The sequence below is a fragment of the Micromonospora sp. CNZ285 genome (assembly GCF_004637285.1).
Window position 1 is genome coordinate 5,472,344 of record NZ_SPQD01000001.1, and the last position, 55,174, is coordinate 5,527,517.

Consider the following 55,174-nt stretch of genomic DNA (forward strand, 5'->3'; position numbering starts at 1 on the left):
CCGGCCGTACCGGTGGCCGTCTTGCCGCCCGAGGTGACGCTGATCTTCAGTGCGCCCTTCTGGCCCGGCTCGGCGGTGTCCTTGCCGTTGACCAGGTAGTCGAACCAGGGCTCGTCGCCGTCGGCGAGGTCCGCCTCGCAGTGCAGCTTGGTGGAGGAGACGTCGCAGGTCCAGTCCCACGCCGGCTCGACGGTGGCGAAGCCCGAGACCGCGGAGAAGTCGATGTCGATCGTGGTGCGGCCGAACGTGGGCTCCGACTCGCCGTCGGACATGTGCGCGAAGAGCGAGCCGTAACCCAGGTGGCCCGGGGCGACGAGCAGGTCGTGCGTGACGACCTCGAACGGCGCGTCCGCCGCGAGGGCGGGAGTGGCGGAGGCGGCGACGAACGCGCCTGCGACGCCCAACCCGGCGAACCAGCGCCGGGTGGAGTTGCTGAGCATGTGGGTCCTCCCGTGGGGTGATCAGGTGGAGCCCACGGAGCTTAAGGATTCCTTAAAGGATCGTGTTGTCCCCCATCATGAATATTGACCGAACGGATGATCGGCGCCACCGCAATGTTCCACCTGCCCGGAACCGTCCATCAATCGGACACCGGGAGGTGCAGTGACGTACGAGGAGTTCGCCGACGCGCGGTTGGGCGCCCTGCTGCGGTACGCGGTCATGCTGACCGGGGATCCGCACCAGGCGCAGGATCTGGTGCAGGAGACCCTGGTCCGGGTCCAGCTCCACTGGCGGCGGGTGGCCCGCACCGACGCCCCGGAGCGGTACGTGCGCCGGATGCTCACCAACCAGTTCATCGACTGGCGGCGCGGATCGTGGGCGCGGCGGGTGCTGCTGCGCGGCGCGGCGGACGAATCGGTGCCCGCGCCGGCCGACCACGCCCAGTCCGCGGCGGACCGGGACCAGATCCGGGACTGGCTGTCCCGGTTGCCCCGGCGGCAGCGTGCCGCGCTGGTGCTGCGCTACTACGAGGACCTGCCGGACGCGGAGATCGCGGAGATCCTCGGCTGCGCCGTCGGCACCGTCCGGTCCAGCATCTCGCGTGCGCTGGCCACCCTCCGAGCCGAACTCGTGGAGGTTTCCTGATGATCGAGGACGAGCTGCGGGCCGCGTTCGCCCGCCTCGAGGAGTCGACCCCGCCCGTCGGCCCGGTCCGGGCCGCCGTCGACCGGGCGGTGATCATCCGCCGTCGGCGCCGTCGGCGCGTACGCCTGGCCGGCACGGCGCTGGCGGTCGCCGCCGTCGCACTCGTCGGTTTCACCGCGATGGCGCCCCGGCCGCCGGCGCCCACGGCGGCGCCCGCGCCCTCCACGGCGGTGCCGGAGCCCGGCGGCGCGCTGAACCTGCTGCTGCTCGGCGTCGACCAGCCGGTCGGCAGCCGGCGCGCCGACTCGGTGCTGCTGGTGCACCTGCCGGCCGACCGGAGCCGGCTCTACCTCGTGTCGTTCCCGCGTGACCTGCTGGTGCCGGTGCCGCCGCAGGGCGGGACGGAGAAGCTCAACGCGACGTTCTCCCGCGCCGCCGGGCCGGGCACCGACCTGGCCGCCGGCTACCGGGCGACCCGCGAGGCGGTCGCCCGGCTGACCGGGGTACGCGTCGACGCCGGCGCGGTGCTCACGTACCCGGGGGCGCGTGAGCTGACCGACGCGGTCGGCGGCGTGCCGGTCTGCCTGCCGGCGCCGGTGCGTTCGGTGCACACCGAGCGGCGTTTCCCGGCCGGATGTCAGCGGCTCGACGGCCCGGCGGCGGTGGACCTGCTGCGGCAGCGGTACGGCCTGCGTGACGGTGGGCTGGACCGGGACCGCAACGCGGCGCGCTACGCCGCCGGGCTGCTCCGCCAACTGCGGGAGCAGGGCACGGCGACCGATCCGGCGCAGCTCGGCCGGCTGGTCCTACGGATCGGACCGGCCGTCACGATCGACACCGGTGACCTGTCGCTGCCGGCGCTGACCGCCGCGAGCGGCCGAACCGCCGTTGCGGAGCCGGTCGCGCTCGCCTTCCCGGTACGCGACGAGTGGAACGGTCGCGGGTACGAGCCGGACCCGGAACTCGCCCCCGGGTTCCTGGACGCGTTACGGGCGGACCGGCTGGCGCGGTGGACCGCCGCCCACCCGGGGCAGGTCACCGCGCTGCGGTGAGCGGGCCCCGGATCAGCGGTAGTCGTCCTCGTCGGCGGTGACGACGCGGGCCTGCTCCATGGCGTCCCAGTCGTCGACCTCCATGCCCCGGTGCGGCTCACCGTCTGTCTCGTCGGTCACCGTGGTGGCCTGCTCGACCGCGTCGGCCGGCTCGGCCTCCAGATCCCGCTCCTCCGGGGCGAGGTGGTCACTGGGGGCGAAGTCCTCGTCGGGCTGACCCATCGTCCCTCCCTGTTCTCCGTGCGGGCATCGTCCCCACCACCGTACGGGCTGCTCCGGGCCCTCGCTGGGTGGCGGGCGGAACGGCGGAGTCGGCGATTGTCCCGCTCCCGGCGCGCGGCCGGTGCCAGGATGGGAGGCATGGGCTTCCTGATCCGACTGGCGATCACCGCTGTCGCGTTGTGGATCGCGACCTTGATCGTGCCCGGAGTGGAGGTGAGTGGCCGCAACACCGGCAGCAACGTGCTCACCCTGATCGTGGTGGCACTGGTCTTCGGTGTGGTCAACGCGGTGCTCAAGCCGCTCATCAAGGTGTTCGGCTGCGTGTTCTACCTGCTCACGCTCGGCCTGTTCGCGCTCGTGGTGAACGCGCTGCTGTTCCTGCTCACCGACTGGATCGCCGGGGTGCTGAAGCTCCCGTTCCACGTCGACGGCTTCTGGGCCGCCTTCTGGGGCGCCATCGTGGTCGCGGTGGTGAGCTGGCTGATCAGCGTCGTCGTACCGGACCGGCTGGAGAACCGGTGAGCGGCGTCCGGGCCGGTTGTGCCCCGCTCACGCTCCTGCGGGATACTGCCCGCGGTGGACAGCGCGGTCCGGCGCAACCGTGGACGTGAGCGACCGGAACGGTCGCGCCCATGGAAGACAGCGGCCTGCACGGCCGAGAGCGGTAAGTAAGGAGCGTTCGACATGCCCATCGCTTCCCCCGAGGCTTACGCGGAGATGCTGGACCGGGCCAAGGCCGGCCGGTACGCGTACCCCGCGATCAACGTGACCTCCTCGCAGACGCTGAACGCGGCGCTCAAGGGCTTCGCCGATGCGGAGAGCGACGGCATCATCCAGGTCTCCACCGGCGGCGCGGAGTACCTGTCCGGCCCGTCCGTGAAGGACATGGTGACCGGCGCGGTGGCGTTCGCCGCGTACGCGCACGAGGTCGCCAAGAAGTACCCGGTGAACATCGCGCTGCACACCGACCACTGCCCGAAGGACAAGCTGGACAAGTTCGTCCGGCCGCTGATGGCCATCTCGCAGGAGCGCGTCAAGGGCGGCCAGGAGCCGCTGTTCCAGTCGCACATGTGGGACGGCTCGGCCGTGCCGGTGGCGGAGAACCTGGAGATCGCCGAGCAGCTCCTCGCCGAGGCCGCCAAGGGCAAGATCGTCCTGGAGATCGAGGTCGGCGTCGTCGGCGGCGAGGAGGACGGCGTCGAGAACGCCATCAACGACAAGCTCTACACCACCGTCGACGACGGCCTGGCCATGGTCGACGCGCTCGGCCTGGGCGAGAAGGGCCGCTACATGGCGGCGCTGACCTTCGGCAACGTGCACGGCGTCTACAAGCCGGGCAACGTCAAGCTGCGCCCCTCGGTGCTGCACGACATCCAGGTGGCGGTGGGCGCCAAGTACGGCAAGGACAAGCCGCTCAGCCTGGTCTTCCACGGCGGCTCCGGCTCGCTGCTGTCGGAGATCCGGGAGGCACTGGACTACGGCGTGGTGAAGATGAACATCGACACCGACACCCAGTACACCTTCACCCGCCCGGTCGCGGACCACATGTTCCGCAACTACGACGGCGTGCTGAAGGTCGACGGCGAGGTCGGCAACAAGAAGATGTACGACCCGCGCGTCTGGGGCAAGGCCGCCGAGGCCGGCATGGCCGCCCGCGTGGTCGAGGCCTGCGAGCACCTGCGCTCCACCGGCACCACCATGAAGTGACGCCTCGCGCGTGAACGGAAGGCCGGCACCCGGACGGGGCCGGCCTTCCGTGTCTCACCCGGCGGTCAGCACCCGGACGGCGTCGCGCACGTCGTCGGTCAGGTGGATCGTGTGCGACAGGTCGCCGAACGGGGACGCGGCGAACAGCGGCCGCAGCAGCGACTCCACCGGCAGCTCCGTGGTCCAGTACGTGCGGTCCAGGAAGACGTACGCCCCGCTCGCCCCGTCGGTGCCGTAGAACGTCTTGGTGGCCGCCTGGAACACCTCCTGCACGGTTCCGGCCTTGCCGGGTGCGAACACGATCCCGCCCCGGGCCAGCCGCAGGATGGTGTCCTCCCGGATGGCGTTGGAGAAGTACTTCGCGATCCGGCCCGCGAACAGGTTCGCCGGCTCGTGGCCGTACAACCAGGTGGGGATGGCCAGCCCGCCGGAACGGGCCCACTCGGTGCCCGGCGCCGACGGGCGGGGCGAGGGCAGCGACGTGCCGTCCGCGTACCGCTTGCGCACCGCCAGCGCCGCCGCCGTGTACCGGTCGTGGTCGGTGAAGTCCGGCGCGACGGCGAGCACGTCGATCGCGGCGGACAGCTCCTCGGCCGGCCAGGCCGCGAGGAACGCGCCGAGGTTCGCCGCCTCCATCACGCCCGGACCACCGCCGGTCACCACCAGGCGGTCGGCCCGCGCCAGCTCCCAGCCCAGCACGGCGGCCATCCGGTACGCGACGCTGCCGCGCGGCACCGCGTGCCCGCCCATCACCCCCACCACCGACTGCGGCCCGTGCGCGGCCAGCCACGACCGGGTGGCGTCGGCCAGCGCGTTGTCCACACCGTGGTCGTGCAGTCGCTGCCCGAGCGCCTCGCGTACGTCCGGCAGCGCGCCGCCGTGCGCCCGGAAGTGCGCGTACACCCGGGTGTCGTACATCTCGGCGAACCCGCCCTCGGCGAACCCGGCGGCCAGTTCGTCGGCGGTGTAGAGGTGCGACGGCTGGGTCGGGTAGGGCAGCCCGGAGAACGGCGGGACCACGTTGGCGCCCCGGCGGACCAGGTCCGCGCCCACCTCGCGGCCGGCGAAACGGCAGCCTACGAAGAGCGTGCCGGTGACGTCGACGTCACGCAGGTCGGGTACCGGGTCGAGGTCGAGGCGCAGGCCCTGCACGGTCAGACCGGCCAGGGTGCCCCCGGCCAGCCGCTGCTCGAACGCGGTGCGGGTCTCGATCTCGTTGACGTGGGGCGCGTGCGGCTCGATGACGTCCGCGGGTGGTGGGGTCGGCACCAGGCCATCCTGCCCCCGCACGGCAAGTGCCGAAACCGGGGCGAGAACGACAGGAGCCCGGCGGGCACGCCGCCGGGCTCCTGCGTAACCGGGTCCTGGGGAGGCTCCGGATCTGTATTTGTAGTGCAAGAACCACGGCGGCGGCATGGGCCGCGGGTACGTGTGCTCCCGCCGCAGGCGTGACGAAACCCTCAGCCGTTCAGCCAACCGTCCGGGCGGGGCCCCTCGCGTACCCGAGGGCGAAGCGGGTTGAATGGGGCGATGCAGAACCTGTTGCCTGAGCCACCGGCCACCCTGCTCCCGGTCCACGAGGAGGCCGACGCCGCGCTGGCGGCGGCGGCCGAGCAGGGCACCGACGAGGCGTACGCCGAGGTCGCGGCCCGTTTCCCGACCTACAGTGCGGCCTGGGCCGCGCTGGCCGGCCGCGCGCTCGCCGCGGGTCAGGTCGTCACGGCGTACGCGTACGCCCGCACCGGCTACCACCGGGGCCTGGACCAGCTGCGCCGCAGCGGCTGGAAGGGCCACGGCCCGGTGCCCTGGTCGCACAAGCCCAACCGGGGCTTCCTCCGCTGCCTCTACGTGCTGTCCCGCGCCGCGGGGGAGATCGGTGAGGCGGACGAGGCGGCCCGGTGCGCCCAGTTCCTCCGCGACTGCGACCCGGCCGCCGGAGACGCGCTCTCCGGCGACTGACCACTGCCGCGACGGCCGGTCCCGACCCGGGCGCCGGCCGTCGCGCCCGTCCTACAGCCCTTCCGCCACCGACGCGGCGATCTTCAGCCAGGCGTCCCGGGTGGCGGAGGAGAGCTGCCCGTACCGCAGCGGTTCGCCGGTGTCGATGAGCCGCTCGTACGGGGCCAGCAGCACCGCCCGGGTCCGCGCCGCGAAGTGGGCCTGGATCGCGGGCAGGTCGATCTCCTTGCGGGACGGCGGCATCGAGACCACTGTCACCGCCTGCCGGACCAGCCGCTGCCGGCCGCTCTGCTCCAGGTGGTCGAGCATCCGGGCGGCGGTCTCGGCCGAGTCGTTACGGGCCGACATGGTCACCACGAGCTGGTCGGTGGCGTCCATCGCGGCCTGCCAGTTCTGCGCCCGGACGTTGTTGCCGGTGTCCACGAAGATCAGCTTGTAGAAGCGGCTGACCACCTCGCGGATCTCCGCGAACGCGGCGGCGGTGAGCATCTCGCCGCCGGTCGCCGACTCGTCCGAGGCGAGCACGTCGAACATGCCCTCGCCCTGCGAGCGGACGTACTGCGACAGGTCGCCCACCCGGCCGTGCGGGCCCTGGAACTGCGCCAGGTCGCGCAGCATGTCCCGCACCGTACGGGCGTGGAAGTCCTGCTGCGCCCGCATGCCCAGGGTGCCCTGGGTCTCGTTGTTGTCCCAGGCCAGCACGTATCCGCCGCGCTTCTGGCCGAACGTCATGGCGAGCAGCAGGATCGCCACCGTCTTGCCGGCGCCGCCCTTCGGGTTGACCACTGTCACCTGGCGCAGCCCGCCGAAGTTGCGGCGGACCATCTCGATGTCGCGCTTCATCTCCTGCTCGTGCCGCCCGGGCGCGAGCCGGACCAGCCCGATCTTGTTGACCACCGCGCGTACGCCCATGGTGGCCACCGGGTCGACCGGCCGGGCCTGGCGGCGGCGCGCGAAGTCCTCGGCGGTCGGGGGCACCGCCTGCTGCGGCGTCCAGCCCTGCTCCGGGTGGGGCGCTCCGGGCTGAGGCGGCGGTGGCGGCACCACCGGGCCGGACACCGGCGCCTGCGGCGGCATCGGGCCGCCCGGCTGCGGTGCGCCGGCCTGGGGCGTCCAGCCGGGCGGCGGGTACCAGCCGGGCTGACCGGGCTGGTACCCGGGCGACGGGTAGCCGTTGCCGTACGGGGACGGCTGTGCCGGTACGCCCGGCGACGGCGGGAACGGCCCGAGGCGGGGCGTCTGCTCGGGCGCGCCCGGCTCTGCCGGTCCCGTACCGGATTCCGGCGACGGCTGCGTCCCGGCGACGGTGGCCCGGCCCGCGGGGGTGCCGTCGGCAGGGAGGGCGTCGGACGGTGGGGGCGGTGCCGGGGTGACAGTGGCGCGGCCGGACACCGTGCCGTCCTCGGGGAGGGCGTCAGGCGGCGGGGGCGGCGCCACGGCGGCCCGGCCGGAGGCGGTGCCGTCGGTGGAGAGTGCCTCGGGCGGGGGCGTTGCCACGGTGGCGCGGCCGGACGCGATGCCGTCGGCCTCCGCTGACTCGGACGGCGGAGCTGCTGCCTCGGTGGGGAGCGGGTCGGGCGTGGTGGCGGAGTCCGACCCGGCCCGCTGTGGCGGCTGTGCCCACGGGGAGGCGGGCCGTCCGTTCCCGGTGCCCTCGCCGGCGGTCGCCGTTCCGCCAGTGCCGGGGGCGGGCGTGGTCGCCGGGACGGGCGCCGCCGGAGTACCGGGCGCCGCCGGTGAGCCGGGTGCCGCCGGTTCCGGCTGGGCCGGTGACGGGGCGGAGGTCGCCCGGTCGAGCGTGAACGGCAGGTCCAGGTCGACAGCGGGTGCCTGGGGCACCGGAACGTCCGCCGCCACCGGTGCCGGGGGCGCCGGGACGTCCGCGGCCGGCGGCGTGGGAGCGTCGGCGGGCGGGAGCGGCCAGGGCACCGACGCCCACGGCGGGATCGTGGCCGCCGCGGCGTCGGTCTCCTCCGGCGGCCACAGCGGCTCGACGTCCCGCTGCGGCACCTGCGGTCGGCCCGGTACGTGGGCCCGGTCGTCATTCTCGTGCACCACGGTTCCTCCCCATTCCTTCCGCCGAGGATAGGCGGTCCGGCCAGCGCCGCGAGCCGGGTGAGGATCGACCGAGGTCAGCCCGTCCAGACCGCCCAGGCGCCCGGCTCGGTCCACCAGGAGCGCTTGCGGCTCAGCTCGCCCTCGACGCCGTCGTCGAGGAAGGGCACCTTCTCGTCGCGGGGCACCACCGCCACCGCGCGTCCCCGCGCCCGGCGTACCTCCAGCCGGACCTTCTTCCGGCCCAACGCCGACCGGGTCACCACTGGTACGGCGACGCCCACCGTCACCCGCCCGTCGGCCGGATCCGGGCCGCCCAGCAGGTCCACCTCGCCCAGGCACGCGTACCCGCCCGCGTTGCCGATCGCGCAGGCGGTGATCGGCTCGGAGCCGTCGCTGAGCACCGTGCCGTCGACCTCGACCCGGGCCCGCCAGTGCAGCGGTCGGCCGGCGTCGTCGGCGGCGCCGAGCAGCGCGCCGTCCAGCGTCACCGAGCCGCCGTCGTTGCGCAGCAGGTCAAGCCGCCGGGGGGTGCCGTCCAGCACCGCCGCGGCAACCCCGGCCGGGTCGCGCGGCAGCCCGAGCTGCGCGGCCAGGTCGCGCGCCGTCCCGGACCGGGCCGGATCGAGCGGGAGTACGCCCACCGGCGGCAGGTCGGGCACCGTACGGTCGTCGGCGAGGTCCGCGGGGCGGCGGCTCGGCGGCGGAGCGTACCGGCGCACCAGCCGGCGCAGGACGGCGCGCAACTGACCGTCACTCGCAGTGGCGACGATGAGCCGGGTCTTGCCGTCGGAGTCCGGCCAGGTGAGGCCGTCGGCGCGCGGCGGGCCGTCGAGGCGGGCCAGCACCTCGTCGATCTCCTTGTCCGACCGGGCGGTCACCGTGGTCACCCGGGCGCCCCGGGCGGTCAGCTCGTCCGCGCAGGCCAGCACCGGTACGCGCGGCGTCTCGCAGCGCTCCTCGCCGGTCTCGGCGGCGGTGTCGTCCGCGCCGCCGCAGCAGGCGCCGCCGCTGCCGCAGCCACCACCGGGAGCGTCCCGGTCCGAGCCGAGGGTGAGCAGCACCACGTCGTACACGAAGGAGCCTCCTGCTTCTCGACCAACCCCTGCTGGTCCCGCCGTCACTACTTGTTAGCCTGACACCCCGGGCTCGCTGACCGGTCGCCACCTGGCACCCGAGCCTTCTGGAGGCGAGAAGATGCCAGCGATCGTGCTGCTCGGCGCCCAGTGGGGCGACGAGGGCAAGGGCAAGGTTACCGACCTGCTGGGTGAGCGGGTCGACTACGTCGTGCGCTACTCCGGCGGCAACAACGCAGGCCACACGGTGATCACGCCGGACGGCCAGAAGTACGCGCTGCACCTCATGCCGTCCGGTGCGCTGTCACCGAGCGCGATGATCGTGATCGGCAACGGCGTGGTGGTCGACCCGAAGGTGCTGCTCCAGGAGATCGACGGGCTCGCCGAGCGCGGCGTGGACGTGTCCCGCCTGCGCATCTCCGGCGACGCGCACCTGATCATGCCGCACCACCGGGCGCTGGACCGGGTGGTCGAGCGCTACCTGGGCAGCTCCCGCATCGGCACCACCGGCCGGGGCATCGGTCCCGCGTACGGCGACAAGGTCGCCCGGATGGGCATCCGGCTCCAGGACCTGCTCGACCCGGGCATCCTGCGCAAGAAGCTGGAGCTGGCGCTCCGCGAGAAGAACCAGCTGCTGTTCAAGGTCTACAACCGCAAGGCGATCGACGTCGAGGAGACCGTCGAGGAGTACCTCCAGTACGCCGAGCGGCTGCGCCCGTACATCGCCGAGACCCGAGTCATGCTCTGGGACGCGCTCGACCGCGGCGAGACAGTGCTGCTGGAGGGCGCCCAGGCCACCATGCTCGACATGGACCACGGCACCTACCCGTTCGTCACCTCGTCGAACCCGACGGCCGGTGGGGCGTGCGTGGGCGCGGGCATCCCGCCGACCGCGATCACCAAGGTCATCGCCGTGAGCAAGGCGTACACGACGCGGGTGGGCTCCGGCCCGTTCCCGACCGAGCTGTTCGACGACAACGGGCAGCACCTGCGCAAGGTCGGCCACGAGTACGGCACCACCACCGGCCGGGAGCGCCGCTGCGGCTGGTTCGACGCCGTGGTGGCCCGGTACGCGTGCCGCCTCAACGGCGTCACCGACCTGGTGGTCACGAAGCTGGACGTGCTGACCGGCCTGGCCAAGGTGCCGATCTGCGTCGGGTACGAGATCAACGGCGAGCGGTTCGACGACATGCCGATGACGCAGACCGACTTCCACCACGCCACGCCGATCTACGAAGAGCTCGACGGCTGGTGGGAGGACATCACCAAGGCGCGGACCGAGGACGAGCTCCCGGAGAACGCCCGCCGCTACATCGCCCGTATCGAGGAGCTGACCGGCACCCGCGTGAGCGTGGTGGGTGTGGGCCCAGGCCGAGAGGAAAACGTCCTCCGCCACCCCCTCCTCCCCTAACCCCCCACCTTTTGTCGTTGATCAAGGAGTTTGTGTCCAGTCCGGCGTCGGATCCGGACACAAACTCCTTGATCACCGGGGCGGTCGCGGAGTGGTCGCCGGGGAGAGTGGGTCTGTTTATCCACAGAGTTGTCCACAGGGGTGTCGGCTGTGGGGTGGCGCGGGGGAACCTGCGCGTGTGGGTGAATTCGACGAGCTGACGCGGCTGGCCGCCGGGCAGGGCGGGTTCGTGACGGCGGGGCAGGCTTTGCGCCTGGGCCTCGGCCGGGAGCAGATCCGCTACCTCGTCCGAGCCGGACGATGGACGCGCGTCTCGCGCGGCTGCTACCTGCCGTGCCCCGCCGGACCGACGCCGGTGGCGCTGCGACGGGTCCGCATCCGCGCCGCGATCGCGAGCCTGGGGCCGGGCGCGGTCGCCGTACTCGACACCGCCGCCGAACTGCACGGCATCGCCGGCCTTTCGCCGACGGCGGCGATCCACGTCTCGGTGCCGCCGGACCGGCCGCACGTGCAGCGCCGGGCGGAGCCGGGCCTGACGGTGCACCAGTTGACGCTCGCCGACGCGGACGTGTGCCGGGCTGGCGGCGTACCGGTCACCACACCGGCGCGGACCGTTGCCGACGTGTTGCTGCGAGCTCGGCGCTACCCGGCGGTGTGCGTTCTCGACTCCGCGCTCAACCAGGGGATCCTGGCCGAGGACGACCTGTCCCTGGTGCTCGCGCATCTCGCCGGACGCCGCGGGGCGGTCGCCGCGCGGGAGTACCTGGCCGAGGCGGACGGCCGGGCACAGTCACCCCTGGAGACCCGTACCCGGCTCCGATGCGTCGACGGCGGCGTGCCGCCGGACACCCTCCAGCTGCCGGTCCGGGACGAGGACGGTTACCTGCTCGGCATCGGGGACCTGGCGTGGCGGGGCGCGCGCCTGATCGCGGAGGCGGACGGCCGCGCCCCGCACCTGACCCCGGGCGCCGTCTACGCCGACCGATTCCGGCAGAACCGCCTGGTCAACGCCGGCTGGCGGATCCTCCGCTTCACCTGGTCCGACACCCTCCGCCCCGACTACATCCCCGAGACGGTCCGACGAGCACTGCGCCAGAGCCGCCTCCCACCCCGTTGATCAAGGAGTTTGCGGCCGGAAAACCCCAAATCTGGGACGCAAACTCCTTGATCGACGGGGTGGGGTGGGGTGGTCAGTAGGATGCCGGTCGTGCGCGTACTTCTTGTGGGTGGTGGTGGGCGGGAGCACGCTCTCGCGCTCGGACTCGCCGGTGACCCGGCTGTCGAGGCGCTCGTCGCAGCGCCGGGGAATCCGGGGATCGGCGAGGTCGCCTCGCTGCGGGAGGTGACACCCGCCGATCCGGCGGCAGTGGCGGCTCTCGCCGTCGAGGTCGCGGCCGACCTGGTGGTCATCGGCCCGGAGGCGCCGCTGGTGGCGGGCGTCGCCGACGCGGTACGCGCCAAGGGCATCGCGGTGTTCGGCCCGAGCGCGGAGGCGGCCCGGCTGGAGGGCTCGAAGACGTTCGCGAAGGACGTGATGACCGCTGCCGGTGTGCCGACCGCCCGCGCGTACACCTGCGAGGACGCGGCGGCGGTGGCGCACGCGCTGGACGAGTTCGGCGCGCCGTACGTGGTGAAGGACGACGGGCTCGCCGCCGGCAAGGGTGTGGTGGTCACCGACGACCGGGCGGCCGCCGAGCGGCACGCGGCGGAGTGCGGCCGGGTGGTGATCGAGGAGTACCTGTCCGGTCCCGAGGTCTCCCTGTTCGTGGTGACCGACGGCGAGGCAGCGGTGCCGCTGCTGCCGGCGCAGGACTTCAAGCGGGTCGGCGACGGCGACACCGGGCCGAACACGGGCGGCATGGGCGCGTACGCGCCGCTGCCGTGGGCCCCGCCGAACCTTGTCGACGACGTGATGCGCGACGTGGTGCACCCGACGCTGGCGGAGCTGCGCCGCCGGGGCACCCCGTTCGCCGGCCTGCTCTACGTGGGCCTGGCGATCACCCCGTCCGGCCCGCGTGTCATCGAGTTCAACGCGCGCTTCGGCGACCCGGAGACGCAGGTCGTGCTCGCCCTGCTGGAGACGCCGCTGGGTGGGCTGCTGCACGCCGCCGCCACCGGCACGCTCGGCGCGCACCCGCCGCTGCGGTGGCGCGACGGCGCGGCCGTGACGGTCGTGGTCGCGGCCGACGGCTATCCGGCGGGCCCGCGTACCGGTGATGTGATCACCGGCGCGGACCGCGCCGGGATCATCCACGCCGGCACCCGCCGGGACGCCCACGGCACGTTGCGGTCCGCCGGCGGCCGGGTCCTCTGCGGTACGGCGACCGGGCCCGACCTGGCCGCCGCGCGCGACGCCGCCTACGCCCTGGTACGCGACGTGGAGCTGGCCGGTTCCCACCACCGCACCGACATCGCGGCGGCGGCGGTGGACGGCCGGATCACGATCCCGGGCTGACCGTCCCGCGTCGGCGGCCGGCCATCCGGTTGAGCACGTTCGCCGTGGCCCGCTCGATGCGCGGGTCGCGGTGCCCCTGCCGGTCCAGCGCCAGCGTCCAGCCGAGCGTGCCGCTGGCGAACACCACGGCGCCGCGTGCCGTCTCGTAGACGTGGCTGCTCTGGAGCCGCCGGCCGCCCTGCTGTGCCGGGTACGGCGACGAACTGAGCGTGGTCCCGGCGGGCCGGGCGAGGGCCGCGTGCAGCCCGTCCGCCTCGCCCGCGACCACGCCCGGGATGCGGTCGCCGTCGGCGACGCCGGTGCCGGACCACACCCAGTTGTCGGCACCGCGCACCACGAGCGGCTGCGGGGTCAGCACGATGCCGTTGTACTGCACGCCGAGCAGCGCCTGTTCCGGCCGGTCGAGGTCGCGCCACGTCAGCGTCGGGTCGCCGGTGCCCGCGCCCGGGTCGGGGAGCGTCTTGGCGCACTCCACGATCCGTTCGGGGCGGCCGCCGGCGGCGGGGCGTACGCGGACGTGCCAGTAGACGCTGTTCGCGCCGAGGAACGCGAGGCTGGTGCCCCCGTCCAGGCCGACCTCGGTGGCGCGGCGCATCTCGGCCGACCAGTACTCGTCGTGCCCGCAGAACACCAGACCCCGGTACCGGGCCGGGTCGAGTCGCCCGGAGTGCAGGTCGAAGCTGGTGGCGTAGCTGACGTCGTAGAGGTTGCGTTCCAGCCACCGGACCGCTGCCTCGTCGCGGTCGAAGTGGGTGGGCAGGCCCGCGTCGGCGTACGGGCGGTCGAACGAGACAGCGCGTGCCCGCAGCGCCGGGTCGCGCCGCCCGTCGGGCCGGTAGCCGTTGTAGAGGCTCTTGCCGACGCGCCGGTCGCGCGGCCACTGGTTGTACGCCTGCCAGGTGGTCACCGGCAGCACCACGCAGAGCGCGGCCGGGCGCCTGTCGTCGCGCACCACGAACGGCGTGCACGCCCGCCAGCCGCCGGCCGAGGTGAAGACCGCCTGGTAGAGGCCGGAGGTCCAGCCGTGCGGGACGGGCAGGCGCCAGGACACCGGCCACCGGCAGTCGAGCACGCCCGTGTCCGGGTCGGCGACCGGCACCGGCTGCGGCTCGCCTCTCAGCTCGGGGCTGGTCAGCATCGTGCGGGCGCCGGCGCCGTCGTACCAGCCGATGCGGTGCACGCTGATCCGGAACCGGCCGCCCGGGTTGACCGCGACGTGGAAATCGATCACCTCGCCGGGGGCGACGCTCGTCGTCGAGGCGTACCCCTGGATCTGACGCCGCCGGTCGTCGGCGGCCCGGCCGCCGCGCTCGGGCCACCACGGCTCCCCGGCGGCGCGGTTCTCCCGCTCGACGGGCGGAACCGGCCACCGGGTGGGTGGGTCGTCGGGCCGTCCGTGGACCGGGTCGAACGAGCCGAGCGCGGCGGCGGACGCGCCGCCGACGAGGAGGCCGAGCGCGGTACGCCGCCGAAACCGGTCCATTGTGGTGCACCCCGTTTCCCCGTTCGATCGGGAGAGAAGGTAGCACCGGGCGGCCAGGGCTGTCTGACCGATGTTGATCAATCGAAGTAGCGGCGCAGCTCCCGGGTGAGCACCTTGCCGGTGGCGTTGCGCGGCAGGTACTTGACGAACACCACGTCGCGGGGCACGGAGAAGCGGGCCAGGTAGCGCCGGACGTACTCGCGGACCGCCTCCGGGTCGAGCGTCTCGCCGGTGCGCAGCGCCAGGAACGCGGCCAGCCGTTGACCGTAGTCGGGGTCCGGTACGCCGATCACGGCGACCTCGCGGACCTGCGGCAACCGGGCGATCAGATCCTCCACCTCGGACGGGAAGACGTTCTCGCCGCCCGAGACGATCATGTCGTCGGCCCGGCCGTCGACGAAGAGCAGTCCGTCGGCGCTCAACCGGCCCAGGTCGCCGGTGTCGAGCAGGCCGTCGCGGCTCTCCCGGCCGGCGCCCGAGGTGTAGCCCTCGAACAGCATCTCGTTGCCCACGAAGATCCGCCCGACCTCGCCGTCGCGGACCGGCCGGCCGGTCTCGTCCAGGATGGCCAGCCGGGTGCCGTGCGGCGGCCGGCCCGCGGTGGTGGGCGCGGCGCGCAGTTCGGCCGGGCCGGCGATGGAGGCCCAGGAGACCTCGGTCGAGCCGTAGAGGTTGTAGAGCACGTCGCCGTACCGGTCCATGAACGCGGTGGCCAGGTTGCCGGGCAGCGCGGATCCGCTGACCGCGACCACCTTGAGTGGCGGCCGGGGCTGCGGCGGTGCGACCTCCATCAGCCGTTGCAGCATCACCGGTACGGCGAACATGGCGTCGCACGGTTGAGCGGCGAGCGCGGCGAGCGTGGCGGCCGGGTCGAAGCGCCGGTGCAGTACGACTGTGGCGCGCAGCGCGAACGACACCTGGAGCGCGGCGTACCCCCAGGTGTGGAAGATCGGCGCGGCGATCATCACGGTGTCCCGCGCGTGCAGCGGGATGCGGTCGATGATGGACACCAGCGGGCCGAAGCCGTGCGGGGTGGGCCGGCGGGCGCCCTTGGGCGCGCCGGTGGTGCCGGAGGTGAGCACTATGGTGCGGCCGTCCCGCTCCGGCGGCTGGAGTTTCTCACCGGGTACGGCGGCGGCGATCAGCTCCTCCTGCCCCCGCTCGTCGACCCGGTGCAGCTCGGCCGGGAGGCCGAGGACGCGTTCGGTGAACTCGCCGTCGTGCACCAGGACGCGCAGGCCCTGTTCCTCGGCCACTGTCACCAGTTGCGCGGCGGACAGGCCGGTGTTGACCAGGACGGCGTCCGCGCCGAGCAGCATCGCTGCCACTATCGCCTCGATCAGGCCGTGGTGGTTGCGGCAGAGCACGCCCACCCGGTCGCCGGTCTGCACGCCGAGGTGGGACCGCAGCGACCGGGCCAGCCGCTCGGAGCGGTCGAGCAGTTTCTGGTACGTCATGGTGGCGCCCTGCTCGTCGACCACGGCGACGCGGCCGGGGTCGCGGGCGGCGGCCTGGCGCAGCTCACCGGCGAGGCTCCAGCCCCACCGGCGCAGCGCGTTGAGCTGGGAGACCACGCGTATCGGTCCGCCCGGGGCGAGCAGTCCACGTCGGGTCAGCGTGGCGGCGATGAACGGCAGGTCCAAGGCGCAACTCCTTCGCGTTCGTGGTTCGTCGACCAGGCTCCGGACGGTCGGCCGTCCGGTTCGGCGTGATCTTGTGCCCGATCGCGTTTCGGGTCGGCCCGGGAGCGGCGGCCCGGCCCGCGACGACGTTCCATGCCGTCACGGGTCGGGCCGCGGCCCGCCGGCGCTCAGCGGATCTGCATCCCGGAGATGGCCCGGGAGATGACCAGCCGCTGGATCTCGGAGGTGCCCTCGAAGATGGTGTAGATCTTGGCGTCGCGGTACCACCGCTCGACCGGGTGGTCGCGCAGGAAGCCGGCGCCGCCGAGGAGCTGGACCGCCTTGTCGGTCACCGAGACGGCCACCTCACCGGCCTTGAGCTTGGACATCGAGCCCTCGCCGGCGGTGAACGGCCGGTTGTTGCGGCCCATCCAGGAGGCGCGCCAGACCAGCAGCCGGGCCGCGTCGATCTCCATCTTCATGTCGGCGAGCGCGAACGCGACCGCCTGGTTCTGGATGATCGGGCGTCCGAACTGGACCCGCTCCTTGGCGTAGTCCAGGGCGTACTCGTAGGCGGCACGGGCCACGCCGAGCGCCTGCGCGCCGACTGTCGGGCGGGACAGCTCGAACGTCCGCATCGCCGCCTGGCCGGAGGCGCGCTGCCCGGACCGGGCCCGGGCCAGACGCTCGTCGAGCGCGTCCTTGCCGCCGAGCAGGCAGCGGCCTGGCACCCGGACGTCGTCGAGGAAGACGTCCGCGGTGTGCGAGGCGCGCAGCCCCAGCTTGCGCAGCTTGCGGGTGGCGGCCAGACCGGGAGTGCCAGGGGGTACGACGAACGCGGCCTGGCCGCGCGAGCCCAGCTCGGGCTCGATCGAGGCGGTGACCACGTGCACCCCGGCGATGCCGCCGTTCGTGGCGTACGCCTTCTGCCCGTTGAGCACCCACTCGTCGGTGGCCTCGTCGTAGACGGCGCGGGTACGCATCGAGCCGACGTCGGATCCGGCCTCCGGCTCGCTCGTGCAGAACGCGGCGACGGCCGGGGAGTCGACGTCGCCGAAGCACTGCGGCACCCACTCGACGAGCTGCTCGGGGGTGCCGGCGCCGTAGATCGCGGCGACCGCGAGGGAGGTGCCGAAGATGCTCAGGCCGATGCCGGCGTCACCCCAGAAGAGTTCCTCGCTGGCGATCGGCAGGGAGAGGCCGGTGGGGTCGGCCCAGCAGGTGGCGAGGAACTCGAACCCGTACAGGCCGACCTTCGCGGCCTCCTGGATGATCGGCCAGGGGGTCTCCTCCCGGGCGTCCCACTCGGCCGCGGCCGGGCGCACGACCTCGGCGGCGAAGCCGTGCACCCAGTCGCGAAGGTCCCGCTGTTCCTCGTTCAGGTCTAGCGAGAACTCGGCCATGTCAGGCCTTGGGGATGTCGAACAGGTTGGCGATGTTGGCGGCCAGGCCCAGGTCGCCCTTGGCCTTCAGCTTGCCGGTCATGAACATCATCACCGGGTTGGCGCCACCGGAGACGATCTTCAGGAACTCGACCGGGCCCATGGTGAGGCTCAGCTTCGGGTCGCGGGTCGCGGTCTCCGAGACGGTGCAGGTGCCGTTCTCGATGACGATCTCGTAGGTGTCGGTGCCACCGTCCGGACGGCCGGTGATGTTCCAGTGGATGACCGCGTTTGTGGCACCGGCGCGGTCGGCACGGAACAGCGTGGGCATCCGGTTGAAGACCTCGCTGAGGATCTTGCCGCGCGCGTCACCGGACATGATCTCGTTGATCTTGGCGTCCGGCGTGGACTTGATCAGCTGCGCGAACTCCTTCGGGCCGACGTTCGCGAAGTTGGCCGGGTCGAAGTCAGTCATGGGGGATTGCACCTCTCGGGCGGGGCCACTTTGGTTACTCTGGCGTAACCTTACGCACGGGTAGGTATGCTCGCAAGAGTGTCCAGCACGCCGACCTTCAAGCGCCTCCCACGCGCCGTACGCGAGCAGCAGATGCTCGACGCGGCGGTGAAGGTGTTCTCCCGCCGCGGCTTCCACGCCGCCAGCATGGACGAGATCGCCGACGACGCCGGCATCTCCAAGCCGATGGTGTACGCCTACCTCGGCACCAAGGAGGAACTCTTCATCGCCTGCCTGCACCGGGAGAGCACCCGGATGATGGAGGCGATCGCCGGCGCCGCCGCCCCCGACCTGCCGGCCGACGAGCGGCTCTGGCGCGGGCTGCGCGCGTTCTTCGGCTTCGTCGGCGCACACCGGGACGGCTGGGCGGTGCTCTACCGGCAGGCGCGCGGCTCCCAGCCGTTCGCCGCCGAACTCGCCGCCATGCGGGGCCGGCTGGTCGAGGTGGTCGCCGGGATGCTCGACCACGCGCTGCGCGCCTCCGGCCGCGAGGTCGGCGCCACCGACCTGGAGGTGGTCGCGTACGCGCTGGTGGGTGCCTCCGAGTCGCTCGCAGACTGGCTGGCCGACCACCCCGAGGCCGACGCCGGCAAGACCGCGACCCGGATGATGAACGTGGCCTGGCTCGGCGCCGACCAGTTGCTGCGCGGCGTGAGCTGGCATCCGCCGGTGGCGTGACGCCGGTCAGCGGCGGGCGGCGGCCCGCCGGCGGGCCCGCCGGCGGGCCCGCCGACGGCCCCAGCGGACGGCCTCGAACAGGCCGGTGACGGCCAGCGAGATGGCGACGCCGGCGAGCAGCCCGGACAGCGGGTTGTGCTCGAACGCCAAGCCGCCGAAGTAGCCGAGCAGCCCGCAGTAGATCCCCCAGGTGGTACACGCCAGGCCGTCGTAGAGCAGGAACGTGCGCGCCGGGTAGCGGACCGCACCCATGGTCAGCGTGACGGCGGTCCGGCCCCCGGGGACGTACCGGGCGGTGGTCAGGATCATCCCGCCGCGCCTGTCGACCGCCCGGCGGGCCCACTCCGAGCTGGCCCGCCGCCTGCTGTCCGCCGGGAACCGGGCCAGCCGGTGCGCGCCGCCGCCACGCCCGATCGCGTACGAGATGTGGTCGCCGAGGAGCGCGCCGAACGCGGCGGTCACGATCACGAGCACCAGGTTCGGCTCGCCGCCCGCCGCGAAGACGCCGGCCGTGATCACCACCGTCTCGCCCGGTACCGCCGGGAAGAACGCGTCGACCGCGGTGACCGCGATGATCAGCAGATACACCCACGGAGACGTCACCGTGTGGTGCAGCAGGTCGAGCACGTCCCCCATGCACCCATGCTCTGTGGTGCGGTGTCAGGCAGGGGCGCTTCTCAGGCAAAAGGCGTCGAGCAGGGGCCCTTCCTTCGCCTCGGCCGTGGGGCCGCGCGAGGTGAGCACCACGGGCGCCCCCAGCGCCTCCGAGACGGCGGCCGGCCAGTCGTCCGGCGCCTCGTCCAGCACCGGCCGGGCGCGCAGCAGCCGCCGGGTGAGCGCGGCCTGCCGGTCGAGGTCACCGGCCGGGCCGGGGACGAGCCGGTCGGTGTCCTCGTACCGGCGGCAGATCCGCAGCTCCGGACCGGCGAGGTCGAGGTGGGTGAGCGCCAGCCCGTCCACGCCGCCCGCCACCTCCAGCGCGTACCGGTGGGCGACCGCGTCGAAGTGCCCGAACCGGAACCGGCCCTGCCAGCGATTCGCCGAGTTGTGCCGGTCGGTGAACGGCAGCGACGCGTCCTCGGTGACCAGCGGCCCGGGACCGTGCCGAGTGGTGGTCGTCCGCAGCACGCCGAGCCGCTGCGCGGTCCCGGCCATGCCCGCCTCGGCGAGCAGCGTCTCGGCGTTGGCGAACGTCGTGGTGCTCCACGTCGTGTACGGGTGGAAGCCGTGCCACTCGTCCAGCAGCACCCCCTGCGCGCCCTCGAACACGCAGGTGCCCTCGCGCAGCGCGCCCGCGAGCCAGGTCCGGTCGACGATCGCCACCCGGCGCGCGAAGGCCGCGTACGCGGGCAGGCAGTCCTCCACCGGCGGCGCGTCCAGTGGGCCCAGCTCGGCGGTGAGCCGGTCCCGTAGCGCGGTCAGCCGCCGGCGCAGCACCGCCGGGCGGCGGCAGTCCGCCACCCGGGGTGCCTCATCGGGGTGGGCGAGGCCGTACGCGACAGCCTCGCCCACCCCGAGCCCGCAGGAGCCGTGCCGGTCGGCTCCCCGGGCGATCTCCCGGGCGCGATTCGCGGCCCGGTGGTACGGGGTGGCGAGCAGCGCCTCCCCGTCCACTGTCAGACGGTCGAGCGCGTCTGGCACGCCGACCGACGCGAGGTGGTCGGCCTCGGCGGCCAGCGCCAGCGGGTCCACCACCACGTGCCGCGCCAGGTGTGTCCGTACGCCCGGACGGAACGTCCCGGCGCCGAACTGCGCGAACGTGTGGTGCCGCCCGTCGCGCAGGACGACGTTGTGCGCCGCCTGCGCGCCCCCGTTGAACCGGATCACCGTGTGGACCTGCCGGGTGGCGCAGAGCAGGTCCACCACTGTGCCCTTGCCGGCGTCGCCGTAGCCGAGGTCGACCACCATCACGTGGTTCACAGCCGGGTGACCCCGCTTCCGCCGTCGGCCGGGCTGAACGGCAGCGTCGCCACCGCGCGCCGGCCGGCGCCGAGCCGGGCCAGCGCCTTCGACACCGTCGGGGTGGCGGTCGAGCCGGCCCGGTCCAGGTCGCGCAGCCCGGCGTCCAGGTCGATGGCCTGCTCGCCGAGGCCGACGGTGAGCGCGATCGTCTCGCAGACCGCGTCCAGGTCGTCCAGCTCGACCGCGTTCTGCCCGAGCAGGCCGCGCCAGAAGTCGAGCACCTTGCGGTTGCCCGCGTAGTGGCTGCCGGCGGGCAGCAGGTAGTAGGTGTCCCAGCGCGCGGTCACCTCGTCCACGATCTGCCGGACCGGCATGTCCTCGCCCAGGCCGTCGCCGATCAGCCGGCTCACCTCAGCGGTCTTCACCGCCGGGTACGCCAGTTCGTCGCCGATGATGAACAGGTAGCCGCGCCGGCCGCGCTTGTCCCAGCTGTCGGTGGCCGTGTGCCGGGCCATGAAGTAGAGCGCCAGCTCGTACGACTCCATCATCTGACCGCCACCGCCGCCCTCCAGCACGATCCGCCCGAGGTCGGCGTCCATCCGGTTGTCGGACTCGAACTGCCCGATCTGCAACGGCACCCGGTCGCAGGTGGCGTCGCCGATCGCGCCGAACATGACCTGCGGGTCCTTCGCGTACCCCTGGCGCAGCAGCAGCCCGAGCAGCTGCGGCAGCTTGCTCTGCAGCACCCGGGGCACGTGCCCCATCGAGCCGGTGACGTCGAACAGCACGGCGATCGGCGTCGACTGCGGGTGTTCGGCGGAGTCGCGGCTCTCCCGCAGCGCGTCGCGCGGGTCGAGCGCCGGGTGCACCTTGCGGGCGCCGCTGTCGCTGTAGGAGAACGCGCTCTTGCCGGTGCGGCGCCGGTAACGGTCGGCGGCGTCGTACACGTCGGTGGACCAGATTCCACTGCCCATGGCAGCCTCCCTACGGGTTGAGGGTGAAGGGTCGGAAGGTGCGCGGCCCGTACAGCCGATGCAGCACCTCGTCCAGTTCGCGCAGCAGCCGCCAGGCGTCGTCGGGCCGGGTGGCGAGCGCGGTGCCCTGGCAGCCGTCGGCGAAGGCGCGCAGCTCGCGCGGCGCGCGGTCGCCCATCAGCCAGGTCATGCAGCGGGCGGCCATCGCGATGTCGGTGCCGGGCCCGCACTGCCGCTTCGCGGCGACCTCCGGCGGATACCAGTCCTCGTGGCCGGGCACCAGCGCCGGCACGAGCCCGCCGGGCTCGGCCGAGGAGCACCAGTCGACGAGGACCAGGCCGTGCGCGTCCGGCTCGATCAGCACGTGCCGGGGCAGCACCGCGCCGTGCACGACGCCGGCCCGGTGGGCCAGGCCGAGCGCCACGAGCAGCCGCCGCCACATCCAGGCCGCGTCGCGCGGGTCCAGCCCGTCCGGGTACGCGCGGCGCACGTCGTCCAGGCTTCGCAGCCCGGGTACGGTCACCAGCTCGTTGACCTGCCGTTGTACGCCCGTCGACGGGTCGCGCGCCGGGTAGGAGTCGACGAGCCGGGGCACGTACGCGAGGTGCTTGGCGTCACCGCGTTCGGCGATCCGCCGCAACGCGCGTGCCTCGCGGGCCATCAGGTCGTTGTCGCCGGGGTGCCGGGCCACCTTCAGCAGCCGCCCGTTCCCGTGGTCGTGCAGGTCGGCGATGTCGCCGGCGTACTTCGGGGTGGGGGTGCGCCACCGGGTGGTGACGGTGACCAGCGCGTCGGCGGCGGCGGCGCGTACCAGCGGGTCGGCCGCGCCCAGCCGGTCGGGGTGCAGCGCGCCGACCAGCTCGCGGTAGCGGCGGGCCGGCTCCTGCGTACCGAACAGGTCGGCGTCGGTACGCGCGGCAGTGACCAGCCGGATCGCCTCCTCGGTCCTCACCGCACCGTCTCCTCCCGGGCGGGGCGCAGCAGCGCCGGGTGCAGCAGCCGGGCGTCTCCGGCGCGGTAGAGCTTGGCCCGAGGGCCGCCGCGCGCGCCGCCGCGTTCGGTGCTGGCGCCGGTGCTCTCCACGAAGCCGGGCACCGAGAGCACCTTGCGGTGGAAGTTGCCGGCGTGCAGCGGATGGCCCCAGACGGTCTCGTAGACCTCCCGCAGCTCGGTGACTGTGAACTCGGGGGCGAGGAACCGGGTGGCCAGCGGCGTGTACTCCAGCTTGGAGCGGGCGCGCTCCAGCCCGTCCTCGATGATCCGGCCGTGGTCGAAGGCGAGCTGCCGGCTGGTGAGCGCGGTGACCGGCAGCCAGATCGCCTCGTCGGCGTCGGTGTCGGCGACCGGGTCGGGCAGGTCGGGGGCGAACGCCAGGTGCGCGACCGAGACCACCCGCATGCGGGGGTCGCGGTCCGGGGCGCCGTAGCTGCCGAGCTGTTCCAGGTGCACCCGGCGCAGCCGCTCGCCGCCGAGGCCGGTCTCCTCGGCCAGCTCGCGCCGGGCACCGGCGGCGAGGTCCTCGTCCGGCTGGACGAAGCCGCCGGGCAGCGCCCAGTGCCCCTCGTAGGGCGGCGCGCCGCGGCGGATCAGCAGCAGGTGCAGCGCGCCCTCGCGGATGGTCAGGGCGACCACGTCGACGGTGACCGCGACCGCCGGGTAGTCCCGGGGGTCGTACCCGGCGAGGAAGTCCTGCTCGTTCACGGTCACTCACTCTCTCAGGTTGAGAACAACTCAATCTGAGAACAACTTAGCGCCGAAAAGAGGGGACGGCAAGTCCCCTCTTTCGTTCAGCGCACCGAACCGACCAGATGCGGCCTTCCGTCCCGGGCGCTGTGCAGCGCGAAGTCCCAGCCCGCACCGCTCGCCGAGGCGCTGAACGCCACTGTCGACGGCAACGGCACCGGCAGCTTGAACGCCACGTCCACGGTGTACGCCTCGGGCAGCCGGGGCGCCAGCGCGGCCAGGCAGTGGGCCTTGCTCCACATGCCGTGCGCGATCGGGCGCGGGAAACCGAACAGCCGCGCGCCCAGCTTCGAGGTGTGGATCGGGTTGTGGTCGCCGGAGACGCGCGCGTAGTCCGTACCGACCCGTGGGGTCACCCGCCACCGCGCCGAGGAGGCCGGCGGTTCCGGGCGGTCACCCCGGTCGCGCCGCGGGCCGCCGTCCGCGGTGCGCTCCTTCCCGAGGTACGTGGACACGCCGCGCCACACCTCCTCGCCGCCGATCGAGCCGACCAGCACCACGTCGAGCTGGCGGCCCCGCTCGTGCGGGCGCAGGTTCTCCGCGTACGTGTGGAAGTCGACGCTCTCGCCGACCTCGACCGGGCGGTGCACGGTGATCCGGTTGGCCACGTGCACCACGCCGGTGAGCGGGATCGGGAAGCCGGGGCTCGTCATCAGCCGCAGTGACAGCGGGAACCCGAGCACGTGCAGGTACGTCGCCGGCAGCCGGTCGGTCAGCCGGAACCCGCACACCCGGTCGTAGTCCGCGAGGTGCCGCTGATCCACAGCGACCCCACCGACGGCCAGCTCGACGGCCGGCACGTCCGCCCCGCGCCGCCCCCCAACGCCGGGCACCACTCCCAGCAGCGCACGCCGGTACAGCGCCCCACTGGCCGGCACCCCGTCCAGCTCCACCCGCCGCCGCCCCGCCGGCCCCGCCTCTTCACCCCGTCGATCATGAGGTTGGCTGCCTTGTGGATCTCCAGAAGTGCCGTCAACTTCATGATCGTCGGAGGTGGAGCGGGTCTGGGACAGGGCGGCGGCTCGGGCGGAGGTCAGGTCGCGGGTGGGGCCCTCGATCAGGTCGTGCAGGCTCAGGTCGTCGTCCTCGTGGTCACGGGCTGCCATCACGCCCCCAGCAGGCTCTGGCCGCAGACCCGGACTACGTTGCCGCTCACCGCGCCGCTCGCCGGCCAGGAGAGCCAGCCGATCGTCTCGGCCACGTCCACCGGCAGGCCGCCCTGGGCCATGCTGTTCATCCGCCGTCCCGCCTCCCTGATGGTCAGCGGGATACGCGCGGTCAGCCGGGTCTCGATGAAGCCCGGCGCGACCGCGTTCAGGCTGATCCCGCGCTCGCGCAGCACCGGGGAGAGCGAGTCGACGAGGCCGATCACGCCGGCCTTGCTCGTCGCGTAGTTGGTCTGCCCCCGGTTGCCGGCGATCCCGGCGATCGACGAGACCGACACGATCCGGCCGCCGGCCGGGATCAGGTCGCGTTCCAGCAGCACGTCGTTGATGCGCTCCTGGCTGGACAGGTTCACGTCGATCACCGAGTCCCACCGGTCGGCGTCCATCCGGCCCAGCGTCTTGTCCCGGGTGATGCCCGCGTTGTGCACCACCACGTCGACCCGGCCGTGCCGGGACGCCAGGTGCTCCGCCAGCCGGGTCGGCGCATCGGGCGCGGTCAGGTCGAGCTGCACCGCGCTGCCGCCGATGTCGTTCGCGACGGCGGCCAGCTCGTCTCCGGCCGCCGGGATGTCGAGCGCCACCACCTGCGCGCCGTCGCGGGCCAGCACCTTCGCCAGCGCCGCGCCGATGCCCCGGGCCGCGCCGGTCACCAGCACCACCTGCCCGTCCAGCGGACGGTCCCAGTCGGCCGGGGCGACGGCGGTGCCGGCGCCGACCCGGATCACCTGGCCCGAGACGTACGCGGACCGGCCGGAGAGCAGGAACCGGAGCGTGGACTCCAGGCTCACCGGGGTGCCGGCGTCACCCTCGCGGGTCACGTAGACGAGCTGGGCGGTCACGCCCCGGCCGAACTCCTTGCCGATGCTGCGGGTCAGGCCCTCGAGCGCGCGCTGGGCGGTAGCCTCCCGGGGAGAGCCGCACTCGGCCGGCGGGGTGCCCAGCACGATCACCCGGCCGCTGGGAAGCAGCGAGCGGGCCTGCGGGTGGAAGAAGTCGTAGAGCTGGCGCAGCCCGGCGGAGTCGGTGATGCCGCTGGCGTCGTACACCAGGGCCGCGAAGCGGCGGTCGGCGTCGTGGGCGGCGACCGGGTCGGCCAGCTCGACCCCGGCGGCGGTCAGGATCTTGCCGGCCGGCTCGGCGATCCGGCCGCCGGCCGAGGAGCCGAGCAGGACCGGCCCGGGAACGAGCGGGTCACCGGGCGTGTGCCGGCGCAGTCGGGGCGGGTCGGGCAGCCCGAGGCGCTTGACCAGCGCGCGACCGGCCCCCGTCTGGACGAAGCTCGCGTACCTGTCGGTCATAGGCGTAGCCTACTGGCGAGTAGGGTTCGGGCAACAGTTTCGAGGGAGGCCGATCGTGCAGAGTGTCCGGCGGGTCGCGGTCATCGGGGGCAACCGCATCCCCTTCGCCCGGTCCAACTCGCGCTACGCGCACGCGTCGAACGCCGACATGCTCGGCGCCGCGCTCGACGGGCTGGTCGCCCGGTTCGGGCTGGCCGGCGAGCGGGTCGGCGAGGTCGTGGCCGGCGCGGTGCTCAAGCACTCCCGCGACTTCAACCTCACCCGTGAGGTGGTGCTCGGCTCCCGGCTCGACCCGCACACCCCCGCGTACGACATCCAGCAGGCGTGCGGCACCGGGCTGGAGGCGGCCATCCTGGTCGCCAACAAGATCGCCCTCGGGCAGATCGAGGTCGGCATCGCCGGCGGCGTCGACACCACCTCGGACGCGCCGCTCGCAGTCAACGAGGACATGCGGCGCACGCTGATCCAGCTCAACTCGGCCCGTACGCTCGGCGAACGGCTCAAGATCGCGGCGAAGCTGCGCCCGCACCAGCCGTTCAAGCCGGAGATCCCGCGCAACGCCGAGCCGCGTACCGGGTTGTCCATGGGTGAGCACGCGGCCCGCACCGCGCTGCGCTGGAACGTCGACCGGACCGCGCAGGACGAACTCGCGTTGCGCTCGCACCAGCGGCTCGCCGCCGCGTACGACAAGGGGTTCTTCGACGACCTGATGACCCCCTACCTGGGGCTGACCCGCGACCAGAACCTGCGCCCGGACACCAGCCTGGAGAAGCTCGGCTCGCTCAAGCCGGTCTTCGGCGCCTCCGGCGCGGACGCCGAGCGGGCCACCATGACCGCCGGCAACTCCTCGCCGCTCACCGACGGCGCGTCGACGGTGCTGCTCGCCTCCGAGGAGTCGGCCAAGGCGCACAACCTGCCGGTGCTGGCGTGGTTCTCCTGGTCCGAGGCCGCCGCCGTCGACTTCGTGCACGGCGACGAGGGCCTGCTGATGGCCCCCACGTACGCGGTGCCGCGGATGCTGGCCCGGGCCGGGCTGAGCCTCCAGGACTTCGACTTCTACGAGATCCACGAGGCGTTCGCCTCGCAGGTGCTGGCCACCCTCGCCGCCTGGGAGTCGCCGGAGTTCTGCAAGGAGCGCCTCGGCCTGGACTCCCCGCTCGGCTCGATCGACAGGGAGAAGCTGAACGTCAACGGCTCGTCGCTGGCGGCCGGGCACCCGTTCGCCGCCACCGGCGGCCGGATCGTCGCCACGCTCGCCAAGCTGCTCGACCAGAAGGGGAGCGGGCGCGGCCTGATCTCCATCTGCGCCGCAGGCGGGCAGGGCGTGACAGCGATCCTGGAGCGCTGACGGGCGACGCCCGCCCGGTTCGTCGCCGGGCGGGCGGTCCCTTTTCGCCGGGGCCGGCAACCCGCCTGCCGGCCCGTTCCGTCCCCTGGGCATGAGGCGAACGAGGAGCGGCACCCCGTGACCGGGCGTGACGAGGAGTTCCGCGACTACGTGACCGCCCGGCTGGAGCCGCTGCGCCGCACGGCGTACCTGCTCTGCCGGGACTGGCACACGGCGGACGACCTGGTGTCGATCACGCTGGGCAAGCTGTACCGCAACTGGCGGCGGGCGCTCGGCGCGGACAACATCGACGCGTACGTCCGGGGGATGCTCACCAACGCGTGGCTGGACGAGCGGCGCCGCCCGTGGCGGCGGGAGCACAGCACCGACGAGGTGCCGGACCAGATGGACCTGGCGGCCGGGGAGCCGTCGGTCGGTGAGCGGGAGATGCTGCTGGACCTGCTGGGCCGGCTCGCGCCGCGGCGACGGGCGGTGGTGGTGCTCCGCTTCTACTGCGACCTGTCCGTCGAGGAGACCGCGCAGATCCTGGGTGTCACCACCGGCACCGTGAAGAGCCAGTCCGCCCGCGCGTTGGAGACGCTGCGGCTGATCGCCTCGCACCATTCGGCAGTGGAGAGCGGGAGGCGGCGATGACGTACCGGCAGATCTTCGACCAGGCGATCGGCGACGCGCCGCCGGCGACGGTGGACGTGGACGCCCTGGTGGCGCGGGAGGTCCGTCGCCGACGGCGGCGCCTGAGCGTGTACGCCTCGGCGACAGCCGTGCTGGCGCTGGCGCTCGGCATCGGCGTGGTCGTGCAGCCGGGGGCGTCCGGTGGTCCGGCGCCCGCCCACTCGGCCGCGCCGTCCGCCGCCGCACGGACCGAGCCGGAGCGCCTGCATGCGGCGATCCTGGCCGCGTTCCACCGGGAGGCGCCGGACCTGCGGTGGGTGCAGGGCGCGTCGACAGGCGACCGCGAGACCTGGGACGGCCCGGTCACCGACGAGCCGCCGTGGTCGGTGCAGCGGTTGCAGTGGGAGTCCGCGACCGGCTGGTTGGCTGTGGGTGTCGCCGCCCGGGGCGAGGTCCGGTCGTACCTGAACATCAACGTGGGCCGGGTGCGCCCCGGCCACACGTCGGGACCGGACCGGTGCCGGCCCGGCGAGGTCACGTGCCGGTCCTTCACCGGCCCCGGGGGCGAGCTGGTGGTCGCCAACGACGTCGAGGACCGACGCCTGGTCGGTCCGGTGACCGAGCGGACCGTCCTGCGTAGCGTGACCGTCAAGCGGGCCGACGGCGCGTTCGTGTCGGTGCAGACGGTCTCGTCCACCGACCGGCACCTGATGACAGTCGAGGAGATGGCTGCGGTCGCGCTGGACCCGGAGATCCGGCTGGGCTGAGGGCGTCCCGGTCCGGCCCGCCCACAGGCCGGACCGGGTACCGGCGTCGCCGGGGCCGGCCCGGGCGTCGTGAAAGACTGAGGTACGTGACGACGATCCCGAACGTGCTCGCCAACCGGTACGCCTCGCCCGAACTGGTCGCCCTCTGGTCGCCGGAGGAGAAGGTCCGGATGGAGCGCCGGCTCTGGCTGGCGGTGCTCAAGGCCCAGCGTGATCTCGGCGTGCCGGTGCCCGACGGGGTCGTCGAGGCGTACGAGCGGGTGGTCGACCAGGTCGACCTGGCCTCGATCGCGGCGCGGGAGCGGGTCACCCGGCACGACGTGAAGGCCCGGATCGAGGAGTTCAGCGCGCTCGCCGGGCACGAGCACGTGCACAAGGGGATGACCTCCCGCGACCTCACCGAGAACGTCGAGCAGCTTCAGATCCGCGCCTCGCTGGAGCTGATCCGGGACCGGGTTGTCGCCACGCTGGCCCGGCTGGGCTGGCACGCGGGCGAGTACTCGGCCCTGGTGATGACCGGCCGGTCGCACAACGTCGCCGCGCAGGCCACCACGCTGGGCAAGCGCTTCGCGTCGGCGGCCGAGGAACTGCTCATCGCGTACGAGCGGCTGGAGGACCTGATCGGCCGCTACCCGCTGCGCGGGATCAAGGGGCCGGTGGGCACCGCCGCCGACCAGCTCGACCTGTTCGACGGCGACGCCGGCAAGGTGGCCGAGCTGGAGCAGCGGGTGGCCGGGCACCTGGGCTTCCGCCGGGTGCTTGACAGCGTGGGCCAGGTCTACCCGCGTTCACTGGACTTCGACGTGCTCTCCGCGCTGGCCCAGGTGGCCGCCGCGCCGTCGTCGCTGGCGACCACGATCCGGCTCATGGTGGGCCAGGAGCTGGTCACCGAGGGCTTCAAGCCGGGCCAGGTCGGTTCCAGCGCGATGCCGCACAAGATGAACACGCGTTCGTCGGAGCGGGTGAACGGCTTCGCGGTGATCATCAGGGGTTACCTGTCGATGGTCGGTGAGCTGGCCGGTGACCAGTGGAACGAGGGTGACGTCTCCTGCTCGGTGGTGCGCCGGGTCGCGCTGCCCGACGCGTTCTTCGCCGCCGACGGGCTGTTCCAGACGTTCCTCACCGTGCTGGACGAGTTCGGCCCGTACCCGGCGGTGATCAACCGGGAGCTGGAGCGTTTCCTGCCGTTCCTCGCCACCACGAAGATCCTGGTGGCGGCCGTACGCCGGGGTGTGGGCCGGGAGGTCGCGCACGAGGTGATCAAGGAGCACGCGGTCGCCGTGGCGCTGGCGATGCGGGAGAAGGGCGCGGCCGAGAACGACCTGTTCGACCGCCTGGCCGCCGACGGCCGGCTCGGCCTCACCCGGGCCGAGATCGACACGCTGGTCGCCGACCGCAACGCCTTCGTGGGCGCCGCCACCGACCAGGTAAACCGCGTGACGGCGAGAATCACCAGGGTCGTGGAGTCCCACCCCGAGGCCGCCACCTACTCCCCACCCCCCATCCTCTGACTGCCTTTCCCTCGGTGATGGGGGGCGGTCAGGGGCCGGTGGGGGTCTCGGCCGCGGAACTCAGGTTGGGGGCGCTCGCGGGTTCGGCGATACCGCCGGGCGCGGAGGCGATCTCCGGGTCGTGGGCGGTCTCGGCCGCGATCGCCGGCTGGTCCGGCGGCATGACGTCCGGCATCTTCGGCGCGACGATCACCGCCGTGCCGTACGCGCAGATCTCCATCCACATCTCGCCGCAGTCCCGGCTGTCGAAGCGCATGCCGATCACCGCGTTCGCGCCCAGGCGGCGCGCCTCCTCGCCGAGGCGGGCCACCGAGTCGGTACGCCACCGGGTCAGGTTGTCCGGCGCCATCGGGTCGTAGGCGCCACCGCGCAGGTTCTTGACCCCCTCGCGGTACGGGTTGCGGGTCCTCGCCATCGAGGAGACCACTTCGCCGAGGATCTGGCGGATCTCGTAGCCGGGCAGTTGATCCGTCGTCACGACCAGCACACTTCCGATGCTGTCAGTCCTCGGCCGGGTGGTTCGCGAGCCGTGTTCAGCTGATCGGATGCTGAAAAACGGCGCGGCGCGGACGGTCGGGCCGCACCCGACCGATCCGCGCCGCATCGGCATCAACCGTCAGACACCGGCCGTCGAGGTGATCCAGGCCCGGTTGTACGCAACACTGCCGTAGTTCTGGATGCTCTGGCCGTCGGCGGTGGAGGCGACGCCGACCTGCCGGCCGTTGTAGAACTGCGGGCCGCCCGAGTCGCCCCGCCACGCGTTGCCGTTGACCCGGGTGCTCCGGATCGCCTGGCCGCCGTACGCGTCGGTGACGCTGGTGCTGGTCACCCGTACGCTCGCGGTCTTGAGCTGGGGCGACGCGCCGCAGCCGCTGTAGCAGGTCATGCCCCAGCCGTAGATGGTGTTGGTGGAGCCGACCGGCGGGTTGCTGCTGGCGAGCGAGACGGCGGAGGTGCTGACCGTGCTGGACAGGCGCAGCAGGGCGAGGTCGTAGCGGGTGTAGGAGGCGCTCACGGTGCGGGTGACGCCGCCGGAGGCGTAGTAGACGCTGCCGACCCGGACGGACATGGTGCCGCTGACGCAGTGCCGGGCGGTGAGCACCCACTGGGGCGCGATCACGCTGCCGGAGCAGGTGAACGAGCCGTTGCTGAAGACGGCGGCGGCCCACGGCGCGGACGAGACGGTGCCGCCGCCGATGATCGGCTGGGGGCCGGCCGGCGCGGCGGTGGCGCCGGAGGCGGTGGCCAGGACGCCGGCCAGCGCGGTGGTCAGCACGGCGAGCAGGGGACGGAGGCGCATGTCGGGGCTCCTTCTGCGCGGACGCCCGGGGTTGCCGGGCAGGGGGTGACACCCGCCGGGTGGGGTGGGCCGGCGAGGGACGTCGATCTCACTCATCGACGTCTGACGATGCATGCTACGGCCGCGACACCCTCTGTCACAAGGTGCGGATCGAATCGCGCCGATGGCGTGACGCGCGCCGCGTGCCGCGCGGGCGTGCTGTCGGATACCGGTCCAAGGTGGGGTGTTTCGCGGCAGAATGCCTGCTGGGAGGCGTTGTCGAAGGGCTCCGGCAAGCACGCAGAGCAACGAATTCGCATCGACGCCGCAACGAACGGGCAACGGTGCCCGTCCGGTGCCGCCGGCGGGGGCCGATCAGTGCCGGAACTGCCCCCGGCCGGTGCGGGCCGGGCGGTATCTGCCAGGTAGGCTGGCTGCGCTCGCCCGATTGTTGGGCCGGCACCCAACTGCGTACACAGTCAGGAGTGCCCAGTGCCTCGCGTCGTAGTCGACGTCATGCTCAAGCCCGAGATCCTCGATCCGCAGGGCCAGGCCGTCGCAAACGCGCTGCCCCGCCTCGGCGTCAGTGACGTCGCCTCGGTTCGGATCGGCAGGCGGATCGAGATCGAGTTCACCGGCGAACCGGACCTGGACCGGGCCCGGGAGATCGCCGACAAGCTGCTGGCCAACCCGGTCATCGAGGACTTCACCGTCCGCGTGGTCACCGCCGACGAGACCGCGGGCGCGCAGTCGTGACCGCCCGGGTCGGTGTGGTCACCTTCCCCGGCTCGCTCGACGACGGGGACGCGGCCCGGGCCGTACGGATCGCCGGCGCCGAGGCGGTCCGGCTCTGGCACGGCGACCCGGACCTGCACGGCGTGGACGCTGTCGTCCTGCCCGGCGGCTTCTCCTACGGCGACTACCTGCGCTGCGGCGCCATCGCCCGGTTCGCACCGGTGATGGAGACGATCGTCCAGGCCGCGCGCGGTGGCCTGCCGGTGCTCGGCATCTGCAACGGCTTCCAGATCCTCTGCGAGGCCCACCTGTTGCCCGGGGCGCTCACCCGCAATCAGCACCTGCACTTCCGCAACCGGGACCAGGTCCTGCGGATCGAGAGCACCGGCACCGCCTGGACGAACGCGTTCCAGCCGGGCCAGGAAGTGCTCATCCCGGTCAAGAACGGCGAGGGCTGCTACGTCGCCGACCCCGCGACGCTCGATCGGCTGGAGGGCGAGGGCCGCGTCGTCGCCCGCTACATCGGCGGCAACCCCAACGGATCGCAGCGCGACATCGCCGCGATCACCAACGAGGCCGGCAACGTCGTCGGCATCATGCCGCACCCCGAGCACGCGGTGGAGGCGCTCACCGGCCCCTCCCTGGACGGCCTCGGCTTCTTCACCTCGGTGCTCAAGCATCTGGTGGGAGCGCCGGCGTGATGGTGGCCGGGAACATCGGTCGGCCCATCCGCCGCACCGGCGGCGAGCGCAGCAAGGAGACGTCATGACCACCCATCCGGACCCGGCCCTGCGCGAGCCGCAGGGCGTGGTGCCGCAGGCCGGCCCGACCGACGACTGGGCGCTGGGCGTGGACACCGTTCCCCGGGCCGCCGACTCGCCGGAGGAGCTTCAGCCGTACGCCGAGCTGGGCCTCCGCGACGACGAGTACGACCGGATCCGGCACATCCTCGGCCGCCGGCCCACCCAGGCCGAGCTGGCCATGTACTCGATCATGTGGAGCGAGCACTGCTCCTACAAGTCGAGCAAGGTGCACCTGCGCCAGTTCGGCGAGAAGGCGCCGCCGAGTGACCGGCTGCTCGCCGGCATCGGCGAGAACGCCGGCGTGGTCCAGGTCTCCGACGAGCTGGCGGTGACCTTCAAGGTCGAGTCGCACAACCACCCGAGCTTCGTCGAGCCGTACCAGGGCGCGGCGACCGGCGTCGGCGGCATCGTCCGCGACATCCTCGCCATGGGCGCCCGCCCGGTGGCGGTGATGGACCCGCTGCGCTTCGGCGCGGCCGACCACCCGGACACCGCCCGGGTGCTGCCCGGCGTGGTCGCCGGCGTCGGCGGGTACGGCAACTGCCTGGGCCTGCCCAACATCGGCGGCGAGGTCGTCTTCGACCCCTGCTACCAGGGCAACCCGCTCGTCAACGCGCTCTGCCTGGGCGTCCTGCCGGTCGACCGGCTGCAGAAGAAGGACGCCACCGGCCCCGGCAACATCGTGGTGCTGATGGGCGCCAAGACCGGCCGCGACGGCATCGGCGGCGTGTCGGTGCTCGCCAGCGCCACCTTCGACGAGGGCAGCGAGCAGCGCCGCCCGTCCGTGCAGGTGGGCGACCCCTTCATGGAGAAGCTGCTCATCGAGGCCTGCCTGGAGCTGTACGACGCCGAACTGGTCGTCGGCATCCAGGACCTCGGCGGCGCCGGCCTGACCTGCGCCCTCACCGAGACCGCCGCCTCCGCCGGCACCGGCATGCGGGTCTGGCTGGAGCGCGTGCCGCTGCGCGAGCCGTCGATGGAGCCGCACGAGATCCTGGCCAGCGAGTCCCAGGAGCGGATGCTGCTCGTCGTCTCGCCGGACAAGCTCGACGCCGTGCTGAAGACCGCCGAGAAGTGGGGCGTCTGGGCCACCGCCATCGGCGAGGTCACCGCGCCGTCGGCGGACGGCCAGCCGGGCCGCCTGGTCATCACCTGGCGCGACCAGCTCGTGGTGGACGTGCCGCCGGGCTCGCTCGTCGACGACGGCCCGGTGTACGCCCGGCCGATGCGCGAGCCGGCCGACCTGATCCTGCTCCAGGCCGACCGCGCCGAGACACTGCCCCGGCCGAGCACCCCGGAGGCGCTCCGGGAGACCGTGCTGCGCATGATCGCGTCGCCGAACCTGGCCGACAAGACCTGGGTGACCGAGCAGTACGACAGGTACGTGCTCGGCAACACCGTGCTCGCCCAGCCGGAGGACTCCGGCGTGATCCGGATCGACGAGCGCAGCGGCCTCGGTGTCGCGCTCTCGGTCGACGGCAACGGCCGGTACGCCCGCCTCGACCCGTACCACGGGACGAAGCTGGCGCTGGCCGAGGCGTACCGGAACGTGGCGGTGACCGGCGCGAAGCCGATCGCGGTGACCAACTGCCTGAACTTCGGCTCGCCGGAGGACCCGGGCGTGATGTGGCAGTTCGCCGAGGCCGTGCGCGGCCTGGCGGACGGCTGCCTGGAGCTGGGCATCCCGGTGACCGGCGGCAACGTCAGCTTCTACAACCAGACCGGCGCCGCCGCCATCCACCCGACCCCGGTGGTCGGCGTGCTGGGTGTGCTCGACGACGTCGCCGACCGGGTGCCGATGGGCTTCGTGCCGCGTCCGGCCGGCGACCACGACCAGCTGTTCCTGCTGGGCGAGACGCACGTCGAGCTGTCCGGCTCGGAGTGGGCCTGGGTGACGCACGAGCACCTGGGCGGCATCCCGCCGCAGGTCGACCTGGCCCGTGAGCGGCAGCTCGCCGAGCTGATGGCCGAGGCGGCCCGGGTCGGGCACCTCAGCTCCGCGCACGACCTGTCCGACGGCGGTCTGGCGCAGAGCCTCGTCGAGTCGGCCCTGCGCCGTGGCGTGGGCGCCCGGGTCGTGGTGCCGGAGCACTTCGCCGGTGGCTCGATGCCGTTCGTCTTCCTGTTCAGCGAGTCCGCCGGCCGCGTGCTGGTGTCGGTGCCGCGCGGCCACGAGAAGGCGTTCACCGCCCTGTGCGCCGAGCGCGGCGTGCCGTGGGAGTTCATCGGCGTCACCGACCCGGCCTCCGGCGCGCTGGAGGTGCACGGCCAGTTCCGGATCGGCCTGGACGAGCTGCGCGAGGCGCACACCGGGACGCTCCCGCGCCTGTTCGGCGCCGCCGAGGCGGCCCGGGTGGAGGTGGAGGCGACCCGTACCGGGACCACCACTGTGCTTCCGGCCACCGCCGAGCAGCCGGTCGGCGTGGACCCGGCCGCTGTCGCCGCCGAGCCGATCGCCAAGGCCGGCCGGGACACCCCGGCGGCCGACGCCGAGGCGTCCGCACCCGCCGCCGCGACGGAGCCCGAGGCGCCCGCTGCGGCGTCCGACGAGGCCGAGCCGGCCGACGGTACGGCGACGCCGGCAGTCGACGGAACCCCGGCCCAGGACGAGTCGGCGCCCGCCGACGGGTCCGACGGTCCGGCTCCCGGTGAGCCGGCGCCGGGTCAGCGCTGAGGCGCTGGCCTTGGCCGTCTTCGCCCAACCCGGCTCCGGTGCCCGGTTCGACTGGGGACTGACCGGGGCGGCGGAACTCGGCCGGGTCTGTGCCGCCCTGGTGGTGGTGGACGTGTTGTCGTTCACCACCGCCGTGGAGGTGGCGGTCAGCCGCGGCATGCGGGTGCACCCGTTCCCGTGGGGTGAGCAGGCCGCCGACTACGCGCGCCGGGTGGGGGCCGTGGCCGCCGTGGGCCGCCGGGAGACGACGGCGGAGCACCAGTGGTCGCTGTCCCCGGCGGCGCTGCGGGCCGCGCCGGTCGTCGCCGACCTGGTGCTGCCGTCACCGAACGGCTCGGCGATCAGCGCCGCCGCCAGCGCCACCGGAGTGCCGGTGGTCGCGGCGTGCCTGCGCAACGCACCCGCCGTCGGGCGCTGGCTCCTGGCCGAGGGGTACGGCTCGAAGGACGCCCCGGTGGGCGTGGTGGCTGCCGGGGAACGCTGGCCCGACGGATCGCTCCGGCCGTGCGTGGAGGACCAGCTCGGGGCGGCCTGCGTGCTCGACGCGCTCGCCGGGGTGCCGGGCGGGCTCTCGGTGGAGGCCGCGATGGCGCTCGCCGCGCTGGCGAGCACGCCGGACGTACCGGCGGCGGTCCGGGGCTGCGTCTCCGGGCGGGAACTCGCCGAGGGCGGCTTCGTCGAGGACGTCACGGTGGCGACCGAGGTGGGCGTCTCCGACGTGGTGCCGGTGCTCCGCCAGGGCTACTTCGCCCCCGCCTGAGCACCGCTTCCGCTCGCGTCCTGCGGGGTTCGCTGATGACTGTGGCCGCCCGCTGTTCGCGGGCGGCCACAGTTCTCACGTCTGGTGCCTGTCAGTCGTCCAGCCAGTCGAGGCGTCGTCCGCTCCGGTCCGCCTGACCGTCCGGGCGGGCGCGACCCGCCTGCGCCGGGTCGTTGGGGTAGCCGTTGTCGTAGCCGCCCCCGCGCTGCTGCGGCGGCTCCTGGCCGTAACCGCCCTGCTGGCCGTAACCACCCTGCGGGGCCTGACCGTAGCCGTCGCCGTACCCGCCGCCCTGCTGGCCGTAGCCGCCGGACTGGTGACCGCCGTCGTAACCGCCACCGGTGTTGCCGTAGCCGCCGGCTGGCGCGTCGCCGTATCCGCCCTGCTGACGAGTGCTGTCGTAACCACCTGTCGCGCTGCTGTCGTAGCCGCCGGCGCCCTTGTCGTAGCCGCCCTGCGACCGGCTGTCGTAGCCGCCGGCGGGGTTGTCGTAGCCGCCCGCGGGCGCGTCGCCGTATCCGCCCTGCTGCCGGGTGCTGTCGTAGCCGCCGGCTGGGGCGTCGCCGTAGCCGGCGGCTGGCGCGTCGCCGTACCCGCCGGTCGGCGCGTCGCCGTAGCCACCGCCCGCTGCGCGACCGCCGCCGTAGGCCGGGGCGTCGCCGTACCCGCCGGTCGGGTTGTCGCCGTAGCCACCGCCCGCAGCGTTGCCGTAGGCGCCGGTGGGCTCGCCGTATCCGCCCTGCTGGCGGGTGCTGTCGTAGCCACCGGCCGCGCCGTAGGCGTCGCCCTGCTCCGCGCCACGGCCGTACGGGGCCGAGCCGGCCTGGTCGTAGCCGCCGCGGTCCTGCTCCGGCTGGTAGGTGCTGGTCGGGTACGGGTCGGCGGCAGGCGCGTACTGGGTGCTGTCACCGGTGTAGCGGCCGGTGGGCTCGTCGAAGCGCTCGTTGCCGTAGCCGCCGCCCTGGGCCGCGTAGCCGGCCGCGCCAGCCGCGGCGCCTGCGGCGTAGTCCGGGTTGCCGTAGCCGGCACCGGAGGACGGGCCGTTGCCGTAGCCGCCGCCCGAGGAGGGCGCGTTGCCGTAGCCGCCCGCGCCGCCGTAACCACCCTGGCCCGCTGCGTCGTCGCCGTAGCCGTAGCCGCCCTGGCCGCCGCCTGCGCCGTACGCCGGGCCGGGCGGTGCGCCGTACGGGTCCGGCGGGACGTCGTCCACGACCGGCCGCTGGAGCATGGTGGGGGCGTCGCTGATCGAGGGGCCGCCGACCATCGTCGCGGCCGGCCCGGCGCCCATGCCGTTCACCACGCGGGTCTGGTCGTCGGTGCCGTGGTAGGCGCCCCGGGCTGCCGGGATCGCACCGGCCGCGCCGGGCCCACCCGGACCGGCCGGCCCCACCGGACCGTCGCCGTCACCGTCGTCGCCCTCGTTCTTGCGGCGCATGTAGAGCAGCACGATGGTGCCCACGCCGACGGCGACGAACAGGCCGCCGAGCAGGATGAGCAGCCAGGAGCCGAAGCCGCCGGAGTCCTCGTTCGCGGCCGGCTGCTGCGCGGCGGGCGCCTCGGCCGACGGGGTGTCGGTCGCCTCCTCGTCGAGCGGCTCCTCGGACGGCGGGGCGGACTCACTCGCCGACGGGGTGGCGCTCGGGCTCGCCGACGCCTTCACCTGGATGCTGAGCCGGATACCGGTCACCGACTGGCCGGCGTTCGCGTTGATCGACCGGGCGACGGGCGAGGCGCCGTCGGTGGAGGCGCCGAGGTCGATCCGGCCGGGCGCGATCGGGTTGGACTCGGAGCCGCTGAAGCTGAAGTTGCCGTTGCCGCTGGTGTTGGTGCGGCGTTCCTTGCCCGCGCTGTCGCGGAGCATGACGAGGGCGCCCTCGATCGGATCGCCGTCGGCGTTCACCACCTTGCCGGACACCGTCTTGACGGTCTGCGGCTGCTGCGGCGCCTCGACCTTGCCCTTGACCGCGAGCTGGAAGTTGCCGGTGGCCGGGTCGGAGTTGTTGGGTCGGACCTGCACCGTGACCGAGGCGTTGGCGTCCTGCGCGTTGTCGTTGGCGCGGATGGTGAGCAGTTGCGTCCGCGGCCTGTTGTTCCCCGGCGGGAAGTTGATCTGACCGCAGCCCGAGGCACAGCTGACGCCGGACGGCAGGCCGGTCAGGCCGATCTCCGCGCTCTCGTCGCCGTCGCCGGGAGTGACCTGGACGCTCACGGTCGCGTCGCTACCGGCGTTGACCGTAATCGATCCCGGGGAGACGCTGACGTTGGCGGCGAAGGCGGGAGCTGCGGGGACGGTGAGCAGGGCGCCGAAGACCAGCGCTACGACCACACCGGCCCGCTGCTTCCAGGCACGTCGGTGTGTTGACACGTCCACCGCCTTCCGGGTCTGATCGCCCCGCCGGCCGTTCGGCCGAGGTTGATCACTCACGGTACGAATAACGCCGTCGGCAACTATGCCTTGTCTGACCGGATCATCTCTACCCAGGGCCGCCGTCGGGCGGCCTTCTGCCGGGTCGTATCGTCCCGTCGTGTCCTCTCCGCACGCTTATTCCGAAGCGGTACTCGCCGCCCTGGCGGCGCTGGACGAGGGGCGTACGCCCGAACGGCCGGTGCTCCGGGAGGCGGTCCGGACCCTCTTGGCTGACCTCGCGGATCGCGCCCCCGGCCGATCGGTGGAGGTGCGCGTACCACCCTACGGTGCGGTCCAGTGCGTGAGTGGTCCACGACACACCCGCGGTACGCCGCCGAACGTGGTGGAGATGGATCCGGCGACCTGGCTGGCGGTCGCCACCGGGCGCCGGGGATGGGCGGAAACGGTCACTGAGGGTCGCATCCGGGTGTCCGGAAATCGGGCTGACCTCTCGCCGTACCTCCCGATTTAGGCGTCAAGCAGCGCAAACCCTGCTCACGCTGAGCGGGTGCTTCGTGACTGTCGGTGTCGACTGCTGGTCGCGTACACTGAGAGCCGACGACGGTCCCGGCCCATGCGTGCGGAGCTGACCCCCTGACTCCGCCAGGCCAGTCCAGACCCCACTGCGAGGGAGCGGCAGGTGCCCCGAGGCGATGGCCGGCTGAGCCACGACCTTGACCCCCAGCGACCCGGCCCACAGGACGCGTGCGGCGTCTTCGGCGTCTGGGCGCCGGGTGAAGAGGTCGCCAACCTCACCTACTTCGGGCTCTACGCCCTCCAGCACCGCGGTCAGGAGGCCGCGGGCATCGCGGTGAGTGACGGCTCCGGTGTCGTGGTCTACAAGGACCTCGGGCTGGTCGCCCAGGTGTTCGACGAGCCGACGCTGGCGAGCCTGCGCGGGCACGTCGCGATCGGGCACGCGCGCTACTCCACCACCGGCGGCTCGACCTGGGAGAACGCCCAGCCGACCATCCGCGCCACGACCGCCGGCACCACCATCGCGCTGGCGCACAACGGCAACCTGGTGAACACCGCCGAGTTGCAGCGCGAGGCCGCCGTGCGGGGGCTCGACTCGGACGGCTCGACGAACGACACCTCGCTGGTCACCATGCTGCTGGCGAGCCGGCCCGACCTGTCGGTCGAGGCGGCCGCGCTGGAGGTGCTGCCGCAGCTGCGCGGCGCGTTCAGCTTCGTCTTCATGGACGAGTCGACGCTCTACGCGGCGCGCGACGCCCACGGCGTACGCCCGCTGGTGCTCGGCCGGCTCGAACGCGGCTGGGTGGTGGCGAGCGAGACCGCCGCGCTGGACATCGTCGGCGCGAGCGTGGTGCGCGAGGTCGAGCCGGGCGAGCTGATCGCCATCGACGAGAACGGGCTGCGGTCCAGCCGGTTCGCCGCGCCCGAGCCCAAGGGCTGCCTCTTCGAGTACGTGTACATCGCCCGGCCGGACGCCACCATCGCCGGCCGCAACGTGCACGCCGCGCGGGTGCAGATCGGCCGCCAGCTCGCCAAGGAGCACCCGGTCGAGGCCGACCTGGTGATCCCGGTGCCGGAGTCCGGCACGCCGGCCGCGATCGGCTACGCCGAGGAATCAGGCATCACCTACGGCCAGGGCCTGATGAAGAACCCGTACGTCGGGCGCACGTTCATCCAGCCCTCGCAGACGCTGCGCGCGCTCGGCGTCCGGCTGAAGCTGAACCCGCTGCGGCAGAACGTACGCGGCAAGCGCCTGGTCGTGGTGGACGACTCGATCGTGCGGGGCACCACCCAGCGGGCGATCGTCCGGCTGCTGCGCGAGGCGGGCGCGCTGGAGGTCCACGTCCGGATCTCCTCGCCGCCGGTGAGCTGGCCCTGTTTCTACGGCATCGACTTCGCCACCCGCGCCGAGCTGCTCGCGAACGGGCTCGACAACGACGGCATCCGGCGGTCCATCGGCGCCGACTCGCTCGGTTACGTATCCCTGCCCGGTCTCATCGCCGCGACCGAGCAGCCGAAGAGCCGGCTCTGCCGGGCGTGCTTCGATGGGGAGTACCCGATCGAACTGCCGGCCGGGAACCTGATCGGCAAGCACGTGCTCGAAGGAGTGGGACGCCGGGTCGCCGCCGAGGCGGCCGGGCCGACCGGTCCGCTCGTCGCCACACCGACCCACCACCCGTAGCACCACCGACGCGGGTCCGGCCGCTCCGGGCTCGCGGGAACCACAAAGGGGAGAACCGTGACGCACGTGTCCGAGCGCAGCGGCGCAGGATCCAGCCCGACGGGCGCCGGCGGCGACCGCCAGCCCTGGTCGGCGGGGTCCAGCCGGACGCAGCGCAAACGCTCGGTCTCGTACGCCGACGCCGGGGTATCGATCGAGGCGGGCGACCGCGCTGTCGAGCTGCTCAAGTCCAAGGTCAAGGAGACCCGGCGTCCCGAGGTCATGGGTGACCTGGGCGGCTTCGCCGGCCTGTTCCGGCTGGACACGAAGAAGTACAAGAACCCGATCCTGGCGTCCTCGACCGACGGCGTGGGCACCAAGCTGGTGATCGCCCAGCAGCTCGACATCCACGACACGGTCGGCATCGACCTGGTCGCCATGGTCGTCGACGACCTGGTGGCCTGCGGCGCCGAGCCGCTGTTCCTGCTGGACTACATCGCCACCGGCGAGGTCGTGCCGGACAAGGTCGCCGAGATCGGCGCCGGCATCGCGGACGGCTGCCGGTACGCCGGCTGCGCGCTGCTGGGTGGCGAGACCGCCGAGCACCCGGGCGTGCTGCGCCCCGACGAGTACGACATCTCGGCCACCGGCGTCGGCGTGGTGGAGGAGAGCGAGATCCTCAGCCCGGACCGGGTCGAGGTGGGCGACGTGGTGATCGCGATGCGCTCGTCCGGCCTGCACTCCAACGGCTACTCCCTGGTCCGGCACGTGCTGCTCGGCGCCGGCCGGATGCGGCTGGACGTGGTGATCGACGACTTCGGCCGCCAGCGGACCCTCGGCGAGGAGCTGCTCACCCCGACCAAGATCTACGCCCAGGACTGCCTCAAGCTGATCGCCGAGGCCGAGGTGCGGGCGCTGGCCCACGTCACCGGCGGCGGCATCCCCGGCAACCTGGTCCGGGTACTGCCCGAGCACGTCGACGCCGTGGTGAACCGCTCCACCTGGAAGCCGCAGCCGATCTTCGACCTGATCCAGTCCAAGGGCCGGATCGAGGACCCGGAGATGGAGGCCACGTTCAACATGGGCGTCGGCATGTTCGCGATCGTCTCCGCCGAGGACGCCGACCGCGCGCTGGCCACCCTGACCGGCCGGGGCGTGGACGCCTGGCAGGCCGGCGAGATCATCGAGGGGTCCGGCAACGTGCAGATGGTCGGACAGCACACCCGAGGCTGATCACCCTGCGCCGATCGGCCGGGCACTTTATCGGGGGTTCACCCGAGCGGTCGCCGCGGCCTAGCCTGGAGGTTCGGTTTTCAGGCAGGCGGGGGAGGTGCTGATGGCCGCGCGCACGCCCGAAGGGATGCGGGGCATCGCCGTCGTCCCGTCGTACGTCGTGATGCAGCCGACGACGCTGTGCAACCTCGACTGCGCCTACTGCTACCTCCCCTTCCGGGCGGTCGACAGGCGGATGCCGGTGGCCGTCGCCGAGGCGGTGGCGGCGTCGGTGAACCCGTGGGCGGTGGGCGGTCGCTTCTCCGTGGTCTGGCACGGGGGCGAGCCGCTCGCTGCCGGCCGGGAGCACCTGGCCGCGCTGTTGGCGCCGTTCGGGCCCGACGTCGAGCACCACGTGCAGACGAACGCCACGCTGATCGACGACGCCTGGTGCGCGTTCTTCGCCGAGCACCGGGTGCGGGTCAGCATCAGCGTGGACGGGCCGCGGGCGCGCAACGGCGAGCGGGTCACCCGGGGCGGGCGGCCGGCGTACGACCGGATCGTGGCGGGTGTGGCGGCGCTGCGCCGCCACGGCCTGCCGTTCTCGGCGCTCGCGGTGGTGTCGCGGCCGGAGCCGGGCCTGGCGACCGAGCTGTACGACTACTTCCTCGACCTGGGCTGCGACGTGCTCGGCGTCAACATCGAGGAGACCGAGGGCGTCAACACCCGGACGAACGCGCGCGACGAGGGCGCGGTCACCGGGTTCTGGGCCGAACTGGTGGCGGCCTGGCGCCGGGATCCCCGGATCCACCTGCGCGAGGTGGAGTGGTCGCTGCGGTACGCGGGCGCGGTGCTGGCCGGCACCGCCGACGACCTGCTGCCGCGCAGCCTCGACCCGATCCCGACGGTCGGGCACGACGGCTCGGTGGTGGTGCTCTCGCCGGAGCTGGCCGGTTTCACCGACCCCCGGTACGGCGACTTCGCCAGCGGGAACGTGCTCACCACACCGCTGGGGGACATCCTCGCCGCCGCGGCCGGTACGCCGTGGGTGGGCGAGTTCCTCACCGGCGTGGAGGCGTGCCGGGCGTCCTGCGCGTACTTCGGGTTCTGCGGTGGTGGACACGCCGCCAACCGTTACTTCGAGCTGGGGCGTTTCGACGGTACGGAGACCGAGCACTGCCGTAACAGCAAGATCCGCCTACTGGAGGGAGTGTTGGAGCATGCCCGAGACCATCAGTGACACCGACCGGGAGGCGGTCGCCGACCGGGTGCGGGACGCCGCTGCGGGGCTTACCGCTCTGCTCCACGAGGCGGAGGCGGCGCGGCTGCTGCGGGCGGAGGTGTCGGGCGGTGACGGCGCCGACGCGGTCTGCGCGTGGAACCACTTCGAGAACATCCCGACGTTCTACAACTGGAACAACCGGCCGCGCTGAGGGGACGGTTCCGCGATCAAGGACCTGCCGGCGCGTCGGAGCGGGGCGCCCCGGAGCGCCGGCAGGTCCCTGATCGTCGGTCGTACGCCGGCTCAGCAGAGCACATGCGTGAGCACGCGGGGGTTACCGCGTGCTCAGATGTGACCGGAGGTCAGCGGGTCGGACGAGCCCAGGTGTCCGGGTCGTCGTCCGCGTGGTCCTCGTCATCGTCGTCGACATACTCTTTGTAGTCGTCGTCGAAGTTGTGCTCAGACTTTCCACTACCCGCCAGTTCGCGCTGCAAGGCGGTTAGGTCGGTGTTCGGGGAGTGGTACTTCAACTCCCGGGCCACCTTCGTCTGCTTGGCCTTAGCACGGCCGCGCCCCATGGCTCGACCCCCTCGCACAGAATGCGGGGCAGCCCGAAGGCGGGCCCCGATGACGTCAGGCATCTCTCGTGGCTCTTACGGTACATGGGGATGCCATCGTTCGGCACCTCGGGTCACCGTCGACCGGACCTGCGCGTCGCGGTGGTCCAGCCGTCACAAAGTGTACCGGGTAAGGGGTAAGCCCCGGGGCTGGCCGTGACACCGGACATACCGGTACGAACAAGCCCGAGGATCAGCTTAACGCGCACCGCCTCCGGGGGAGGAGCGTCGCCCCGCCCCCGGAGGTGAGCTTCACCGCAGATGGATCGTCCGCAGCCGGCCGACCTCGGCCATCCGCCGCTCGGCGAGCCGGTCCGCGGCGACCGCCGGCGGCACGCCCTCGTCGTCGGCGAGCTGGAGGATCTGCCGGGTGGTGTCGAAGATCCGGGTCGCGCGCAGCTTGGCGCGGTCGAAGTTGAAGCCCTCGATCTCGTCGGCCACCTGGATCACGCCACCGGCGTTCACCACGTAGTCGGGCGTGTAGAGGATGCCCCGGTCGGCGAGCACCTTCTCGATGCCCGGGTGGGCGAGCTGGTTGTTCGCCGCCCCGGTGACCACCTTCGCCCGCAGCACCGGCACGGTGTCGTCGTTCAGCGCGCCGCCGAGCGCGCACGGGGCGTACACGTCGATGTCGGAGGCGACGAGCGCCGCGGTGTCGTCGACCAGGGTGACCTGCGGGTGGGTGGTGCGCGCCCATTCCAGGGCGCGCGGGCTGACGTCGGTCGCCACGACCTCGGCGCCGTCGTCGAGCAGGTGGGCGGTCAGGTACTTGCCGACCTTGCCCAGCCCGGCCACGCCGACCCGGCGGCCGGCCAGCGTCGGGCTGCCCCAGACGTGCTCGGCGGCGGCCCGCATGCCCTGGAACACGCCCCAGGCGGTGAGGATCGAGGAGTCGCCCGCGCCGCCGTGCTCCACGCTGCGGCCGGTCACGTAGCGGGTCTCCCGGGCGATCACGTCCATGTCCGCCACGTAGGTGCCCACGTCGCAGGCGGTGTAGTAGCGGCCGTTGAGCGACTCGACGAAGCGGCCGTACGCGCGCAGCAGCGCCTCGCTCTTGATCTGGTCGGGGTCACCCCAGATGACCGCCTTGCCGCCACCGAGGTCGAGGTTCGCCAGGGCGTTCTTGTAGGCCATGCCGCGCGAGAGGTCGAGCACGTCGGCGAGGGCCTCGGCCTCGCTGGCGTACGGGTAGAACCGGGTGCCGCCGAGCGCGGGGCCCAGCGCGGTCGAGTAGATCCCGATGATCGCCTTCAGGCCGGACTGCTTGTCCTGGCAGAACACGACCTGCTCATGCCCCGTGGAGACGGGGTCGTCGGTACTGGCGAATACGCCCATGGCTGACTCCTGTGTCGGTGTGCGCCCTTGTGGGGCGCGGAACCCGGGTGGCACGCCGGCGGGATGCTGCCGGTGTCGTAGAGCCTAATATCGGCCCGAACCGTACTGTCGCGCATGTCACGCCACGGGCCCGAGGGCGGCGACGGGCGGTCCCGTCTCGTGGGAGGATCGCGCCGTGCCGTCGCTCTTCGCTTCATACCTGCGCGTGTACGAGCCGCTCACCGCCTTCGACCGGGACCGGCAGTCGTACTGGCGCCGGTACGTCAGCGAGGGCCGTGCGATCGCTCCGCTGGAGGGGCCGGTACGGCAGCGGACCGCGGTGATCGAGGCGCTCGGCGCCGGCTGGACCCGGCTGCCCGACCTGCCCGACGAGGCGTACGTCCTGGAGTCCGACGACGCCCTGCTGGTCTGCCCGTGGAACCTGCGTATCCGGGTCGCCGAGGCGGCGCTGAGCGCCCGCGACGGCGTGCCCTCGGTGCTTGCCGACGCGTTCGTGCCGCCGGTGCTCGCCGGCCAGGCCAAGGCCGTGGTGGAGGACTGGCGCAGCGGCGCCCGGGTGCTGGAGCACGGGGTGCCCCGGGTGCACGAGCAGATCGCCACCTGGGGCGTGCCGCTGCGCTGGTTCGTGCTGTTCGAGGCCGGCGAGCGGCACCTGGTCACCGATCCGGGCCGGCGGGCGCTGCGCTACCGCACCGAGATCTCCAAGGCGCGCCGCCGCGCGTCCCGGGCGCTGTCGGTGCTGCGCAAGTCGATCGGCGAGGCACCGATCACCGAGGCGGTCGAGGAGGCGGCCCGGTGGCTGGAGGAGTTCCACCCGCGTTCGGTGGTCGAACTGGACTACGGCGGCCTGGTGCAACTGCTGCCGGACGAGACGCTCGAAGCCGACGACTCGACCGATCTGGTGGCCGCCGGACTGTCCGGACTGGGCCGGGGCGAGGCCGAGGAGGCGTCCGCCGCGTACGACAAGCTGGTCGCCCGCTGGCGCGCGGTGCAGCTGCTCGAACGGTGCAACTGACGCCCGGTTTGCCCTGCTAAGTGGCCTTGGACACGAGAGTGTCTCGTAGTTGATGCATCACGAACCGTGATCATGAGTCCTAATAAGGTACTTTCTGCGGCATAAAAGTAGTAAAAATCGGGCATGCTTCATCCGTCCGTCTAGGGACCTTCAGCCGTTCGGCCCATGTCGGACATCGGGGACTAGCCGGACCATGGGAGACGCGTCGGCCGGCGGGACCCCGGCCGATGTCTATACATGTGGAGGAGTGACCCCGATGGCATCGCGAACGCACGAACCTGAGCCGCTACTCACACCGGCCGAGGTGGCGTCGATGTTCCGTGTCGACCCGAAGACGGTGACCCGGTGGGCCAAGGCTGGCAAGCTCAGTGCCATCCGGACCCTCGGCGGTCACCGCCGCTACCGCGAGTCGGAGGTTCGGGCCCTGCTGCAGGGGCAGATCCCCCAGCAGCGCCAGGGAGACTGACGAACCGGCGTTCTCCGGCGTTCCGATCAGGGGCGGTGCCGTCGCGGCGCCGCCCTTAATCGTGTCCGGGCTCAATCGTGTCGGGGGCCGGTCAGTCCAGCACGATCCGCAGCCCCACCGTGCCGCGCTCACCCCGGCGCAGCCGGCTGCCGAGCAGGCTCAACCGCCCGATCAGCCGGTACTTCCGCTTGAGCAGCGTCCGTACCCGGTTCGTGCTCTCCGGGTCGGCGATCGTGGCGTGACCCGGCACCGCCTCACCGTGCGGCCGGCCCCGCACGTCGCACGGCGCCACAGTGACCCGGCCGTCGCGCCGGATGCGCTTCACCTTGCCGGAGTCGGCCACCGTCCAGACCGCGAGCCCGTCGCCGTCGCGTACCGCCCACACCGGAGTCGGCACCGCCCGGCCGTCCTTGCGGAACGTGGTGAGCAGGACGTACTTCTCCGCAGCCAGGCGGTCCAGGTCGGTCACGCCGCCAAGGATACGGCGGTCAGGGTGCCGCCGACCGCCGGATAGCGTGCTCTCATGACCGGGGAACCCGAGATCGGCGACGTGTTCGGCGAGATGATCCGCGACGCGTACGCGGTCGCCACCGGGATCGGCCCGCGCCCGATGGCCGGAGGTCGCCTGCCGCGCCCGGTCATCGAGATCATCGAGCGCGACGACGGGCTGATCAACGGTGCGCCCGCCGGGCACTACCTGGACCCGCCGCAGCGGTGGCAGCCGCACGACCACCGGGCCGTGGACCGGGTACGCGGCCACGTGCTCGACGTCGGCGTCGGCGCCGGCCGGATCGCGCTGCACCTCCAGGAGCGCGGCGTGCCGGTCACCGGGCTGGACACGTCGCTCGGCGCGCTGCGGGTCAGCCGGCACCGGGGCGTACGCGACCTGGTGCACGGCACCGTCGACGAGCACGCCGCCGACGGCCACCGGTACGACACGTTCCTGCTGCTCGGCAACAACCTGGGACTGTTCGAGGGGCGGGAACGCGCCCCGGCGATGCTCGCGGCGCTCGCCGCGCTGGCCCGCCCCGGCGCGCGGGTGATCGCTCACGGCACCGACCCGTACGGCACCACCGACCCGGTGCACACCGCCTACCACGAGCGCAACCGGCAGCGGGGCCGGATCGGCGGGCAACTGCGGCTGCGGCTGCGCTACCGGCTGCTCGGCACCGACTGGTTCGACTACCTGGTCTGCTCGCCGGAGGAGTTCGCCGAGCTGGTCCACGGTTCACCGTGGCGACTGGCCGACGTGGACGACACCGACCACCCCTACTACCTCGCCACGCTGGAGCTGCGGCGTTAGGAAGGGCCCCTCTCAAGCGCCTGGGCGTCAAGAAGGGGCCCCTCCGTACATGCTCAGACCTGGACGGTGGGGGTGGTCTGCTCCGGGGGCAGCCCGCCGTCGCCGTCGACCACCTCGTCCGGCGTGCCGTCCTCGTCGATGTCCACCATGGTGATGTCCACCTTGCCGTCACCGTCGGTGTCGAACTGGAACAGGTCGGCCTTGCCGTCGCCGTCGGTGTCCACCACCCACACGTCGGTCTTGCCGTCGTTGTTGGTGTCCGCGCGGAGCAGGTCCACCCGCTCGTCGCCGCGGGTCTCGACCGTCTCGGTGTTCTCCGCGCTCTCCGGTGCCTGGCTCATCTCGTTCCTTCCTTCGGCGTTGACGGCCGTCCTTACCCCGTCCGCTCCGCCCCCACGCATCCCGGCGGCCCGGCCCTGCATAGGGTCGCATGCAGGAACGAGCGAGCGGACGGGCCCGGCGGCGGAGACCCCGCGCGCCCCCGCCGCGGCGAGGGGACACCGATGAGTGGTCGTTTTGTGGTCGTCGGGGCCGGCACCATGGGCCTCGGCATCGCGTACGTGGCGGCCGGCGCCGGGTACGCGGTCGAACTGGTCGAGGTCGACCCGGCCCGGGGCGCCGAGGCCGTGCGCCGGCTCGGCGAGCTGTGGGACCGGGGCGTGCAGCGCGGCAAGCTGACCGAGGAGGCCGCCACCGCCAACCGTGAGCGCGTCACGCTCCGGGCCGGGCTCGCCGAGGTGGCCGAGGGCGCCGACGTGATCGTGGAGGCGGTGCCCGAGCGCCTCGACCTCAAGCGCGCCGTCCTGCGCGAGGCGGAGAGCCGCCGGCCCGCGCTGCTGGGCAGCAACACGTCGAGCATCCCGATCGCCGAACTGGCCGCCGGGCTGGACCGGCCTGCCGACTTCGTCGGGTTGCACTTCTTCAATCCGGTGTGGGCGATGGCGCTGCTCGAGGTCGTGGTCGGCCCGGCCACCGCGCCGGCGACGACCGAGGCGGCCGTCGCGCTCGCCGCCCGGCTGGGCAAGGACCCCGTCGTCGTACGCGACATGCCCGGCTTCGCCACCTCCCGCCTCGGCGTCACGCTCGGCCTGGAGGCGATCCGGATGGTGGCCGACGAGGTGGCCAGCCCGGCTGACATCGACAAGGCGATGGTGCTCGGCTACCGGCACCCGATCGGCCCGCTGGAGCTGACCGACCTGGTCGGGCTGGACGTGCGGCTCGACATCGCGCGCACGCTCCAGGCCGCGTACGGCGACCGCTTCGCGCCGCCACCGCTGCTCGTCGAGATGGTGGCCGCCGGAAAGCTGGGCAAGAAGTCGGGGCAGGGCTTCTACACGTGGAAGGACGGTGTGAAGCAGTGAGCGCGAGGAGTGAGCTTGCGAGCCCCGCAGTCGCGGACGAAAGGCCGGCGCAGTGAGCGGGCTGCGGATCGAGGAATTGCCGGACCGGCTCGTGGTCACCCTGGACCGGCCGGAGAAGCGCAACGCCATCGACGCCGACCTGGTGGGCGAGCTGCACGCGGTCTGCGCCGACCTGGAGGCGCGTCCCCGGCTGCTGCTGCTCACCGGCGGGACGGCGGGCGTCTTCGCCGGGGGCGCCGACATCGCCCAGCTCCGCGAGCGCGGCCGGCTGGACGCGCTGGCCGCCATCAACCAGGGCGTCTTCGCCCGCATCCGGGCACTGCCGATGCCCACTGTGGCGGCAGTCGACGGGCCGGCGCTGGGCGGCGGCGCCGAGCTGGCGTACGCCTGCGATCTCCGGGTGTGCACGGACCGCGCGGTGTTCGGCCAGCCCGAGGTGCGGCTGGGCATCCTGGCCGGCGCGGGCGCGACCTACCGGCTGCCGGCGCTCATCGGTGAGGCGCGGGCCAAGGAGCTGCTGTTCACCGGCCGGCGGGTGGACGCCGAGGAGGCGCTGCGGATCGGGCTGGTGAACGGGGTGGTGGCCGACCCGGAGGAGCTGCTGCCCACCGCGCACGGCCTGCTCGACGAGATGGCGAAGGGTTCCGCGCTCGCGCTGCGGCTGACCAAGATGGCGGTGGACGCCCCGGCGGCCGCGCACCCGCAGCTCGACCTGCTGAGCCAGGCGGTGCTCTTCGAGGACGAGGAGAAGCACCGGCGGATGACCGAGTTCCTGGACCGGCGCCGGTCCCGCTGAGCCCCGGAGAGACGACGAGGGCCGCACCGGTGTCCCGGTGCGGCCCTTCGCGTCGGTACGCGTCAGTGCTTGATGTCGACTCCCGCGTCGTCCAGCGCGGTGATCGCCGGCGCGGACTCGGCGAAGCCGATGAGCAGCAGCGCCTCCGGGCCGAACGCCTTGATCTCCTTGGCGGTGCCGCTGAAGTCGACGGGCGTCTTCGGGTCGGCCGGCGGCTCGTAGGTCAGCAGCTTGATCCGGTCCGCGCCGATCCCGGCCTTCTCCAGCTCCGAGCGGACGTTCTCCTGGAGGCCCTCGCCGTACGAGTCCTTACGGGCCAGGATCGCGATCTTGCGCGGCCCGTCCCGGAGCATCACGTCGGCCAGCGCGCGGCCCTGGAGGCTGTCCGGCGGGGCGGTACGGAAATAGAGGCCCTTGTCGTCCACAGCGCTCAGGCCCGCGTCGGTGTTCGACGGGGAGAACAGGATCCGCCCGGCGGCCACCACGTCCGGCAGCACGGCCCGGGAGATGCCGGAGCCGCCCGCGCCGATGATGACCTGGACGCCCTTGCTGACGTGCGAGGCGACGGTGGCCTTGGCGACCTCCGGGTTGGTGCCGTCGTCGCCCTCGATCCACTTCACCGGCTCGCCGAGCACACCACCGGCGGCGTTGACCTCACGGATCGCGAGCGCCGCGCCGGCCGCCAGCGGCGGGTTCGCCAGCGCCAGGTCACCGGTCTTCGGCAGCAGCCCGCCGAGGACCAGCGGGGCGTCCTTCGCCTTCCCGTCGCGCAGCTTGCGCCCACGCGGCGGGGCCTTCGTGCTCGCCCCCGACTCCTCACCGGCGCCGACGAACTCGGTCTTGCTGTCGTCGATCTTCTGGTTGTCGAAGTGCATGGTGCCGTAGCTCGCGGTGGCCGGCTCGCCGGTGTCGGTGAACCCGGCGCGGGTCAGCGACACACCCCGGTACTCGATGTCCCGGCCCGCGCGGGCGAGCTCCAGGCAGGCCGCCACGTCGTCGCACCGTTCCCCGCCCGTGGTCACCCCGACGATCTGCTTGGCGATCTCGGCCGGAGCGGTGGTGCCGGCGAGCTGGGCGGCCAGCGCACTGATCACCACCGCGTCGTACGACTCGGCGGAGTAGAGGAAGTCACCCAGCTTCGGGTCTACGGCGAGTAGTCGCTCCTTGAAGCTCTCGGCCAGCGGAGTGAGGGGCGTGGTGCCCTTCATTCCGTTCACCAGGTCCGCCCGGTCCTTGAGTTCCGCGGCGTACGAATTGAGCATGTTGCCGTCGGTGCCGTAGAGGCGTACCTGGGTGGCAGGCGTTTCCTCCGGCTCGTCGCTCCCGCAGGCGCTCGTGGCGAGCAGAAGCGCCGCGCAGGCCATGGACAGGGCCGCGCGCGACGTGCGTGTTCTCAGCATGGTCGTCCTTCCTCCGGCGAAGGTCCGCTGCGCACCTTAGCGTGCTCACGCGGCATGCGGGACTGTGGAGTCGGCTGCGTCGGCACCCCGACTGCGGGTATCACTCTGCGTGGTCGACGAGCCGTTTCCGGGTCACCGCTTGACCCCCGGCGATACTGTTCCGCGGGTGAACGACGAAGCACAGCAGACGCTCGACGACGCGACCGCCGTGCTCCGTTCCGCCCTCGCCGGGGACGGCGCCGGCGTGGTGGGCACGTTCGACGCGGTGGTGGACCGCTCCGGCCTCGCCGGGGCGTACGGAGTGGCGTGGTGCCTCGCCGCCACCATGCTCGGCGACGACGCCCCGGCCGGTGGCGCCGCCCTCGACTTCCCCGGCATCGACCAGGCCGACTACGACACCCGCTGGGTGGCCCGTTTCGTCAGCGCGTGCGCCAACGACGACGCGGACACCGGCGAGGCGCTGTTCGGGGCGGCCGCCGCCGACGGCCTGCTGCCCGACTGCCTGCTCACCCTCGCCGGGTCGACCATCGCCACGCTGCGCAGCCGCTCGGACTGAGCCCGGCGCGCGGCCCGGCACCCCGGCTGTGGTAGCTCTGGGTGCATGTCCGAGGCGATGCTCAGCAAGGTGCGCAAGCTCCTCGCCCAGGCGGAGGACCCGGCCTGCACACCCGCCGAGTCGGCCGCCTTCATGGCGAAGGCCACCGAGCTGATCGCCCGCTACGGCGTCGACCGGGCGCTGCTCGCCGCCCGCGACCCGGCCGTCGACCCGGTCGGTGACCGGACCGTCGAGGTGATCGCGCCGTACGCGCGGGACAAGGCCGGTCTGCTCGCGGCGGTCGCCGAACCGTTGCGGTGCCGATGCGTACGCCGCCGGCAGGGCAACGGTTTCGTCATGCACCTGTTCGGCTTCGCCAGCGACCTGGAACGGGTCGAGCTGCTGTTCACGTCGCTGCTCGTGCAGGCCGCGCACGGGCTCGCCGGTGCTGCCGTACCGGCCGGGGAGCATCCGGCCGCGTTCCGGCGTACCTGGCTGGCCGGGTTCGCGTCAGTCGTCGCGGAACGACTGCGCGCGGCCGAGAGCAAGGCGGTGGCGGAGTCGGGTGGACCCTCGACGGCTCTGGTGCTCGCCGACCGCTCCGATCGGGTCCAGCGCCGGGTCGCCGAGGCGTACCCCCGGTTGCGCACCGCCCCGCGACGGCGGCTGGCAGGCGGTGGTTTCGGTTCCGGCGCGGACGCCGGCCGCCGGGCCGACCTGGGCGGCACCGGCGTGGCCGGCACCGGCGCGACGCCCGGTATCGCCGGCTGAGCGGGCTGCCGCCGGTCGACGTGGGTCAGGCGCCGGTGCGGGCGACTGTCGCCAGGTAGCGGCAGAGCAGCTCGTGCCAGCCCGCGGTGAGCGCCTCGCGGTAGCCCTCGGCCGCCGTGCCGTGCCTGTCGAAGTAGCGGTGCTCGACGTCCACCCGGGTCTGCTCCGGGCCGTCGGCGTGGAACAGGACCTCCACCTCGCTGGCCCGCGCCGGATCCGGCACCGGCACCCGGTCCGGGCCGATCTGCCAGGTGAACACCAGGCGCCGGGGCGGATCCCAGGTCAGCACGCGGCCCCAGTCGTTGCGGAAGCCGTACGGGCCGATCTCGTAGAGCATGCCGCCGGCCCGGGGCTCGATGCCGATCGCGGCGAGCGCCTCCGGGCCGGACCAGGTGTATTCACGCACCCACCAGTCGGCGAGCGCGCCGGTGAAGACGGCGTACGCCCGCTCGGCGGACGCCGGGACGAGCAGGCTGCTGCGGAGGGAGAAGCGATCGGATTCCTGCCGGACCTCATCCGGATCGGCCATCTCCTGTCCCATAGGTCCGGACCATACCGGCTCATGTCTCGGTGTGCAGCTTCCGTTCCGCCCGCTTCCGGACACCGGGAACACCGGTTCCCGACAGCGCTGAGTGGTGGGACAGGCGCTCTGCGCAAGGCGCGGCGGCGCTTCCGGGAGGTGCGCGGCGGGGCTTCCGGGAGGTCAGGGCGGACGTCCGCGAGGTGCGGGCGGGCGACGGATGCCGTACCGGAAAGCGGGTAAGCGCCGCCGACCGGACCGATGGGAGAGCGGGCAGCATGACCGACAGCCGAGCCACCGCACCAGTGCCGGACCCCGGCGACGACCTGACCCGCTCGCCGGCCGGTCCCGAGTCGGAGCCGGACGTCCTGCTCGACGTGCCGGAACTGACCGTCGACGAGATCCGGCTCGCGGTGGACGGGCTCGACGCCGACCTGTCGCTGCGCGCCCGGCTGGCGAATCTGCTCCAGCTCGACGCCGGCGTCCGGGTGCACCTGGAGGGTGTCGAACTGGACATCACCGGGGTGAGCGCCGAGGCGCTGCTCAAGGTGCGGCTGGAGAAGCTGGTCCAGATCCTGGACCGGGCGCTGACCACCATCGACCGCAATCCGCAGCTGATCGACGCGCTGGCCCGCTCGGCCGGGGTCGCCCTGGACGACGTGCACCGGCTCGCCGCGCCGGTGGTGGACCAGACCGGCCGTACGGTGGCCGCGGCCGGCGAGGTGGTCGAGCGCACCGGCCCGGCGGTGGTCGACAGGGCCGCCCCGGCGGTGGCCGATCGGGCGGGGCCGGCAGTGGGCCCGATCGAGGCACCCGAACCACCCCGGCGCCCGGCACGGACGGAGCCGTCGCCGGCCGGTGGTGAGCGCGGGAAGCCCTCACCGGCAGCCGGTGCCCAAAGGCCGGAGCCGTCACCGGCGCCAGGTGCCGATCGGCCGAAGCCGCCGCCGAGTGCCGGGCGGACCGAGCGGTCACCGGCGTCCGGTGCCGGGCGGGAGGGAAAGGCGGAGTCCGAGCGTGCCGCCGGATCGGGTCCGTCGGCGGAACGTCCCGCCGAGAAGAAGCGCGGGCCGGAGCGCCCGGGCGGCACCGGCCAGCCGGCGAGCGCCGCCGCCGAGGCGGCACAACTGGCGGGACAGGCTGGACAGGCCCTCCGGCAGGCAGGCCGAAGCGTCTGGGAGGCGATCCAGGGCAGCCCCACCCAGAACCGCCGCCCTCCAAGAACCTGACCCACCCGCTCCCGGCCCTCCTGGGCTCGCCGCCCACCCGCCCCCATTCCGGTGATCAAGGAGTTTGTGTGCGGATCACCGGCCCTGGATGACCCAAACTCCTTGATCACCGGGGCGGGGGCGGGGGCGGTCGAGCAGGGGGAGGGCGGTGCTAGGGCTTCCTCCGCGTTGAGGTCACCGTCGGCAGCGGCTGTTTCGACAGTTCTCTAGGTTGACAGACTTCAAAACAGGGGGCAGAGTGGAGGCTGCTTCGATGAACATCTAGACAGGGAGTCCACATGTCCCGCGTCCAGCTCGCCCTGCGCGTGTCCGACCTCGAAGGCTCCGTGGCCTTCTACAGCAAGCTGTTCGGCGTCGAGCCGGCCAAGCGCCGCCCCGGCTACGCCAACTTCGCGGTGGAGAACCCGCCGCTGAAGCTCGTACTCCTCGAAGGTGAGCCCGGCCTGCCGACGGTGATGGACCACCTCGGGGTCGAGGTGGCCACCACCGACGAGGTGAACGCCGCGACCAACCGCCTCACCGAATCCGGCCTCATCACGCTGGAGGAGAACGACACCGAGTGCTGCTACGCGCT

General features: G+C 73.1%; 56 protein-coding genes (2 of these 56 cut by a window edge). 31 read left to right on the forward strand and 25 right to left on the reverse strand.

Annotated features, from left to right (window positions below; translation table 11 throughout):
- Window positions 1-440: the 5' end (the start) of an LPXTG cell wall anchor domain-containing protein gene (locus tag CLT75_RS25000; protein WP_135242719.1), read on the reverse strand. It extends 1,117 nt beyond the left edge of the window; the window shows 440 of its 1,557 coding nt (coding positions 1-440); its start codon is at window positions 438-440; its stop codon lies off the left edge, out of view.
- A gap of 163 nt (window positions 441-603) precedes the next feature.
- On the opposite strand from CLT75_RS25000, the gene CLT75_RS25005 reads away from it, so the two are divergent.
- Together CLT75_RS25005 and CLT75_RS25010 are read left to right on the forward strand one after the other, a co-directional pair.
- A complete protein-coding gene (locus CLT75_RS25005) occupies window positions 604-1,086 on the forward strand; it encodes a SigE family RNA polymerase sigma factor (RefSeq protein ID WP_135242720.1) in 483 nt (160 codons plus the stop codon).
- A complete protein-coding gene (locus CLT75_RS25010; RefSeq protein ID WP_135242721.1) occupies window positions 1,086-2,138 on the forward strand; it encodes an LCP family glycopolymer transferase in 1,053 nt (350 codons plus the stop codon). Before CLT75_RS25005 ends, CLT75_RS25010 begins: the two co-directional genes overlap by 1 nt.
- Window positions 2,139-2,150: 12 nt before the next feature.
- Here CLT75_RS25010 and CLT75_RS25015 read toward each other — a convergent pair whose 3' ends face one another.
- The gene (locus tag CLT75_RS25015) at window positions 2,151-2,360 is read right to left on the reverse strand and encodes a hypothetical protein (protein WP_120572362.1); all 210 of its coding nucleotides are present in this window, start codon (window positions 2,358-2,360) and stop codon (window positions 2,151-2,153) included.
- A gap of 138 nt (window positions 2,361-2,498) precedes the next feature.
- Here CLT75_RS25015 and CLT75_RS25020 point away from each other — a divergent pair, with 138 nt between their 5' ends.
- Both CLT75_RS25020 and fbaA read left to right on the forward strand, forming a co-directional pair.
- Window positions 2,499-2,882 (forward strand): phage holin family protein, encoded by a 384-nt coding sequence (locus CLT75_RS25020; RefSeq protein WP_135242722.1) that lies wholly within the window; start codon window positions 2,499-2,501, stop codon window positions 2,880-2,882.
- 162 nt (window positions 2,883-3,044) lie between these two features.
- A complete protein-coding gene (fbaA, locus tag CLT75_RS25025; protein ID WP_135242723.1) occupies window positions 3,045-4,067 on the forward strand; it encodes a class II fructose-bisphosphate aldolase in 1,023 nt (340 codons plus the stop codon).
- A gap of 54 nt (window positions 4,068-4,121) precedes the next feature.
- Here fbaA and CLT75_RS25030 read toward each other — a convergent pair whose 3' ends face one another.
- Window positions 4,122-5,336 carry an SLOG cluster 4 domain-containing protein gene (locus CLT75_RS25030; protein WP_209310382.1) on the reverse strand — a complete coding sequence of 405 codons (1,215 nt, stop codon included), beginning with the start codon at window positions 5,334-5,336 and terminating at the stop codon, window positions 4,122-4,124.
- Between the two features lie 261 nt (window positions 5,337-5,597).
- Between CLT75_RS25030 and CLT75_RS25035 the strand changes: the two genes are divergently transcribed.
- Window positions 5,598-6,026: a DUF3151 domain-containing protein gene (locus CLT75_RS25035; RefSeq protein WP_135242725.1), complete on the forward strand. Its 429-nt coding sequence runs from the start codon at window positions 5,598-5,600 to the stop codon at window positions 6,024-6,026.
- Window positions 6,027-6,077: 51 nt separating this feature from the next.
- Here the strand turns inward: CLT75_RS25035 and CLT75_RS25040 are convergent, their stop codons facing one another.
- Window positions 6,078-8,084, reverse strand: a complete 2,007-nt coding sequence (locus tag CLT75_RS25040; RefSeq protein ID WP_135242726.1) for a chromosome partitioning protein — start codon at window positions 8,082-8,084, stop codon at window positions 6,078-6,080.
- Window positions 8,085-8,158: 74 nt separating this feature from the next.
- Window positions 8,159-9,157, reverse strand: coding sequence for a diacylglycerol kinase family protein (locus CLT75_RS25045; RefSeq protein ID WP_135242727.1), 999 nt, complete (start codon window positions 9,155-9,157; stop codon window positions 8,159-8,161).
- A 121-nt stretch (window positions 9,158-9,278) separates the two neighbouring features.
- Between CLT75_RS25045 and CLT75_RS25050 the strand changes: the two genes are divergently transcribed.
- The 3 genes from CLT75_RS25050 to purD all read left to right on the forward strand — a co-directional run bounded on the left by CLT75_RS25050 (window position 9,279) and on the right by purD (window position 13,023).
- Window positions 9,279-10,568 carry an adenylosuccinate synthase gene (locus CLT75_RS25050; RefSeq protein ID WP_013473426.1) on the forward strand — a complete coding sequence of 430 codons (1,290 nt, stop codon included), beginning with the start codon at window positions 9,279-9,281 and terminating at the stop codon, window positions 10,566-10,568.
- Between the two features lie 178 nt (window positions 10,569-10,746).
- Window positions 10,747-11,685 carry a type IV toxin-antitoxin system AbiEi family antitoxin domain-containing protein gene (locus CLT75_RS25055; protein ID WP_030500573.1) on the forward strand — a complete coding sequence of 313 codons (939 nt, stop codon included), beginning with the start codon at window positions 10,747-10,749 and terminating at the stop codon, window positions 11,683-11,685.
- A 90-nt stretch (window positions 11,686-11,775) separates the two neighbouring features.
- The gene (gene purD / locus CLT75_RS25060; RefSeq protein ID WP_135242728.1) at window positions 11,776-13,023 is read left to right on the forward strand and encodes a phosphoribosylamine--glycine ligase; all 1,248 of its coding nucleotides are present in this window, start codon (window positions 11,776-11,778) and stop codon (window positions 13,021-13,023) included.
- On the opposite strand, the gene CLT75_RS25065 is transcribed toward purD, so the two are convergent.
- From CLT75_RS25065 to CLT75_RS25080, 4 genes are all read right to left on the reverse strand, one after another.
- The gene (locus tag CLT75_RS25065) at window positions 13,007-14,506 is read right to left on the reverse strand and encodes a N,N-dimethylformamidase beta subunit family domain-containing protein (RefSeq protein ID WP_135242729.1); all 1,500 of its coding nucleotides are present in this window, start codon (window positions 14,504-14,506) and stop codon (window positions 13,007-13,009) included. The genes purD and CLT75_RS25065 overlap by 17 nt on opposite strands.
- A 77-nt stretch (window positions 14,507-14,583) precedes the next feature.
- Entirely contained in the window at window positions 14,584-16,149 is a 1,566-nt protein-coding gene (locus CLT75_RS25070) for an AMP-binding protein (protein WP_135242730.1), read from the reverse strand.
- Between the two features lie 167 nt (window positions 16,150-16,316).
- Window positions 16,317-17,531, reverse strand: a complete 1,215-nt coding sequence (locus CLT75_RS25075) for an acyl-CoA dehydrogenase family protein (protein ID WP_135242731.1) — start codon at window positions 17,529-17,531, stop codon at window positions 16,317-16,319.
- Window position 17,532: 1 nt separating this feature from the next.
- The gene (locus CLT75_RS25080) at window positions 17,533-17,985 is read right to left on the reverse strand and encodes an SCP2 sterol-binding domain-containing protein (RefSeq protein ID WP_135242732.1); all 453 of its coding nucleotides are present in this window, start codon (window positions 17,983-17,985) and stop codon (window positions 17,533-17,535) included.
- A 78-nt stretch (window positions 17,986-18,063) separates the two neighbouring features.
- Here CLT75_RS25080 and CLT75_RS25085 point away from each other — a divergent pair, with 78 nt between their 5' ends.
- Window positions 18,064-18,702, forward strand: coding sequence for a TetR/AcrR family transcriptional regulator (locus CLT75_RS25085; RefSeq protein ID WP_199733199.1), 639 nt, complete (start codon window positions 18,064-18,066; stop codon window positions 18,700-18,702).
- A gap of 6 nt (window positions 18,703-18,708) precedes the next feature.
- Here CLT75_RS25085 and CLT75_RS25090 read toward each other — a convergent pair whose 3' ends face one another.
- The 7 genes from CLT75_RS25090 to CLT75_RS25120 all read right to left on the reverse strand — a co-directional run bounded on the left by CLT75_RS25090 (window position 18,709) and on the right by CLT75_RS25120 (window position 25,785).
- On the reverse strand, window positions 18,709-19,338 hold the full coding sequence (locus CLT75_RS25090; RefSeq protein WP_135242733.1) for a DedA family protein: 630 nt from the start codon (window positions 19,336-19,338) through the stop codon (window positions 18,709-18,711).
- A 24-nt stretch (window positions 19,339-19,362) separates the two neighbouring features.
- Entirely contained in the window at window positions 19,363-20,622 is a 1,260-nt protein-coding gene (locus CLT75_RS25095) for an adenylosuccinate synthetase (protein WP_135242734.1), read from the reverse strand.
- Window positions 20,619-21,578, reverse strand: a complete 960-nt coding sequence (locus CLT75_RS25100; RefSeq protein ID WP_135242735.1) for a hypothetical protein — start codon at window positions 21,576-21,578, stop codon at window positions 20,619-20,621. The genes CLT75_RS25095 and CLT75_RS25100 overlap by 4 nt, the downstream gene beginning before the upstream one ends.
- A 10-nt stretch (window positions 21,579-21,588) precedes the next feature.
- The gene (locus tag CLT75_RS25105; protein ID WP_135242736.1) at window positions 21,589-22,530 is read right to left on the reverse strand and encodes a protein kinase family protein; all 942 of its coding nucleotides are present in this window, start codon (window positions 22,528-22,530) and stop codon (window positions 21,589-21,591) included.
- Window positions 22,527-23,285, reverse strand: a complete 759-nt coding sequence (locus CLT75_RS25110) for an NUDIX hydrolase (RefSeq protein ID WP_209310383.1) — start codon at window positions 23,283-23,285, stop codon at window positions 22,527-22,529. The genes CLT75_RS25105 and CLT75_RS25110 overlap by 4 nt, the downstream gene beginning before the upstream one ends.
- 80 nt (window positions 23,286-23,365) lie before the next feature.
- A complete protein-coding gene (locus CLT75_RS25115) occupies window positions 23,366-24,427 on the reverse strand; it encodes a hotdog family protein (protein ID WP_486485267.1) in 1,062 nt (353 codons plus the stop codon).
- On the reverse strand, window positions 24,427-25,785 hold the full coding sequence (locus CLT75_RS25120) for a 3-oxoacyl-ACP reductase (RefSeq protein WP_135242738.1): 1,359 nt from the start codon (window positions 25,783-25,785) through the stop codon (window positions 24,427-24,429). The genes CLT75_RS25115 and CLT75_RS25120 overlap by 1 nt, the downstream gene beginning before the upstream one ends.
- Window positions 25,786-25,840: 55 nt before the next feature.
- Between CLT75_RS25120 and CLT75_RS25125 the strand changes: the two genes are divergently transcribed.
- The 4 genes from CLT75_RS25125 to purB all read left to right on the forward strand — a co-directional run bounded on the left by CLT75_RS25125 (window position 25,841) and on the right by purB (window position 30,023).
- Window positions 25,841-27,133 (forward strand): acetyl-CoA C-acetyltransferase, encoded by a 1,293-nt coding sequence (locus CLT75_RS25125; RefSeq protein ID WP_135242739.1) that lies wholly within the window; start codon window positions 25,841-25,843, stop codon window positions 27,131-27,133.
- A gap of 117 nt (window positions 27,134-27,250) precedes the next feature.
- Complete coding sequence (locus CLT75_RS25130; protein ID WP_135242740.1) at window positions 27,251-27,766, forward strand: SigE family RNA polymerase sigma factor; 516 nt, start codon at window positions 27,251-27,253, stop codon at window positions 27,764-27,766.
- The gene (locus CLT75_RS25135) at window positions 27,763-28,512 is read left to right on the forward strand and encodes a hypothetical protein (RefSeq protein WP_135242741.1); all 750 of its coding nucleotides are present in this window, start codon (window positions 27,763-27,765) and stop codon (window positions 28,510-28,512) included. Before CLT75_RS25130 ends, CLT75_RS25135 begins: the two co-directional genes overlap by 4 nt.
- Before the next feature lie 86 nt (window positions 28,513-28,598).
- On the forward strand, window positions 28,599-30,023 hold the full coding sequence (purB, locus tag CLT75_RS25140; RefSeq protein WP_135242742.1) for an adenylosuccinate lyase: 1,425 nt from the start codon (window positions 28,599-28,601) through the stop codon (window positions 30,021-30,023).
- Between the two features lie 28 nt (window positions 30,024-30,051).
- Here the strand turns inward: purB and CLT75_RS25145 are convergent, their stop codons facing one another.
- Window positions 30,052-30,627 (reverse strand): YbjQ family protein, encoded by a 576-nt coding sequence (locus tag CLT75_RS25145; RefSeq protein WP_209310384.1) that lies wholly within the window; start codon window positions 30,625-30,627, stop codon window positions 30,052-30,054.
- A gap of 12 nt (window positions 30,628-30,639) precedes the next feature.
- A complete protein-coding gene (locus CLT75_RS25150) occupies window positions 30,640-31,323 on the reverse strand; it encodes a S1 family peptidase (RefSeq protein WP_013473438.1) in 684 nt (227 codons plus the stop codon).
- A 471-nt stretch (window positions 31,324-31,794) separates the two neighbouring features.
- Here CLT75_RS25150 and purS point away from each other — a divergent pair, with 471 nt between their 5' ends.
- The 4 genes from purS (at window position 31,795) to CLT75_RS25170 (ending at window position 36,274) form a co-directional block, all read left to right on the forward strand.
- A complete protein-coding gene (gene purS / locus CLT75_RS25155) occupies window positions 31,795-32,058 on the forward strand; it encodes a phosphoribosylformylglycinamidine synthase subunit PurS (protein WP_013473439.1) in 264 nt (87 codons plus the stop codon).
- On the forward strand, window positions 32,055-32,738 hold the full coding sequence (gene purQ / locus CLT75_RS25160) for a phosphoribosylformylglycinamidine synthase subunit PurQ (RefSeq protein WP_135242743.1): 684 nt from the start codon (window positions 32,055-32,057) through the stop codon (window positions 32,736-32,738). Before purS ends, purQ begins: the two co-directional genes overlap by 4 nt.
- A 64-nt stretch (window positions 32,739-32,802) precedes the next feature.
- A complete protein-coding gene (gene purL / locus CLT75_RS25165) occupies window positions 32,803-35,514 on the forward strand; it encodes a phosphoribosylformylglycinamidine synthase subunit PurL (protein ID WP_135242744.1) in 2,712 nt (903 codons plus the stop codon).
- Window positions 35,515-35,524: 10 nt separating this feature from the next.
- Complete coding sequence (locus tag CLT75_RS25170; protein WP_135242745.1) at window positions 35,525-36,274, forward strand: 2-phosphosulfolactate phosphatase; 750 nt, start codon at window positions 35,525-35,527, stop codon at window positions 36,272-36,274.
- A gap of 91 nt (window positions 36,275-36,365) precedes the next feature.
- On the opposite strand, the gene CLT75_RS25175 is transcribed toward CLT75_RS25170, so the two are convergent.
- Window positions 36,366-38,639 (reverse strand): carboxypeptidase-like regulatory domain-containing protein, encoded by a 2,274-nt coding sequence (locus CLT75_RS25175; RefSeq protein WP_135242746.1) that lies wholly within the window; start codon window positions 38,637-38,639, stop codon window positions 36,366-36,368.
- Between the two features lie 160 nt (window positions 38,640-38,799).
- Here CLT75_RS25175 and CLT75_RS25180 point away from each other — a divergent pair, with 160 nt between their 5' ends.
- The 5 genes from CLT75_RS25180 to amcA all read left to right on the forward strand — a co-directional run bounded on the left by CLT75_RS25180 (window position 38,800) and on the right by amcA (window position 43,463).
- Window positions 38,800-39,153: a sterol carrier family protein gene (locus CLT75_RS25180; protein WP_135242747.1), complete on the forward strand. Its 354-nt coding sequence runs from the start codon at window positions 38,800-38,802 to the stop codon at window positions 39,151-39,153.
- A 168-nt stretch (window positions 39,154-39,321) separates the two neighbouring features.
- The gene (purF, locus tag CLT75_RS25185) at window positions 39,322-40,839 is read left to right on the forward strand and encodes an amidophosphoribosyltransferase (protein ID WP_135242748.1); all 1,518 of its coding nucleotides are present in this window, start codon (window positions 39,322-39,324) and stop codon (window positions 40,837-40,839) included.
- 57 nt (window positions 40,840-40,896) lie between these two features.
- On the forward strand, window positions 40,897-42,051 hold the full coding sequence (purM, locus tag CLT75_RS25190; RefSeq protein ID WP_135242749.1) for a phosphoribosylformylglycinamidine cyclo-ligase: 1,155 nt from the start codon (window positions 40,897-40,899) through the stop codon (window positions 42,049-42,051).
- Between the two features lie 127 nt (window positions 42,052-42,178).
- Window positions 42,179-43,270, forward strand: a complete 1,092-nt coding sequence (amcB, locus tag CLT75_RS25195; protein ID WP_209310496.1) for a cyclophane-forming radical SAM peptide maturase AmcB — start codon at window positions 42,179-42,181, stop codon at window positions 43,268-43,270.
- Window positions 43,251-43,463, forward strand: a complete 213-nt coding sequence (gene amcA / locus CLT75_RS25200; protein ID WP_135242751.1) for a multiple cyclophane-containing RiPP AmcA — start codon at window positions 43,251-43,253, stop codon at window positions 43,461-43,463. Before amcB ends, amcA begins: the two co-directional genes overlap by 20 nt.
- A 151-nt stretch (window positions 43,464-43,614) precedes the next feature.
- Here amcA and CLT75_RS25205 read toward each other — a convergent pair whose 3' ends face one another.
- Window positions 43,615-43,830, reverse strand: coding sequence for a DUF3073 domain-containing protein (locus CLT75_RS25205; RefSeq protein WP_013283429.1), 216 nt, complete (start codon window positions 43,828-43,830; stop codon window positions 43,615-43,617).
- A 291-nt stretch (window positions 43,831-44,121) separates the two neighbouring features.
- A complete protein-coding gene (locus CLT75_RS25210; protein WP_135242752.1) occupies window positions 44,122-45,204 on the reverse strand; it encodes a Glu/Leu/Phe/Val family dehydrogenase in 1,083 nt (360 codons plus the stop codon).
- Between the two features lie 175 nt (window positions 45,205-45,379).
- On the opposite strand from CLT75_RS25210, the gene CLT75_RS25215 reads away from it, so the two are divergent.
- Both CLT75_RS25215 and CLT75_RS25220 read left to right on the forward strand, forming a co-directional pair.
- Window positions 45,380-46,219: a DUF8083 family protein gene (locus CLT75_RS25215; protein ID WP_135242753.1), complete on the forward strand. Its 840-nt coding sequence runs from the start codon at window positions 45,380-45,382 to the stop codon at window positions 46,217-46,219.
- A 256-nt stretch (window positions 46,220-46,475) separates the two neighbouring features.
- Window positions 46,476-46,685, forward strand: coding sequence for a BldC family transcriptional regulator (locus CLT75_RS25220; RefSeq protein ID WP_007073996.1), 210 nt, complete (start codon window positions 46,476-46,478; stop codon window positions 46,683-46,685).
- A gap of 91 nt (window positions 46,686-46,776) precedes the next feature.
- On the opposite strand, the gene CLT75_RS25225 is transcribed toward CLT75_RS25220, so the two are convergent.
- The gene (locus tag CLT75_RS25225; protein WP_135242754.1) at window positions 46,777-47,154 is read right to left on the reverse strand and encodes a PPOX class F420-dependent oxidoreductase; all 378 of its coding nucleotides are present in this window, start codon (window positions 47,152-47,154) and stop codon (window positions 46,777-46,779) included.
- A gap of 54 nt (window positions 47,155-47,208) precedes the next feature.
- On the opposite strand from CLT75_RS25225, the gene CLT75_RS25230 reads away from it, so the two are divergent.
- Window positions 47,209-47,988 carry a class I SAM-dependent methyltransferase gene (locus CLT75_RS25230; RefSeq protein WP_135242755.1) on the forward strand — a complete coding sequence of 260 codons (780 nt, stop codon included), beginning with the start codon at window positions 47,209-47,211 and terminating at the stop codon, window positions 47,986-47,988.
- Window positions 47,989-48,041: 53 nt separating this feature from the next.
- On the opposite strand, the gene CLT75_RS25235 is transcribed toward CLT75_RS25230, so the two are convergent.
- Window positions 48,042-48,329 carry a hypothetical protein gene (locus tag CLT75_RS25235; RefSeq protein WP_043327533.1) on the reverse strand — a complete coding sequence of 96 codons (288 nt, stop codon included), beginning with the start codon at window positions 48,327-48,329 and terminating at the stop codon, window positions 48,042-48,044.
- Between the two features lie 162 nt (window positions 48,330-48,491).
- Between CLT75_RS25235 and CLT75_RS25240 the strand changes: the two genes are divergently transcribed.
- The gene (locus CLT75_RS25240) at window positions 48,492-49,349 is read left to right on the forward strand and encodes a 3-hydroxyacyl-CoA dehydrogenase family protein (RefSeq protein ID WP_135242756.1); all 858 of its coding nucleotides are present in this window, start codon (window positions 48,492-48,494) and stop codon (window positions 49,347-49,349) included.
- Window positions 49,350-49,401: 52 nt separating this feature from the next.
- Window positions 49,402-50,145, forward strand: coding sequence for an enoyl-CoA hydratase/isomerase family protein (locus CLT75_RS25245; protein WP_135242757.1), 744 nt, complete (start codon window positions 49,402-49,404; stop codon window positions 50,143-50,145).
- Between the two features lie 62 nt (window positions 50,146-50,207).
- Here the strand turns inward: CLT75_RS25245 and CLT75_RS25250 are convergent, their stop codons facing one another.
- Window positions 50,208-51,545, reverse strand: a complete 1,338-nt coding sequence (locus tag CLT75_RS25250) for an ABC transporter substrate-binding protein (RefSeq protein ID WP_135242758.1) — start codon at window positions 51,543-51,545, stop codon at window positions 50,208-50,210.
- A 166-nt stretch (window positions 51,546-51,711) separates the two neighbouring features.
- Between CLT75_RS25250 and CLT75_RS25255 the strand changes: the two genes are divergently transcribed.
- Both CLT75_RS25255 and CLT75_RS25260 read left to right on the forward strand, forming a co-directional pair.
- Complete coding sequence (locus CLT75_RS25255) at window positions 51,712-52,101, forward strand: hypothetical protein (RefSeq protein WP_043327529.1); 390 nt, start codon at window positions 51,712-51,714, stop codon at window positions 52,099-52,101.
- Window positions 52,102-52,146: 45 nt separating this feature from the next.
- Window positions 52,147-52,851 (forward strand): DUF2786 domain-containing protein, encoded by a 705-nt coding sequence (locus CLT75_RS25260; protein ID WP_135242759.1) that lies wholly within the window; start codon window positions 52,147-52,149, stop codon window positions 52,849-52,851.
- A 25-nt stretch (window positions 52,852-52,876) separates the two neighbouring features.
- Here CLT75_RS25260 and CLT75_RS25265 read toward each other — a convergent pair whose 3' ends face one another.
- On the reverse strand, window positions 52,877-53,392 hold the full coding sequence (locus CLT75_RS25265) for an SRPBCC family protein (RefSeq protein WP_167796959.1): 516 nt from the start codon (window positions 53,390-53,392) through the stop codon (window positions 52,877-52,879).
- 257 nt (window positions 53,393-53,649) lie between these two features.
- Here CLT75_RS25265 and CLT75_RS25270 point away from each other — a divergent pair, with 257 nt between their 5' ends.
- Window positions 53,650-54,600 carry a hypothetical protein gene (locus CLT75_RS25270; RefSeq protein ID WP_135242760.1) on the forward strand — a complete coding sequence of 317 codons (951 nt, stop codon included), beginning with the start codon at window positions 53,650-53,652 and terminating at the stop codon, window positions 54,598-54,600.
- A gap of 278 nt (window positions 54,601-54,878) precedes the next feature.
- On the forward strand, window positions 54,879-55,174 hold the 5' portion of the coding sequence (locus CLT75_RS25275) for an ArsI/CadI family heavy metal resistance metalloenzyme (protein ID WP_135242761.1). 139 nt of this gene lie beyond the right edge of the window; only the first 296 of its 435 coding nucleotides appear in the window; it begins with the start codon at window positions 54,879-54,881; its stop codon lies off the right edge, out of view.

What these genes read in the sequence shown, in the direction of transcription:
- CLT75_RS25010 (WP_135242721.1), top strand. Translation starts at nt 1,086, where the DNA reads ATGATCGAGGACGAGCTGCGGGCCGCGTTCGCCCGCCTCGAGGAGTCG.
- CLT75_RS25015 (WP_120572362.1), bottom strand. Translation starts at nt 2,360, where the DNA reads ATGGGTCAGCCCGACGAGGACTTCGCCCCCAGTGACCACCTCGCCCCG.
- CLT75_RS25020 (WP_135242722.1), top strand. Translation starts at nt 2,499, where the DNA reads ATGGGCTTCCTGATCCGACTGGCGATCACCGCTGTCGCGTTGTGGATC.
- fbaA (WP_135242723.1), top strand. Translation starts at nt 3,045, where the DNA reads ATGCCCATCGCTTCCCCCGAGGCTTACGCGGAGATGCTGGACCGGGCC.
- CLT75_RS25035 (WP_135242725.1), top strand. Translation starts at nt 5,598, where the DNA reads ATGCAGAACCTGTTGCCTGAGCCACCGGCCACCCTGCTCCCGGTCCAC.
- CLT75_RS25050 (WP_013473426.1), top strand. Translation starts at nt 9,279, where the DNA reads ATGCCAGCGATCGTGCTGCTCGGCGCCCAGTGGGGCGACGAGGGCAAG.
- CLT75_RS25065 (WP_135242729.1), bottom strand. Translation starts at nt 14,506, where the DNA reads ATGGACCGGTTTCGGCGGCGTACCGCGCTCGGCCTCCTCGTCGGCGGC.
- CLT75_RS25075 (WP_135242731.1), bottom strand. Translation starts at nt 17,531, where the DNA reads ATGGCCGAGTTCTCGCTAGACCTGAACGAGGAACAGCGGGACCTTCGC.
- CLT75_RS25080 (WP_135242732.1), bottom strand. Translation starts at nt 17,985, where the DNA reads ATGACTGACTTCGACCCGGCCAACTTCGCGAACGTCGGCCCGAAGGAG.
- CLT75_RS25090 (WP_135242733.1), bottom strand. Translation starts at nt 19,338, where the DNA reads ATGGGGGACGTGCTCGACCTGCTGCACCACACGGTGACGTCTCCGTGG.
- CLT75_RS25100 (WP_135242735.1), bottom strand. Translation starts at nt 21,578, where the DNA reads ATGGGCAGTGGAATCTGGTCCACCGACGTGTACGACGCCGCCGACCGT.
- CLT75_RS25115 (WP_486485267.1), bottom strand. Translation starts at nt 24,427, where the DNA reads ATGGCAGCCCGTGACCACGAGGACGACGACCTGAGCCTGCACGACCTG.
- CLT75_RS25120 (WP_135242738.1), bottom strand. Translation starts at nt 25,785, where the DNA reads ATGACCGACAGGTACGCGAGCTTCGTCCAGACGGGGGCCGGTCGCGCG.
- CLT75_RS25135 (WP_135242741.1), top strand. Translation starts at nt 27,763, where the DNA reads ATGACGTACCGGCAGATCTTCGACCAGGCGATCGGCGACGCGCCGCCG.
- CLT75_RS25145 (WP_209310384.1), bottom strand. Translation starts at nt 30,627, where the DNA reads ATGCGGCGCGGATCGGTCGGGTGCGGCCCGACCGTCCGCGCCGCGCCG.
- CLT75_RS25150 (WP_013473438.1), bottom strand. Translation starts at nt 31,323, where the DNA reads ATGCGCCTCCGTCCCCTGCTCGCCGTGCTGACCACCGCGCTGGCCGGC.
- purL (WP_135242744.1), top strand. Translation starts at nt 32,803, where the DNA reads ATGACCACCCATCCGGACCCGGCCCTGCGCGAGCCGCAGGGCGTGGTG.
- amcB (WP_209310496.1), top strand. Translation starts at nt 42,179, where the DNA reads ATGCGGGGCATCGCCGTCGTCCCGTCGTACGTCGTGATGCAGCCGACG.
- amcA (WP_135242751.1), top strand. Translation starts at nt 43,251, where the DNA reads ATGCCCGAGACCATCAGTGACACCGACCGGGAGGCGGTCGCCGACCGG.
- CLT75_RS25205 (WP_013283429.1), bottom strand. Translation starts at nt 43,830, where the DNA reads ATGGGGCGCGGCCGTGCTAAGGCCAAGCAGACGAAGGTGGCCCGGGAG.
- CLT75_RS25210 (WP_135242752.1), bottom strand. Translation starts at nt 45,204, where the DNA reads ATGGGCGTATTCGCCAGTACCGACGACCCCGTCTCCACGGGGCATGAG.
- CLT75_RS25220 (WP_007073996.1), top strand. Translation starts at nt 46,476, where the DNA reads ATGGCATCGCGAACGCACGAACCTGAGCCGCTACTCACACCGGCCGAG.
- CLT75_RS25230 (WP_135242755.1), top strand. Translation starts at nt 47,209, where the DNA reads ATGACCGGGGAACCCGAGATCGGCGACGTGTTCGGCGAGATGATCCGC.
- CLT75_RS25235 (WP_043327533.1), bottom strand. Translation starts at nt 48,329, where the DNA reads ATGAGCCAGGCACCGGAGAGCGCGGAGAACACCGAGACGGTCGAGACC.
- CLT75_RS25240 (WP_135242756.1), top strand. Translation starts at nt 48,492, where the DNA reads ATGAGTGGTCGTTTTGTGGTCGTCGGGGCCGGCACCATGGGCCTCGGC.
- CLT75_RS25250 (WP_135242758.1), bottom strand. Translation starts at nt 51,545, where the DNA reads ATGCTGAGAACACGCACGTCGCGCGCGGCCCTGTCCATGGCCTGCGCG.
- CLT75_RS25260 (WP_135242759.1), top strand. Translation starts at nt 52,147, where the DNA reads ATGTCCGAGGCGATGCTCAGCAAGGTGCGCAAGCTCCTCGCCCAGGCG.
- CLT75_RS25265 (WP_167796959.1), bottom strand. Translation starts at nt 53,392, where the DNA reads ATGGGACAGGAGATGGCCGATCCGGATGAGGTCCGGCAGGAATCCGAT.
- CLT75_RS25270 (WP_135242760.1), top strand. Translation starts at nt 53,650, where the DNA reads ATGACCGACAGCCGAGCCACCGCACCAGTGCCGGACCCCGGCGACGAC.